The 55,625-nt window shown below is 70.0% G+C and carries 53 protein-coding genes, 2 tRNA genes and 1 other RNA gene (2 of these 56 cut by a window edge); 17 read left to right on the forward strand and 39 right to left on the reverse strand.

Annotated features, from left to right (window positions below):
• Positions 1-605, forward strand: partial view of a phosphoenolpyruvate carboxylase gene (locus IEY70_RS07905; RefSeq protein ID WP_189064465.1) — the 3' end only. It extends 1,888 nt beyond the left edge of the window; 605 of the gene's 2,493 nt are visible here — the last part of the coding sequence; its start codon lies off the left edge, out of view; the stop codon is at positions 603-605.
• Between the two features lie 131 nt (positions 606-736).
• Positions 737-2,191 (forward strand): alpha-amylase family glycosyl hydrolase, encoded by a 1,455-nt coding sequence (locus tag IEY70_RS07910; RefSeq protein ID WP_189064466.1) that lies wholly within the window; start codon positions 737-739, stop codon positions 2,189-2,191.
• Between the two features lie 52 nt (positions 2,192-2,243).
• Here the strand turns inward: IEY70_RS07910 and IEY70_RS07915 are convergent, their stop codons facing one another.
• The 9 genes from IEY70_RS07915 to IEY70_RS07955 form a co-directional block, all read right to left on the reverse strand.
• Positions 2,244-2,645 (reverse strand): hypothetical protein, encoded by a 402-nt coding sequence (locus IEY70_RS07915; RefSeq protein WP_189064467.1) that lies wholly within the window; start codon positions 2,643-2,645, stop codon positions 2,244-2,246.
• Between the two features lie 116 nt (positions 2,646-2,761).
• Positions 2,762-3,106: a hypothetical protein gene (locus IEY70_RS07920; protein ID WP_189064468.1), complete on the reverse strand. Its 345-nt coding sequence runs from the start codon at positions 3,104-3,106 to the stop codon at positions 2,762-2,764.
• Between the two features lie 64 nt (positions 3,107-3,170).
• Positions 3,171-6,482 (reverse strand): SMC hinge domain-related protein, encoded by a 3,312-nt coding sequence (locus IEY70_RS07925; RefSeq protein WP_189064469.1) that lies wholly within the window; start codon positions 6,480-6,482, stop codon positions 3,171-3,173.
• A gap of 76 nt (positions 6,483-6,558) precedes the next feature.
• On the reverse strand, positions 6,559-7,110 hold the full coding sequence (locus IEY70_RS07930) for a GerMN domain-containing protein (protein WP_189064470.1): 552 nt from the start codon (positions 7,108-7,110) through the stop codon (positions 6,559-6,561).
• Complete coding sequence (locus IEY70_RS07935) at positions 7,107-8,489, reverse strand: N-acetylmuramoyl-L-alanine amidase (protein ID WP_189064471.1); 1,383 nt, start codon at positions 8,487-8,489, stop codon at positions 7,107-7,109. The genes IEY70_RS07930 and IEY70_RS07935 overlap by 4 nt, the downstream gene beginning before the upstream one ends.
• Complete coding sequence (gene smpB / locus IEY70_RS07940; RefSeq protein WP_055363100.1) at positions 8,486-8,908, reverse strand: SsrA-binding protein SmpB; 423 nt, start codon at positions 8,906-8,908, stop codon at positions 8,486-8,488. The genes IEY70_RS07935 and smpB overlap by 4 nt, the downstream gene beginning before the upstream one ends.
• Positions 8,909-9,009: 101 nt before the next feature.
• Positions 9,010-9,741, reverse strand: coding sequence for an SDR family oxidoreductase (locus IEY70_RS07945; RefSeq protein WP_189064472.1), 732 nt, complete (start codon positions 9,739-9,741; stop codon positions 9,010-9,012).
• Positions 9,742-9,797: 56 nt separating this feature from the next.
• On the reverse strand, positions 9,798-10,076 hold the full coding sequence (locus IEY70_RS07950; RefSeq protein WP_189064473.1) for a hypothetical protein: 279 nt from the start codon (positions 10,074-10,076) through the stop codon (positions 9,798-9,800).
• A 131-nt stretch (positions 10,077-10,207) separates the two neighbouring features.
• Entirely contained in the window at positions 10,208-10,690 is a 483-nt protein-coding gene (locus IEY70_RS07955; protein WP_229777755.1) for a hypothetical protein, read from the reverse strand.
• Between the two features lie 297 nt (positions 10,691-10,987).
• Here IEY70_RS07955 and IEY70_RS07960 point away from each other — a divergent pair, with 297 nt between their 5' ends.
• Positions 10,988-11,650 (forward strand): MazG family protein, encoded by a 663-nt coding sequence (locus IEY70_RS07960; RefSeq protein WP_189064474.1) that lies wholly within the window; start codon positions 10,988-10,990, stop codon positions 11,648-11,650.
• On the forward strand, positions 11,647-12,222 hold the full coding sequence (locus IEY70_RS07965; protein ID WP_189064475.1) for an NUDIX hydrolase: 576 nt from the start codon (positions 11,647-11,649) through the stop codon (positions 12,220-12,222). The genes IEY70_RS07960 and IEY70_RS07965 overlap by 4 nt, the downstream gene beginning before the upstream one ends.
• A 130-nt stretch (positions 12,223-12,352) precedes the next feature.
• Here IEY70_RS07965 and IEY70_RS07970 read toward each other — a convergent pair whose 3' ends face one another.
• The 7 genes from IEY70_RS07970 to mraZ all read right to left on the reverse strand — a co-directional run bounded on the left by IEY70_RS07970 (position 12,353) and on the right by mraZ (position 19,241).
• Positions 12,353-13,378 (reverse strand): PEGA domain-containing protein, encoded by a 1,026-nt coding sequence (locus IEY70_RS07970; RefSeq protein ID WP_189064476.1) that lies wholly within the window; start codon positions 13,376-13,378, stop codon positions 12,353-12,355.
• A gap of 113 nt (positions 13,379-13,491) precedes the next feature.
• A complete protein-coding gene (locus IEY70_RS07975) occupies positions 13,492-14,712 on the reverse strand; it encodes an ABC transporter permease (RefSeq protein ID WP_189064477.1) in 1,221 nt (406 codons plus the stop codon).
• 279 nt (positions 14,713-14,991) lie between these two features.
• Positions 14,992-15,591, reverse strand: coding sequence for a 3D domain-containing protein (locus IEY70_RS07980; protein WP_189064478.1), 600 nt, complete (start codon positions 15,589-15,591; stop codon positions 14,992-14,994).
• Positions 15,592-16,022: 431 nt separating this feature from the next.
• Positions 16,023-17,366 (reverse strand): peptidoglycan D,D-transpeptidase FtsI family protein, encoded by a 1,344-nt coding sequence (locus IEY70_RS07985; protein WP_189064479.1) that lies wholly within the window; start codon positions 17,364-17,366, stop codon positions 16,023-16,025.
• Positions 17,357-17,821, reverse strand: a complete 465-nt coding sequence (locus IEY70_RS07990) for a hypothetical protein (RefSeq protein ID WP_229777756.1) — start codon at positions 17,819-17,821, stop codon at positions 17,357-17,359. The genes IEY70_RS07985 and IEY70_RS07990 overlap by 10 nt, the downstream gene beginning before the upstream one ends.
• Positions 17,818-18,807: a 16S rRNA (cytosine(1402)-N(4))-methyltransferase RsmH gene (rsmH, locus tag IEY70_RS07995; RefSeq protein WP_189064480.1), complete on the reverse strand. Its 990-nt coding sequence runs from the start codon at positions 18,805-18,807 to the stop codon at positions 17,818-17,820. Before rsmH ends, IEY70_RS07990 begins: the two co-directional genes overlap by 4 nt.
• A 5-nt stretch (positions 18,808-18,812) precedes the next feature.
• On the reverse strand, positions 18,813-19,241 hold the full coding sequence (mraZ, locus tag IEY70_RS08000; RefSeq protein WP_189064481.1) for a division/cell wall cluster transcriptional repressor MraZ: 429 nt from the start codon (positions 19,239-19,241) through the stop codon (positions 18,813-18,815).
• A 362-nt stretch (positions 19,242-19,603) separates the two neighbouring features.
• Here mraZ and IEY70_RS08005 point away from each other — a divergent pair, with 362 nt between their 5' ends.
• Positions 19,604-19,954, forward strand: coding sequence for a DUF423 domain-containing protein (locus IEY70_RS08005; protein WP_189064482.1), 351 nt, complete (start codon positions 19,604-19,606; stop codon positions 19,952-19,954).
• Positions 19,955-20,176: 222 nt separating this feature from the next.
• Here IEY70_RS08005 and rnpB read toward each other — a convergent pair.
• From rnpB to IEY70_RS08020, 3 genes are all read right to left on the reverse strand, one after another.
• An RNA gene (rnpB, locus tag IEY70_RS08010) (RNase P RNA component class A) lies at positions 20,177-20,614 on the reverse strand.
• 69 nt (positions 20,615-20,683) lie between these two features.
• Positions 20,684-21,520, reverse strand: coding sequence for a pseudouridine synthase (locus IEY70_RS08015; RefSeq protein ID WP_189064483.1), 837 nt, complete (start codon positions 21,518-21,520; stop codon positions 20,684-20,686).
• Positions 21,517-21,888, reverse strand: coding sequence for a hypothetical protein (locus IEY70_RS08020; protein WP_189064484.1), 372 nt, complete (start codon positions 21,886-21,888; stop codon positions 21,517-21,519). The genes IEY70_RS08015 and IEY70_RS08020 overlap by 4 nt, the downstream gene beginning before the upstream one ends.
• A gap of 73 nt (positions 21,889-21,961) precedes the next feature.
• On the opposite strand from IEY70_RS08020, the gene truB reads away from it, so the two are divergent.
• Complete coding sequence (gene truB, locus IEY70_RS08025; protein WP_189064485.1) at positions 21,962-22,888, forward strand: tRNA pseudouridine(55) synthase TruB; 927 nt, start codon at positions 21,962-21,964, stop codon at positions 22,886-22,888.
• A 56-nt stretch (positions 22,889-22,944) separates the two neighbouring features.
• Here the strand turns inward: truB and gatA are convergent, their stop codons facing one another.
• The 3 genes from gatA to IEY70_RS08040 form a co-directional block, all read right to left on the reverse strand.
• Entirely contained in the window at positions 22,945-24,417 is a 1,473-nt protein-coding gene (gene gatA, locus IEY70_RS08030; RefSeq protein ID WP_189064486.1) for an Asp-tRNA(Asn)/Glu-tRNA(Gln) amidotransferase subunit GatA, read from the reverse strand.
• 225 nt (positions 24,418-24,642) lie between these two features.
• Positions 24,643-25,236, reverse strand: coding sequence for a CAP domain-containing protein (locus IEY70_RS08035; RefSeq protein WP_189064487.1), 594 nt, complete (start codon positions 25,234-25,236; stop codon positions 24,643-24,645).
• Positions 25,237-25,596: 360 nt separating this feature from the next.
• Positions 25,597-26,793 (reverse strand): tetratricopeptide repeat protein, encoded by a 1,197-nt coding sequence (locus tag IEY70_RS08040; protein WP_189064488.1) that lies wholly within the window; start codon positions 26,791-26,793, stop codon positions 25,597-25,599.
• A 246-nt stretch (positions 26,794-27,039) separates the two neighbouring features.
• Here IEY70_RS08040 and coaE point away from each other — a divergent pair, with 246 nt between their 5' ends.
• Positions 27,040-27,696 carry a dephospho-CoA kinase gene (gene coaE / locus IEY70_RS08045; RefSeq protein ID WP_189064489.1) on the forward strand — a complete coding sequence of 219 codons (657 nt, stop codon included), beginning with the start codon at positions 27,040-27,042 and terminating at the stop codon, positions 27,694-27,696.
• Between the two features lie 187 nt (positions 27,697-27,883).
• On the opposite strand, the gene pyrG is transcribed toward coaE, so the two are convergent.
• The 7 genes from pyrG to IEY70_RS21285 all read right to left on the reverse strand — a co-directional run bounded on the left by pyrG (position 27,884) and on the right by IEY70_RS21285 (position 36,037).
• Positions 27,884-29,524: a CTP synthase gene (pyrG, locus tag IEY70_RS08050; RefSeq protein WP_189064490.1), complete on the reverse strand. Its 1,641-nt coding sequence runs from the start codon at positions 29,522-29,524 to the stop codon at positions 27,884-27,886.
• 275 nt (positions 29,525-29,799) lie between these two features.
• A complete protein-coding gene (locus IEY70_RS08055; RefSeq protein ID WP_189064491.1) occupies positions 29,800-30,627 on the reverse strand; it encodes a PulJ/GspJ family protein in 828 nt (275 codons plus the stop codon).
• Positions 30,624-31,103, reverse strand: coding sequence for a prepilin-type N-terminal cleavage/methylation domain-containing protein (locus IEY70_RS08060; protein ID WP_189064492.1), 480 nt, complete (start codon positions 31,101-31,103; stop codon positions 30,624-30,626). The genes IEY70_RS08055 and IEY70_RS08060 overlap by 4 nt, the downstream gene beginning before the upstream one ends.
• Positions 31,090-31,545, reverse strand: coding sequence for a pilus assembly FimT family protein (locus tag IEY70_RS08065; protein ID WP_189064493.1), 456 nt, complete (start codon positions 31,543-31,545; stop codon positions 31,090-31,092). The genes IEY70_RS08060 and IEY70_RS08065 overlap by 14 nt, the downstream gene beginning before the upstream one ends.
• Entirely contained in the window at positions 31,542-33,545 is a 2,004-nt protein-coding gene (locus IEY70_RS08070; protein ID WP_189064494.1) for a DUF4900 domain-containing protein, read from the reverse strand. Before IEY70_RS08070 ends, IEY70_RS08065 begins: the two co-directional genes overlap by 4 nt.
• 151 nt (positions 33,546-33,696) lie before the next feature.
• Complete coding sequence (gene recD2, locus IEY70_RS08075; protein ID WP_189064495.1) at positions 33,697-35,832, reverse strand: SF1B family DNA helicase RecD2; 2,136 nt, start codon at positions 35,830-35,832, stop codon at positions 33,697-33,699.
• Positions 35,833-35,902: 70 nt separating this feature from the next.
• Complete coding sequence (locus tag IEY70_RS21285) at positions 35,903-36,037, reverse strand: hypothetical protein (protein WP_268243905.1); 135 nt, start codon at positions 36,035-36,037, stop codon at positions 35,903-35,905.
• A gap of 281 nt (positions 36,038-36,318) precedes the next feature.
• Here IEY70_RS21285 and IEY70_RS08080 point away from each other — a divergent pair, with 281 nt between their 5' ends.
• Together IEY70_RS08080 and IEY70_RS08085 are read left to right on the forward strand one after the other, a co-directional pair.
• Entirely contained in the window at positions 36,319-37,497 is a 1,179-nt protein-coding gene (locus IEY70_RS08080) for an exonuclease SbcCD subunit D (protein ID WP_189064543.1), read from the forward strand.
• 64 nt (positions 37,498-37,561) lie between these two features.
• The gene (locus IEY70_RS08085) at positions 37,562-40,297 is read left to right on the forward strand and encodes an AAA family ATPase (protein ID WP_189064496.1); all 2,736 of its coding nucleotides are present in this window, start codon (positions 37,562-37,564) and stop codon (positions 40,295-40,297) included.
• Positions 40,298-40,419: 122 nt separating this feature from the next.
• Here the strand turns inward: IEY70_RS08085 and IEY70_RS08090 are convergent, their stop codons facing one another.
• The 4 genes from IEY70_RS08090 to IEY70_RS08105 form a co-directional block, all read right to left on the reverse strand.
• Entirely contained in the window at positions 40,420-41,448 is a 1,029-nt protein-coding gene (locus IEY70_RS08090) for a PIN/TRAM domain-containing protein (protein ID WP_189064497.1), read from the reverse strand.
• A gap of 88 nt (positions 41,449-41,536) precedes the next feature.
• Positions 41,537-41,857: a hypothetical protein gene (locus IEY70_RS08095; protein WP_189064498.1), complete on the reverse strand. Its 321-nt coding sequence runs from the start codon at positions 41,855-41,857 to the stop codon at positions 41,537-41,539.
• A gap of 133 nt (positions 41,858-41,990) precedes the next feature.
• Positions 41,991-42,065 (reverse strand) — tRNA-Val (locus IEY70_RS08100).
• Positions 42,066-42,104: 39 nt separating this feature from the next.
• Positions 42,105-42,178: transfer RNA gene (locus tag IEY70_RS08105), tRNA-Cys, on the reverse strand.
• Positions 42,179-42,383: 205 nt separating this feature from the next.
• Here IEY70_RS08105 and IEY70_RS08110 point away from each other — a divergent pair.
• From IEY70_RS08110 to IEY70_RS08125, 4 genes are all read left to right on the forward strand, one after another.
• Positions 42,384-43,310 carry a glycerophosphodiester phosphodiesterase family protein gene (locus IEY70_RS08110; protein ID WP_308425517.1) on the forward strand — a complete coding sequence of 309 codons (927 nt, stop codon included), beginning with the start codon at positions 42,384-42,386 and terminating at the stop codon, positions 43,308-43,310.
• 69 nt (positions 43,311-43,379) lie between these two features.
• A complete protein-coding gene (locus IEY70_RS08115) occupies positions 43,380-44,408 on the forward strand; it encodes a DsbA family protein (RefSeq protein ID WP_229777758.1) in 1,029 nt (342 codons plus the stop codon).
• A gap of 80 nt (positions 44,409-44,488) precedes the next feature.
• Positions 44,489-44,830 carry a PadR family transcriptional regulator gene (locus IEY70_RS08120; RefSeq protein WP_189064499.1) on the forward strand — a complete coding sequence of 114 codons (342 nt, stop codon included), beginning with the start codon at positions 44,489-44,491 and terminating at the stop codon, positions 44,828-44,830.
• On the forward strand, positions 44,827-45,972 hold the full coding sequence (locus IEY70_RS08125) for a permease prefix domain 1-containing protein (protein ID WP_189064500.1): 1,146 nt from the start codon (positions 44,827-44,829) through the stop codon (positions 45,970-45,972). The genes IEY70_RS08120 and IEY70_RS08125 overlap by 4 nt, the downstream gene beginning before the upstream one ends.
• Positions 45,973-46,025: 53 nt before the next feature.
• Here IEY70_RS08125 and thrS read toward each other — a convergent pair whose 3' ends face one another.
• Positions 46,026-47,975, reverse strand: coding sequence for a threonine--tRNA ligase (gene thrS / locus IEY70_RS08130; RefSeq protein WP_189064501.1), 1,950 nt, complete (start codon positions 47,973-47,975; stop codon positions 46,026-46,028).
• Between the two features lie 277 nt (positions 47,976-48,252).
• Between thrS and IEY70_RS08135 the strand changes: the two genes are divergently transcribed.
• The gene (locus tag IEY70_RS08135; protein WP_189064502.1) at positions 48,253-49,107 is read left to right on the forward strand and encodes a PH domain-containing protein; all 855 of its coding nucleotides are present in this window, start codon (positions 48,253-48,255) and stop codon (positions 49,105-49,107) included.
• 15 nt (positions 49,108-49,122) lie between these two features.
• Here the strand turns inward: IEY70_RS08135 and IEY70_RS08140 are convergent, their stop codons facing one another.
• The 3 genes from IEY70_RS08140 to IEY70_RS08150 all read right to left on the reverse strand — a co-directional run bounded on the left by IEY70_RS08140 (position 49,123) and on the right by IEY70_RS08150 (position 50,758).
• The gene (locus IEY70_RS08140; protein ID WP_189064503.1) at positions 49,123-49,683 is read right to left on the reverse strand and encodes a GNAT family N-acetyltransferase; all 561 of its coding nucleotides are present in this window, start codon (positions 49,681-49,683) and stop codon (positions 49,123-49,125) included.
• A gap of 4 nt (positions 49,684-49,687) precedes the next feature.
• A complete protein-coding gene (locus IEY70_RS08145) occupies positions 49,688-50,197 on the reverse strand; it encodes a hypothetical protein (protein ID WP_189064504.1) in 510 nt (169 codons plus the stop codon).
• Positions 50,198-50,299: 102 nt separating this feature from the next.
• A complete protein-coding gene (locus IEY70_RS08150; RefSeq protein WP_189064505.1) occupies positions 50,300-50,758 on the reverse strand; it encodes a DUF805 domain-containing protein in 459 nt (152 codons plus the stop codon).
• Between the two features lie 51 nt (positions 50,759-50,809).
• Between IEY70_RS08150 and IEY70_RS08155 the strand changes: the two genes are divergently transcribed.
• Entirely contained in the window at positions 50,810-51,847 is a 1,038-nt protein-coding gene (locus tag IEY70_RS08155; protein ID WP_189064506.1) for a metallophosphoesterase, read from the forward strand.
• Between the two features lie 69 nt (positions 51,848-51,916).
• Here IEY70_RS08155 and IEY70_RS08160 read toward each other — a convergent pair whose 3' ends face one another.
• Positions 51,917-52,162 carry a glutaredoxin domain-containing protein gene (locus IEY70_RS08160; RefSeq protein WP_055362196.1) on the reverse strand — a complete coding sequence of 82 codons (246 nt, stop codon included), beginning with the start codon at positions 52,160-52,162 and terminating at the stop codon, positions 51,917-51,919.
• 235 nt (positions 52,163-52,397) lie between these two features.
• Positions 52,398-53,057: a translation initiation factor IF-3 gene (gene infC / locus IEY70_RS08165; RefSeq protein ID WP_189064507.1), complete on the reverse strand. Its 660-nt coding sequence runs from the start codon at positions 53,055-53,057 to the stop codon at positions 52,398-52,400.
• 130 nt (positions 53,058-53,187) lie between these two features.
• Here infC and IEY70_RS08170 point away from each other — a divergent pair, with 130 nt between their 5' ends.
• Positions 53,188-55,299, forward strand: coding sequence for an amylo-alpha-1,6-glucosidase (locus IEY70_RS08170; RefSeq protein WP_189064508.1), 2,112 nt, complete (start codon positions 53,188-53,190; stop codon positions 55,297-55,299).
• 83 nt (positions 55,300-55,382) lie between these two features.
• Positions 55,383-55,625 carry the 5' portion of an NUDIX hydrolase gene (locus IEY70_RS08175; protein ID WP_189064509.1) on the forward strand. Its footprint extends 435 nt past the window's final position, so the window shows 243 of its 678 coding nt (coding positions 1-243); its start codon is at positions 55,383-55,385; its stop codon lies off the right edge, out of view.

Consider the following 55,625-nt stretch of genomic DNA (forward strand, 5'->3'; position numbering starts at 1 on the left):
TGGACAGCGGTGATTTCCTGCCGTTCTTCGAGAACGTGACCCCCATTCACGAGATCTCACGCCTGAACATCGCGTCCCGCCCGGTGCGCCGCCCCGGCGCGCCCACGCTGGGGAACCTGCGCGCCATTCCGTGGGTCATGAGCTGGACGCAGAACCGCGCGAACCTGCCCGGCTGGTTCGGCCTGAAAGACGGCCTGGACGAGATCGGCCCGGACCTCGCCCGTGAGATGTACGCCTCCTGGCCGTTCTTCCGGACGGTGCTGGACAACGCGCAGATGAGTCTCGCCAAGAGCGACCCGCTGGTCTTCGACGAGTACCTGCGCCTGAACGACCAGCAGAGCCACCCGCTGGCCGTCATGCTGAAAGCCGCGTACCACGACACGGTCACGCTGGTGCAGCAGATCGTCGGTGCGGACCTCATGGCAAGCGAGCCGCGCCTGAAAGAAAGCATCAGCCTGCGCAACCCGTACATCGACCCCATTCACCGCATTCAAGTGGAACTGCTGCGCCGCAGCCGCGCCACCGACGGCGGCCTCGACGAGTTCGAACGTCCCCTGCTCCTGAGCATCCAGGGTATCGCGGCGGGAGTCCGGAACACCGGCTGAAGCTGAATTGCGGGTTGTGGGGGAGGGGGCGACCTCTCCCCTTCTCCATGCGTGGGACCGGGGGGACATCCTCCATCAACCATCACCTATCCTCCATCAACCCCCTACTCTGGAAGCGGTACCATGCAGATATGCGAAACCTCGCCCTGCTGGGCGCGCTGCTGACCTCCCTGGCGGGCGGGTCGGGCGCGCAGACGGCCCTGCCCCTGTCCTCGTTCGAGGGGCAGGTGATCTATCAGGTCATGCCGGACCGCTTCTTCGACGGGAACGCCGGGAACAACGCCGGGGTGAACCGCGCCGATCCGCGCGCGTGGCACGGCGGGGACCTCGCGGGCCTCACGCAGAAACTGCCGTACATCCAGCGGCTGGGCGCGACTGCCGTGTGGCTGACGCCCGTGTACGCGCAGCAGACCGTGAACTCGTTCGGGACCGCGCCGTACCACGGGTACTGGCCCGCCGACTTCCGGGCGGTGGACCCGCACTTCGGGACGCTGGCGGACTTCCGGGCGTTCGTGGACGGCGCGCAGGGCGCCGGGATGCGCGTGGTGCTCGATCAGGTCATCAACCATTACGGGTACGAGGCGGCCGCCGTGAAGCTCCGCCCCGCGTGGTTCAACACCCAGGCGCAGTGCGACGGGGCAGCGAACAAGGACGTGGACTGCCCCCTGGCGGGCCTGCCGGACCTGCGGCAGAGCACCCCGCAGGTGCGCGAACTGCTGCTGGGCAACGCGGACTTCTGGCGTGAACAGGGCGTGAACGCCTTCCGGTACGACGCCATCAAGCACGTCGAGGGGCCGTTCCTGACTGAGCTGCTGGCCGCCGACCGGGCCGCCGGTACCTGGACGCTCGGCGAGTGGTTCGACGCGGACACCGGCACCGTCGCCGACTGGCAGAAGGCGGGCTTCGACAGCCTGTTCCTGTTCAGCCTGCAGGACGCCATGAAACGCAGCGTTATGGGCGGCCAGAGCCTCGGCGCGGTGCGGGCCGTGCTGGAACGCCAGGGTGAACTTCCGCGCCCCGGCGAGGTCGCGCTGTTCCTGGACAACCACGACGTGCCGCGTTTCGCGCAGGGCAGCCTGTTCGATGACGAGGGCCGCGCCCGCACCCGCTACGGCCTGCGCGCCCTGATGACGCTGCGCGGCGTGCCCGTCGTCTGGCAGGGCACCGAGATCGCCATGCGCGGCGGCACGGACCCCGACAACCGCCGCGACATGCGCTTCGAGGACCAGTGGACGACCGAGGAACGCGAGGTCTTCGACGCCACCCGCGCCGCCATCGCCGCCCGCCGGGCCAGTCCCGCCCTGAGTCGCGGCGCGCAGACGCTGCTGCCCACCCCCGACCGCCTCAGCGGCGACCTGCTGCTGTTCACCCGCCAGCTGAACGGTCAGACCGTCCTGGCCGCGTGGCACGGGGGCCGCGAACGCCACACGTACTCCCTGAAACTCGCCTCGCTGGGCGTGAACTGGCAGGCGCTGGCCGCCACGCCCTCCCTGTTCGCCGGGCAGGACGCCCGCGTCAGCGTCAGCGGCGGCTACCTGCACCTGAGCCTCCCCGCGCGGGACGCCGCCGCCTTCCGGGTCGAGTAGGGAGCAGGCAGCCGGGCGAGTCATGCAGACTCGCCCGGCCACACTGTCCGGTCTAGGCCCGCAGGGGCCGGGGCACGGGCAGAGTGTACGTCGCGAACGGTTTCCACACGCCGCCCTCGTGGTGCCGGGCGATGGGCTGGTCGTGCTCGTTCACGTACACCATGCGGTAGCGCACGCGGCCCAGTTCCAGGCCGCCACGCTCGCGCCAGAGCATCTGCACGTCGATGTTCGTGGCGGCGGGGTCCGTGTCACGCGCCGCGAGGATACTGAACTCGCGCAGACTGCCGGGGTACGTGCGGCGCACCTGCCGCACGCTGCGCCGCCCGCCCGGAAACACCCGCGCGGGCATGGCGAGCGCCATGGCGCGGTACTCCTGACCCTGCCAGTGCGTCAGGAACGCCTGGAGCGCCTGCTGGGGCGAAGGGTTCACCACGCTGGTCGGCATGTCGTTCATGCCACGCAGCATGGCACGCCCCGCCCCCCCGGCACCACTGCCCGAATGGCGCAGCCCGGCGGGGGCGACCCCTCGCTCATCTGGCGGATGCCGACGCGCGGTCAGCGAGATCCGGGTCAGTTCAGGGCGAACACGATGGCCGACAGGACGCCCGCCCCGATCAGGGGGATCAGGATCTGCGGCCAGGGCAGGCCCGGCGCGCGGTAGCTCTCGCCCAGGCGGGCGCGCATCGTGCTTTCGATGCGGCTCTGACCGGACTGCGAGTACGCGACCGCGCCGGACAGGAACCCCAGGATCAGGGCGCCCCAGCCGAGTGCGTCGGCGGCTCCGGCGCGGGTGAGGCCGCCGTTCAGGACGGCACTGACGGTCAGGGTCAGCAGCCCGGCCACCGCGGCGGCCGCCACGCCGTACAGCGCGATCTGGGCGAGGCGGGCCGGGACGGACTGGGGCGCCGGGTTCATAGGGCGACTGTAGCGGGCGCGGCGGGGGGCTTTCCAGCAGAATTGCCCGTGCTGACGGCTCCGCTTACCCGGCCTGCGCCTCGCCGGGCTGTTTGATGCTCAGGACGCGGCTGGCGCCGGTCTGGTCGGTGGTGACGCCCCACAGCGCGTGCGCGATTTCCATGGTGGCCTTCTGGTGCGTGACGAGCAGGAACTGCGCGCCGCGTTCGCTGAACAGTTTCAGGAAGGCGGTGAAGCGGCGGATGTTCGCCTCGTCCAGCGGGGCGTCCACCTCGTCCAGCACGGCCAGCGGGAGGCCTCCGGCGCTGCCTTCCCCGCCGGCGTGGTTCAGGGCGAACAGGAACCCCAGGCCCGCCATGGTGCGTTCCCCGGCCGAGAGCAGCGTCATGGAGCGGGTGCGTTTCCCGCGTGGCTGCACGGCGAGGCGCAGACCGCGCAGGCGGCCCTGGTCGTCGTGTTCGCGTTCGAGTTCGCCGGTTCCGCCGAGCAGTTCGGCGCTGTACTCGCGGAAGGCGGTGTTCACGCGGTCGAAGGCGGCGGCGGTGGCGTGCCCTTCTGCGGTTTCGAGGTCGTGGAGGTGGGCGCGCAGTTCGGTGGCGGCGCTGTCGGCGTCGGTCAGTTCGGCGCGCTGGGCGTTCAGGGCGGTCTGTTCGGCGTGCAGGTCGGCCTCGGCGCGGGCGTTCACGGGTCCCAGGCTTTCCAGGGCGCTGCGGGTGCGGGTCAGTTCGGCCGTCCATTCGCGGGGCGTGCCGGGCGGCAGGCAGCCGTCGGGGATGGGTTCCAGGCTGCCTTCGCGCCGGGCGATCAGGACGCGCAGGTCGTCCAGGCGGGCGCGGGCGCGGTTCTGCGTGGCGATCAGGTTGGCGTAGGTCTGCGCGGCCTGTTCGCGGGTGTACTCGGCGCGGGCGTACTCGTTCTCGTCGAGCGTGCCGAGCGCGGCCTCGCGGCGCGTGACCTCGGCGGCGGCGGCGTGCAGGTGGGTGTCCTGCGCGGCGATGGCCTGCGCGCTGGCGGTCAGGCGTTCGCGGAGTTCCCCGGCGCGGGCGCGTCCGGCGCGGTAGGCGCGCCACGCGGCGTCCGTCTCGCGGGCCAGGGCGAGCGTCTCGGCGGCGGCCCGTTCGGCGGCGCGCTGCGTCTCGGCGGCGGTTCGCTGGGCGTGCAGGTCGGCTTCCAGGGCGCCCAGGTCCGGAAGGGGCGCGCCGGGTTCCGGCAGGGGGCTGTCCGTCAGGTCCGGTCCGAGGCGCGCGGCGAGGCGGTCGCGGTTGGCTTCCAGGCTGCGTTCCTGCGCGGCGAGTTCCGTGACGCGCCGCTCGGCGGCCTGTTCCTCGCGGGCGGCGTCGTCCAGCGCGCGGCGCAGCGCAGCGTGGCGTTCGTCGCTGCCGCCCAGGGTGGCCTGCACCTTCTTCAGTTCGGCGTTCAGGCGTGCGCCCTGGCGGTCTGCGTCCTCCAGTTCCGCGTCGAGTTCCTGAAAGCGGCGCTGGTCGGCCAGGACGCCGCTGCCCGTGTCGCGGGCGCGGCCCCCGGTGATGGCCCCGCCGGGTTCGACGAGTTCGCCGTCCAGCGTTACGAGGCGCGGGCGGCTGGCGTGCGTGCGGGCGATGCGGTTCGCGGCGCGCAGGTCCCGCACGATCAGCGTGTCGGCCAGGATGCTCTCGGCGACCAGGGGCGGGTCGCTGGGGCACAGGTCCGCGAGGTTGCCGATCACGCCGTCCTCGCGCAGCAGGGCCGCGTCGCGGCGGGGGCGGGCGCGGATCAGGTCCAGCGGCAGGAAGGTGGCGCGGCCGCCCGTGCGTTTCAGTTCGTCGATGATCTCGCGGGCGTCGTCCGCCCGGTTCACGACGACCTGTTCCAGGCGGCGGCCCAGCGCGGCGCCCACCGCGACCTCGTACTCGGCGGGGACGGTCAGCAGGTCCGCGACCGACCCGACGATGCCCGGATGGTCGAGTCGCAGGGCGTTGCGGGCGCCCTCGCCGTAGCGGGCGTAGGAGTTCAGGGCCGCTTCCAGGCGTTCGCGTTCGCGGCGCAGCGGGGCGACGCTGGCGTTCACGCGGGCCAGTTCGGCGTTCAGGTGCCGTTCGTGCGCGGTGGCGGCCTCACGTTCGGCGTGCAGGGCCGCGTACCCCTGCGCGGCGTGCGCGTGCGCGGTGCGGGCGGCGTCCAGGCGTTCGCGGGCCGCCGCGAGGTTCTCCAGCGTGACGTCCAGGTTGCCCTGCGCGCGGTCCAGTTCGGCGCGCAGCGTCTCGCGGCTGGCGTCCTGGCGGGCGTGCGCCTCGGCGGCGCGGGCGACCAGGGTGCGGGCGCGGGTCAGGTCGCCTTCCAGGCGGCGGGCGCGGGTCTCGGCGGCGGCGGCGGCCTCGCGGGCGGCGTTCAGGTCGGCGGTCAGGGCGTTCAGGTCCGGGGCGGCCTGCTCGGGCATGCGGGTGGGCAGCGCGGCCAGTTCGGCGTTCAGGCTGGCCTGCTCGCGGTCCAGGTGGTCTCGGTAACGGGCGGCCTGTTCGTGCGCGGCGCGGGCGGCCCGCAGGGTCTCCAGGGCTCCGGCGTGCGCGTCGCGGCGGGCGCGGGCGTCCTGCGCGGCCTCGCGGGCGGCCTCGACGGCGGCGGCGGCGGCCTGCACCTCGCCGCCCAGCGCGGCGCTGCGGGCGTCCAGTTCGGCGGCCTCGGCGCGGGCGGCGGCGATCTCGCGGGCCAGTGCGGCCTGCCGCTCGCGTTTCAGGGCGTCTTCCAGGGTCAGGGTACGCAGGGTCAGGTCGTTCCAGGTGCGGGCGTCCTGCGCGGCCTGTTCCAGGCGGGCCAGGGCCGTCTCGCGTTCCTGCAACACCAGTCGCAGGGCGTTCAGGTGCGTGTCGGCCTCGCGCAGCCGCGCCTCGGTTTCCTGGCGGGCGGTGACGGCGCGGGACAGTCCGGCGGCCTCCTGCACGTAGCCCAGCAGGGTCTTCCCTTCGGCCTGCACGACGCCGCTGACCTCGCCCTGCCCGATCACGGCCAGTCCGCCCGGTCCCAGGCCGGTGCCGCGCAGCGCTCCGTGAACGTCGCGCACGCGGGCGGCGCGGCCGTTCAGGTCCTGTTCGGCCGTGCCGTCGCGGTAGATGCGCCGCGCGAGGTTCACGCGTTCCCCGGCGGGCGTGCGGAGTTCCAGTTGCACTTCCGCCAGTCCCAGCGGGGCCTTGCCGCCGCTGCCGTGGAAGATCAGTTCCTGGGCGCGCGCGGCCCGCAACTCGCGCGCGCGGGCCTGATGGGTGGCCCAGCGGATCGCCTCGACGACGTTGCTCTTGCCGCTGCCGTTCGGGCCGATGACGGCGCTCACGCCGGGGCCGAAGTCCAGGCGGGTGCGGTCAGCGAAGGATTTGAAGCCCTGAAGGGTGACGCTCTGAAGCATGACGGTTCGCGCGCGGGGCGCTCAGGTGAGGCACCTGAGGCTCAGGCCGGACCTCCGGGTCGGGGAGCGGCGGGCTTCACTGGTCGGCGCAGTCCTTGCGGGTGTACGGTTCGCGCAGGTCCAGGTGGCCCAGGGTTTCCACGTTCTCGCCGCCCAGCAGGAAGGTCACGTCCTCGCCGCGCTCCTCGAGGAGGGTGCGGGTGATGGTACACAGCAGCATGCGTTCGCCGCTGGTGCCGTAGCGCAGGTTGGCGTACGCGGCGGGCATGTCCACGAAGAAATGCTGCCCGCGCAGGTACACCTTCGGCGGGGCGGTCTTGGCGGGCACGGCGCCCAGCAGGCTGCGGTCGTACGGGCCGGCCGCCCAGACGTTCAGCGCGGCCTGCGCGACGGCACGGGCGTTGCTCTTGGCGACCATCAGGGTGCGCGTCTCGGGTTTCAGGAGTTGCACCTTGGCGTCCGTGAAGTACACCTTGACTTTCAGCGGCGTGCGTTCCACGAGTTCCAGTTTGGGCGGCGTGGGCGCGACCGGGGGGCGCTGCACGGCCTGCAACGCCACGACCGACGCGGCCAGCAGGCCCGCCGAGACCACGTTGAACAGCGAGAAGACGCGCGCGACACCCCTCACTGCCCGGCCTCCTGCGCGGAGATGTTGGCGTTGTTGTTCGCGCGGGCCGTCAGGTACGTGGCGACCGAGCGGGCCACGGCGACCGCCATGACCTGCAGGCGGTCGTCCACGCCCAGCCGCGCGAGGTCCTGCGCGTTACTGGACCAGCCGAGTTCCAGCAGCAGCGCCGCCTGCGGGGCCTCGCCCAGCGTCAGCACGCGCGAGGTGCGTTCCTGCGTGGCGTTCACGCCGCCGCCCTTCAGTTCGCCGCGCAGCAGTTCGCTCAGGCGGCGGGTACTGCCCGTCCCGGCCACGACCAGCCCGCCGTACGGGACGCCCGCGCCGCTGCGGATGGCGTTCACGATGCGGGCCGGAGCCTCGCCCGTCTGTTCGTACACGGTCACGCCGCCGCGTGACGAACCGGGAAAACGGCCCAGGTCCAGGCCCAGGTACACGTCGCTCTGCCGGGCGAGTTTCAGGGTCTCGTCGCGGGTCATGGCGGTGCCGGTGTCCCGCGTGACCTGCACCTGCCACCCGGCCTTGCTGAGCAGTTCCGCCGAGCGGCGCGCGACTTCCAGCGTCACGTCGCGGCCCACGCCGCTGACCCGCACGGGGTCCAGCACGATCAGGGGCCGCGTGACCCGTTCAAGCAGTTCCGGGCTGCTGCGGCTCACGCCGGGCCCGGCGTCCACGACGACGCGCACGCTGCCGGGCCGCACGACCTTGAACACGCGGTACCCGTTGGTGGCATTGACGGGCAGCGTGAGGGTCAGGTCGCTGCCCTCGCGTTTCACCTCGGCGCTGGGCACGAACGCGCCGCGCGTGGTGTAGCGGCGGGCGTCGCCGCTCAGGCCGCGCAGCGTGACCACCACCCGGTCGCCGCGTTGCTCGTCGCTGATCTCCACGTCGCGGCTGAGGTCCAGCACGATGCGGTCACTGTCCCGCCCGGCGCGGCTGCTGACCGACAGCAGGGCCGGGGCGGCCACCTTGAATTCACCCTTCTGGTACTGCGCGCCCAGGCCGTCGGCCAGGGTGTCCAGCGGCAGGTACAGGTTGCCATTCACCAGGGTCGCGGCGCGGGCGTTCAGGCGGCGCGTGTCGAGCTGCACGGTGTTGAAGGTGGTCGCGGCGCGCTGCTGGTCCTCGTCGACGGGCAGCAGCAGCGTGTGCCCCAGCCCGGTCACGCGCACCAGGGCGCCGTCGCGGGCGACGTTCAGCAGGCCGCTCAGGGCCGCCTGACTGGCGTACTCCGCGCCGTACAGCTGAATGCTCTCGACCTGCTTGCCCGCCAGGTTCAGGCGACTGAACGCGATCTGCGCGCCGGCCAGGCCCACCAGCAGCAGACTGCCGGCCAGGACGGTCCAGGCGGCGCGGGCGCGGCCTGCTGATCTGCCCTTCACAGTTCGCGCAGCTCCCGGCGCACGGTCTTGTCGGCCTCGGCGCGGCGTTTGTCGTGCAGTTTCTTACCGCGCGCCAGGGCCAGTTCCACCTTGAAGTACCGGCCTTTCTGGTACAGGCGGGTGGGCACCAGCGTCAGGCCCTTCTGCTCCAGGCCGCGTTTCATCTTGCTGATCTCCTCGCGGTTCAGCAGCAGGCGGCGGGTGCGGCGCGGCTCGTGGTTGTTGTAGGTGGCTTCCTTGTACGTGGGAATGTACAGGCCCTCAAGGTCCACGTTCCCACCGCTCAGGCGTGCGAACGCGTCGCGGAAATCCACGCCGCCCGCTCGGATGCTCTTGACTTCACTGCCGGTCAGGCTGATGCCTGCCTCGAAGCGCTCCAGTAGTTCGTACTCGTAATGAGCGCGGCGGTTCGTGTACACCCGCGCATTCTAGCAGCACGGGTAAAAGGCGTTGATGGTCAAAAGGTGATGGTTGATGGACCGGGCTCTCCCCTTTCCATCAACCATCACCCGGTCACCGGTTACTTCTTCGGCGGGCGGCTGGGGCGCACCTCGACGCGGCTGGGCAGGGTGCGTTCCGGCATGTGCAGCAGGTCCACCGTCAGCTGCGCGAGGTCCTCGGGCTGGATCTTCCAGGCGTCCTTCTCGGCGTCCGGGGTGTGCCCGGCGAAGTGCGTGGCGACGCTGCCCGGCATGATCTGCGTGACCTTGATGCCCCGGTCGCGCAGGTCAAGGTTCATGACCTCGCTGAGGCCGTTCAGGCCGAACTTGCTGGCGTTGTACGCCCCGCCGCCCGGCAGGGGGTTCTTCCCGGCGAGGCTGGACAGCGTGAAGATGTACCCGCCGCTCTGCGACAGGGCCGGAATGGCGGCCTTGACGGTGTAGAACGCGCCGCTGAGGTTCGTGTCGATCACGTCCTGCCATTCCTGGATGCTCAGGTCCGCGATGTTCCCGAAGTGCCCCACGCCGGCGTTCACGAACAGCACGTCCAGGGTGCCGAAGGTCTGCACGTGGTCGTTCACCTCGCGCTGCACGGCGGCCGGGTCCTTCACGTCGCAGGCCACGCCGCGGGCGTGCGCGCCGAGTTCAGCGGCGACGCCCTGAATCTCCTGCTGGTTGCGGCTGGTGATGGTCACGGCGTACCCGTCGGCGATCAGGGCGCGTGCCACGGCCAGGCCGATGCCCTTGCTGGCGCCGGTAATGAAGGCGCTTTTGTTCGTGCTGGTGCTGTTCGTGCTGGTACTGGATGTCATGCGTGAAACCTAACATGCCCTGCGCGGCGGCCCATGTGAGAACCGCTGCGTTTCGTTCAGGGTTGCCGGGCCGTTTCCTGCGGGTCGCCCGGCAGGTCACGCAGCGGCAGGACGTCCTGCGAGTGCCGCTGCACCGAGTTCACGACGATGGCGGCCGTCACCAGCAGCGTGGCTCCCAGTGTCAGCAGCAGCGTGAGCGCCGCGCCGACCTCCAGCATGATTCCGGCCAGGGCGGCCAGGGCCGCCACGCCAGCTGCCCACGTCCAGCGGTGCTGGAAGCTGATCCAGGCGCAGCGAAGCAGATACTCCTGTCGGGTCATGGCCTGTCGGGTCATGGAAGTTCCTCCTATGAGACAGTATGAGCAGTGTCATCAGAATCATGTCATAGAAATCCCGGAGGAACTGTGGCACTCAGGGTTGCAAATGACCCAGGGTGTTCAGAGCCGGATCACGGCAGGCGCCCCGCTCACGGCAGACGCTGGGCCAGCACGTCGTACATGTAGTTGGCCGCCTCGGCCTGCTTCTGCCAGAGGGTCAGCACGCCGAAGTCCTGCTTGAGAATCACGTTGTTCCCGGCAGGCATCCGGAATTCCAGTTGCGCCGTCAGTTTGTTCCAGGGGGCCAGCACGGACGGCGTGACCAGCACGGGCCTGACCTGCACGGCGCCGGGGGTGGCCGGGTCGGCGGCGATCACGGCGTTCGGGTAGCGGCGTTTGATGGCCCCGGCCGAGTCGCGTTTCATGGCTTCCAGCACGCCCTGCCGCTGCTGGGCGCTGACGACGTTCGGGTTGCCCTGAATCTGCGGGTCCAGGATCACGAAGGTCGACGAGGCCAGCGCGGCGCTGTTCCAGTTGGCCGGGACGGCCTGCGCAGAGGCGCCCTGAAGGCTGGCCGTGAGCAGCAGGGTGGCGGGCAGGAGGGCCAGGGTGCGGGTGTGGGTGATGGTCATGACAGCAGTGCATCACACGCCACCTGACGCGGCGTGAAGTGAGCGTGAGGGGCCGCGCGCCCGCCGACGCCGCGCCTCATGTTTCCCCGGGGTGTTCGTGAATGTCCGCCGCCTGCCGGGTCGGCCCGCGTGAGACGGATTCCGTTTATTTCGTTGACAACCCAGGACAGCACCGGGTTGCCAACTCCATGTCCGGAACCCGTTTTGCTCCCACTCGCTTCGCTCGGATCGAACGGGCTCTGTAGCCCATTCAATCGGAGTCCGTATGGCAGGCTCCCGGCGCGTTACATTGGCGGTATGCAGGACCTTCTGACGATCATGCGCCGCCTGCGCGCCCCGGACGGCTGCCCCTGGGATCAGGAGCAGACCCACGAGACCCTGCGCCCCTACCTGCTGGAGGAAGCGGCCGAGGCGGCCGACGCGGCGGGCAGCGGCGACCCGGCGGCGCTCAGTGACGAACTGGGCGACGTGCTGCTCCAGGTGGCGTTTCACAGCGTGATTGCCGAGGAGGCCGGAACGTTCGATTACGCGGCGGTCGAGCGGGGCATCGTGGAGAAACTTGTGCGCCGTCACCCGCATGTGTTCGGTGAGGTCAGCGTGCAGGGCAGCGCGGATGTCATGAGGAACTGGCAGCAGATCAAGGCGCAGGAACGCGGCGGTCAGTCCCGCCGCCCCGAGGACCGCGTGCCGGCCGGGCTGGGCGCCCTGGCCCGCGAGGCGAAAACGCAGAAACTCGCAGACGCGCAACTGGCAGGCACGCCGAAAGTGTCGGCGGAACAGGCGCGGGCGGCCGTCACGCAGGCGGCCGCGCAGGCCCCCGATACCGCGCGGGGCGTGGCAGACGTGCTGGCGGCCGTGGTCACCTGGGCGCGCAGCGTGGGCGTGGACCCGGAACTGGCCCTGCGTGACCGGTCGCTGGCCACCCTGCGCGCCCTGCCCGGTCCGGGGCCGGAATCATGAGCGGCGCGGACCCGCTGGATTCGGCGCTGGCGGACCCGTGGGCGCTGTGGGTGGGCGAACGGGGGCGGCGCAGCCTGCACCTGCCCACGTACCGCCGCGCGGCCGTGCTGGTCGCCCTGACCCGCGAGGTGGACCCGCGCGTGCTGCTCACGGTGCGGTCGGCGGACCTGCCGACCCACCAGGGGCAGATCAGTTTTCCCGGCGGGAGCCTGGAGGCCGGCGAGACGCCCCCCCAGGCCGCCGTGCGCGAGGCCTGGGAGGAGGTGGGACTGGACCCCGCCCAGGTGACGGTGCTGGGCGAACTGGACGACGTGTTCACGCCGGTCGGGTTTCACGTGACGCCGGTCCTGGCGCGCATTCCGGCCGAACCGACCCTGACCCTGAGCAGCGAGGTGGCGCAGTTGCTGCTGCCGTCGCTGGTGGACCTGCGGGCCACGCCGGTCGTGCGGGAAACGCGGTCCCTGCCGGACGGTCAGCGGGTGCCGCTGTACCGTTACCCGTGGCAGGGGCATGACATCTGGGGCATGACGGCCCGCGTCCTGCATGACCTGCTGACCGACGGGCCCGGCTGACCACCCATGCCCCGGCCGGGGCAGTCGCCGCAGGCAGGGGCAGTGACCGCCGCCAGCGCAAGGGAACGTCCCCCCACCCGGTCATGCGGTGGGGGGACGTTCAGGCCGGATAGATCAGCGGCCAGAGTAATCAGCGGCTGGGGTTGATGGTGATCTGGCCGTTCTTGGTGACGTTGTAGTTGCTCACGAAGGTGCGGTAACCGGGGGCGATCATCACGATCTCGTGGGCGCCGCGGGCCACGCTGACGTTCAGGTTGCCGTTACGGATCACGCCGGCTTCACGGCCGTCCACGAACACGCGGGCGCCCTCGACGCTGCTGCGGATGCTGACGGTGTAGGCGCTGGGGGTGGGGGCCGGGGCGGGCGTGGTGGCGCGGGCGAATTCGACGTTCAGGTTGGTGGTCGTTCCGGCGCGGACGGTCACGGTGGTCGTGTAGTCGTTGAAGCCGGGGGCTTTCACGCGGATGGGCAGGGTGCCGGGGCGCAGGTTGCTGTAGGTCACGTTGGCCGCGCCGAGCGTCTGGCCGTTCACGATGACCGTGGCGTTCGAGACGTTCGTGCCGACGAACAGGCTGCCGGTGCTCACCGGGTTCTGCGCGGCCACCGTGTAGAACGCCGTGTCCGTCACCCAGCTGTTCTGCGGCAGCGGCGTCACCACGATGCTCAGCGCCTGCGCCAGCCCGTTCTGGTTCTTGGCGCTCACGGTCGCAAACTGGTCCTGCGCCGTCTTGAACGAGCTGATCTGATCCAGGTTCAGCGGCGTCAGGCTCGCCAGCGCCAGCACCTTGTTCTGACCGATGGGGCCCGCAACCGTGTACGTGAAGTTCGCGTCGGCGGCCGGGAAGGTCGTGGTGGTGTTCGCCTTCACGAAGTTCGCGCCGCTCAGGCGGTTGGGCAGGATCTGATCCACGCTGCCGTCCGGGTTCACGTTGAACAGGTACACGTACGCGTCACGGTTCGCGGTGGCGCTGATGCTGATCTTCTCGTCCACACGGTACGCGGGGTTCTGCGCGCCCGTGCTGTCCTTGTTGATGCGGACGCTGACGTTCAGGTCAGGCTGCGTGGGGTTCACGATGATGCTCTGCGCGCTGATCTTCGGGGCGGCGGAGGCGGTGCTGAGGAGCATGGCGGCTGGAATCATCAGGAGCTTCTTCATGAGGTCAGCGTAGCGGGCGTGACATGACGGACCATGAGCGGCTCCCCGCAAAACATTTATAGTGGTTCAGCTTACGGTCAGCTTGCCGGGCCGGTGCGCGGGCCGACTGCGGGTCAGCGGATGATGCGGGCGGGTTCGATGCCGGCGGCGCGGCGGGCGGGGATCAGGGCGGCCAGCAGGGTGGTGATCAGGCCGATGGCGTTCACACCCAGCAGGTCGCTCAGGCGCACCTCGACCGGCAGGCTGGTGATGAAATACAGGTCGCCGGGCAGCGTGAAGGGCCGCACCGTGAAGTACGCGCTGATGCCCAGGCCCAGGGCGTTGCCCAGCAGCAGGCCGCCCAGGCCCAGCGCCAGCCCCTCGAGCAGGAACACGCGGGTGATCAGGCTGCGCGTGGCGCCGATGGCGCGCAGGATGGCGATCTCCTGGGTTTTCTCGAACACGGCCAGTGTCAGCACGTTGGCGATCCCGAAGGCCGCGACAATCACGATCAGCAGCACCACGAACGCGATAACCTTCTTCTGCAGCGCCAGCTGATCGAGCAGCGTGCCGTACAGGTCCTGCCACGGCAGGGCCGAGTACGCGCGGGTGCGGGTCAGGGCGCTGCCCACCTGCGGCGCGAGGTCCGGGTTGTGCAGCCGTAACTGGTAGCCCGTGATGTTCTGCGTGTCCTGAAGGGTCTGCAGGGTGCGGAGGTTGGTGAAGGCGTACGCCGAGTCGATCAGGTAGTTGCCGGTGGTGAACACGCCGCGCACGGTCAGGCTGGTGCGGCGCTGCGTGCTGTTCAGCAGGCGCACCTCGTCGCCCGTGAACGCGCCGACGTTGCGGGCCAGCGCGGAGCCGAGCATCACCTCGCCGTCTTGCAGGTTCGACAGGGCCGCGCTTTCCGCGGCGGGCAGGTCCAGGACGCGTCCGGCGGCGCCGGTCATGCCGAACAGCGTGGCGAAGTCCACCCCGGCGGCGCGGCCCTCGCTGGCGGGGCGGGTCAGCAGGCCCTTGTCGGCCAGGAAGGGCGTGAAGGCCTGCACGCGCCCGTCGGCCTCGATGGCCGCTTCCAGGTCCGGGTCGGGCCGTGAGGGCGTGAACGCCGTGACGCTCAGGTGCGGGCTGGCGCGCAGGGTCGCGTCGATCAGGGCGCGGGTGAAGCCGTTGGTGAGGCTCAGCGCGGCGATGAGCGCCATGACGCCCACGGCGATCCCGAGGATGGTCAGGACGTTCTGGGTGCGGCGGCGGCGCAGGTGCGCGCGGGCCAGCGACCAGGCCAGTGACCAGGCCAGCGAGCGGTCGGGGGCGGCGGGGCCGCGCTCGGGTGGGGTGGCCGGGGCTGAAGTCATGCAAGGCGGAGGATACCAGACGCCCTGGCGGACGCTCGTGACGGCCCAGGGTGGCGGCCCGGCGGTAGAAGCGATGTCATACGGGTTCCGTTTATTTCGTTAACAGATCGGAACACCACCGATCTGTTAACTCCATGTCCGGAACCCGCTTCGACTCCTGCTCGCTCCGCTCGGATTGAACGGGCTTTGCAGCCCATTCAATCGGAGTGGGTATCAGAGCAGGCCGGGCCGCTCACGTGGAGCGGCCCGGCCTGGGGTGGTGCCGGGGGCGTGCTGGGGTCAGCGGACGGCGGTGATGCGGATCTGGCGGGCGCCCCAGTTCAGGGCTTCGGTGCGGGTGGCCATCCAGATGTCGACCGAGTTGGTCTTGCGGGCGGCCATGGTGTCCTCGACGACGAAGACGCGGCCCTTGAGCATGTTGGTGTACTTGCCGCTCAGGTCCTCGATCATGACCTTGGTGCCGTAGGGGAAGGTGCGCAGCAGGTCGCGGGACAGGGCGACCACACCGGGGCGGGTGCGGGTGCCGGTGGCGGTGATGAACGGCGTGGAGTCGGTCTGGCCGGGCACGCTGTTGTAGGCGGTCGAGCGGGCGACGGCGCTCTGGCCGCGGATGGGCGTGACGGCGAGTGTGTCGCTGGCCTGCGCCTCGGCGCGGGCGACGGCCTCGGCGCGCAGCTGGGCGGCGCTCTGGGCGGTCTGGGCGGCGTTCTGGGTGGGGGTGACGCTCAGGGCGCTGCGGACGGCGTCGGTGGCGACGGCGCTGGGGGGCAGGGCGGGGCCGCCGGTCTGGGCGGGCGTGGCGGTCTGGGCGGAGGCGGCGGTCATTCCGGCGAGGCTGAACAGGACGGTGCGGGTCCAGCGGATCAGTGGTTGAAGCATGTGATCTCCTGCGGGTGCGGCGGCGTGTGCTCGGCCGTGCCCGGCGGTGGTGCGGTGGGATTCAAGTGCGGGTGCCAGCATGAAGGCTTTCCCGATCTCGAGAATGAGCGTACGGGGGCCAGATGGCATGTTTATGATGAAAAGCGATTTATGATCTCATTTTAAAGACGAATTTTTTCTTGACCTGGTTCAAAAAAAGCGGATTTCTTCTTTATGATCAGTACCAGATTTATGAGACAAGTTCTAATTCTCTCATTTAACTTCTCACAGATTAGTTCTGCCACAGACAAAATCGGCCACCTGAACCCCCGTCTATGGGGGAACAGATGGCCTGACTTGTGGCTCAGGTTACGCTGGTAGGGACCTCTTCAGTGTGAGAAGCCACCGGGAGCGGGTGACCGCCCGGTCAATTCACGGCGACCTCTCATTCATCACTCACCTTCAGGCTGTGCCCGCTCCGGCGCCGCCGCCCAGCCGGACAGCAAGTCCGCCGAGATCTCCTTGAAGATCGGCGCCGCCAGCATCGACCCGTGGTAATTGACCTTCGCGCCGTGCACCATCACCGCGATCGTCACGCGCGGCGACTCGGCCGGGAAGAAGCCCGCGAACACACTGTCGAACACCGTCGCCGAGTAGCGGCCGTTCACCACCGTCTGCGCCGTCCCGGTCTTCCCCGCCAGGTTGTAGCCCTTGATGCCCGCCTTCGAGAAGATGCCCTCGGTGATCACGGTCTGCAGCAGGCGCCGGGTCGTGCGGGCCACCTCCGGGCGCACCACGTCACGCCGCTCGACCCCTCCGGCCCCCTCGACCAGCCGGGGCGAGATGTACTGCCCGTCGTTCGCCAGGGTATTGAACGCCGCCGCGAGTTGCAGCGTCGTACTGCTCATGCCCTGCCCGAACGAGTTCGTGGCCCGCACCAGCTCGTTCCAGCGTGCCAGCGGCTGCAACTGCCCGGACGCCGTGGGAATGGCCGGCATGCTGACCTCCTGCCCGAACCCGTACTGCTCCAGGTACGAACGCATGTCCTTCATCGGAAAGTGCTCCACGATGTGACTCATGCCCACGTTGCTGCTGTAGCGCAGGATGCCCTGCGTGCTCAGCGCGCCCGGATGATCCACCGCGTCCCCGATGGTGCTGCCCCAGCGGCCCCCCACGAAGCGGCGCATGGGCGTGTCGTACACGGTGTCCGGGGTGGTCAGGCCCTCGTTCATGGCGGCCGCCACGACCAGCGCCTTGACGGTGCTGCCCGGCTCGAAGTTATCCACGAACGCGCGGTTCCGGCGGGTCAGGTCACTGAACTTACGCCAGTTGTTCGGATCGAACGGCGGGTAACTCGCGGCTGCCAGCACGCGCCCGGTCCGGGTCTCGATCACCACCACCGACCCGTATTCACCCCGGTGTTCCGGCACGGCCTTGGCCAGCGCCGCCTCGGCGGACGCCTGCACCTGGGTGTCCAGCGTGAGTTTCAGGGACTGCCCGGCCGTCAACTGACTGTTGTAAGCCGCTTCCAGGCCCTCCAGCCCCTCGGTGGTGCCCATCATGCCGACCAGTTGCCCGGCGATGCTGCCCTGCGGGTACACGCGCTTGCCGTTCACGCTGGTGGCCAGCACCTTCCCGTCGGACGCCACGATCTGCCCGCGCGCCTGCACCACGGAACTCTTCACGGTCTGCGGCACGCCCCACTCCAGTTGCGCGTACGCCCACACCAGCGTCAGGAACATGCACAGCGCCAGCACGCGCATCAGCACCGAGCGGTTACGGATCTTCACCTCCACTGCGTCTTCACCTCCAGCTTGCGTTCCGGCGAGACCGGCACCCGCGCCGACGGGAGCGGCGCGATGGTTTCCGTGACCTTGTCCGCGTCCGTGAAGCGGCGCATGCCGTTCGCGAAGGCCCAGGAGCGCAGCCGCTGCGGGTTCTCCAGCGACTGCAATTGCAGCGCCAGCGTGTCACGCCGGGTCGTCAGTTCCGCCTCGCGCGCCTGCGCGGCCCGCAGTTCCGGGCGGATGTGCTGCGTCGCGCCGCGCACCGTGACCATCGCCACCACCATCAGCAGGTAGATCAGCACGTACCGCACCGCCCGCCCCCGCCAGGTGGGCAGACTGGTATCCAGCGTCAGTCCGGCAGGCAAGACGCGCCGCAGCGTCACCCGGCCCAGACCCGCCGGTTTCACGCGGCCCGGATCGCGTGACGCGCCGTCCTGCGCGCGGCCCAGGGGCGGCCAGATCACGCGCCGCCCCCCGCCACCCGGACCGCCGAGCGGAGTTTCGCGCTGCGGGCGCGCGGGTTGACAGCCTGCTCGGCCTCCGAGGCGATCACGGGCCGTTTGGTCAGCGGTGAGAGCACCTGACTGCCCAGCAGGAAGCGTTTCACGATGCGGTCCTCCAGCGAGTGGAAACTGATCACCGCCAGTCGCCCGTCCGGGGCCAGCAGCGTCTCGGCCGCCGTGAGGCCGTCACGCAGCGCGCCCAGTTCGTCGTTCACGTGAATCCGCAGCGCCTGGAAGGTCCGCCGGGCCGGGTGGATGCCCTTACTGAACCCCGGATACGCCCGCTTGACGATCTCGGCCAGTTGCACGGTCGTCTCGATGGGCGCTTTCTCGCGGGCGTACACGATGCCGCGCGCAATGCGGCGCGACAGGCGGTCCTCGCCGTACTCGTAGATGATCGCGGCGATGTCCTCCTCGTCGTACCCGTTGACCACGTCGGCGGCCGTCTCGCCCGACTGGCTCATGCGCATGTCCAGCGGTGCCTCGGTGTGGTACGAGAAGCCGCGCCCACCGTCGTCCAGCTGAAAGGAACTCACGCCGATATCCAGCAGGATGCCGTCCACCTGCGTGACACCCGCGCCCGCGAGCAGCGACACCATGTCGCGGTAATTGCCTTCCAGGACGTGCAGGCCCGGATGGTTCGCGGCCCGCGCGCGGTTCAGCGCGAAGGGATCCTGATCGATGCCGTACACGGTCGCGCCGGCCGCCAGCAGCAGGCCGGTGTGCCCGGCGCCGCCCAGCGTGCCGTCCACGAACACCCGGCCCGGCGCCGGGGCCAGGGCCTGGATGACCTCGTCGGCCAGCACCGGCACATGCGAGAAAGCCCCGGCCGCGTCAGGGTCGGAGGCAGAGGGGTCGGGGGCAGAGGGGTCGGGGGTGGGAAGGGTGGATTCGGACGGACGCTCAGTGAGGTCCGGGTTGTCGGGATGCTGTGTCTCTGGGTTCATGCTGATCACGCCACGAAGTTCACGAGAAGGTCTGGTTTGGGCGGGTTGTCCTGCACGGCCGAGATGGCCGCGTCCCAGCGGGCCGGGTTCCACAGTTCCAGGCGACCGGGCGCGCCCGCCACGATCACCTCGCTGTCCAGGCCCGCGAAGGCCCGCAGCGTCTGCGGCACCGACACGCGGCTCTGGTTGTCCAGCCGCGCCTTGCTGGCCCCGGAGTAGAAGAAACGCACGAACGCCCGCGATCCGGCGTCCGTGAGGGGCAGACCTTCGAGCTGCTCTTCCACGCGTTTCCAGCTGGTCAGCGGGAACACGTACAGGCAACCTTCCATGCCGCGAGTCAGGATCATGCCGTCCTCCACGAATTCACGAAAAGGCGGTGGCATGACCACTCGCCCCTTGTCGTCGATGGTGTACGGGTACTCTCCAAACGGCAACGTCTCCCCCTCAACCCCTGCGCGGTCCGGTTCACCGGTTCGCCCGGCGGAACGTCAGGCGACGCCGGACTTCGGACACGTTCAACCATGAACACGAACTAAACGTATTGAGGTTGATGCGGCGAGTGTAACAGCCATCCCCACCAATTACCACCAATTCCCACTGCCGACCCACCAGTGCCCCCTCTGTCCCCACTCAACCCCCCATCCGCCCCCACCTTCCCCGCCTCAGGGCGACCGGCCCCCACCTGCCACCGCCTGCCGCACCGGCCTGCCCCGTCAGGACACCAGCCGATCAGGGCCGTCAGGACACCAGCCAGTCAGGACACTTCCCCCTGCCCTCCCCCACTAGCATCAGCGGCATGCCTGCCCTCAATGCCCTGCGTACCGGCGCCGTCCTGGCGGCCCTGGGCGTCGCGTTCGGCGCGTTCGGCGCCCACGCCCTGAAAGCCCAGCTGACACCCGACGCCCTGACCACCTTCGAGACCGGCGTGCGCTACCAGATGTACGCCGCGCTGGCCCTGCTGATCCTGGGCACCCAGCCCACCCAGACCCGCGCGCCCTGGCCGCTGCTGGCGGGCGCCGTGATCTTCAGCGGCAGCCTGTACCTGCTGACCCTGACCGGCGTGAAATTCCTGGGCGCCGTCACGCCCATCGGCGGCGTCCTGATGATCGCTGCGTTCGTGCTGGCCGCCCTGGACGCCCGCAAGTAATACGGACTCCGATTGAATGGCTTATAAAGCCGCTGGGTCCGAGCGGATGCGAGTAGGAGAAAAAAGGGTTCCGGACGTGGAGCTGGCAATCCGGTGAAGTTCCGGATTGTCAGCGAAACAAACGGAATCCGTATTACAGGAAAAGTCCGTACCCCACGAACCACAACAGAACGACCCTCAACAGGCAGGCCGCCCCGGTTGCTCGGAGGCGGCCTGCTCGTGTGGTGCGGGGGAACTGTAAGCCGGGTTCTGTCCGTCACTCGCGTGACTGTTCGGCCATCTCTCTGGGACGCGCGTCGCCGCGCGCCTCAAGCGACCATCCTGGCGGTCATAGGGCGGGCCACCCTCGCGCACTGTCGGGTCTTGCACCGGATGGGGTTTACCAGACACTCCCGGTCTCCCGGGAGCCTGGTGCGCTCTTACCGCACCGTTTCACCCTGACCACCTGCCCGCCCGCGCCGGGGCTTCACGTACTGAAACGTCAGCAGGTGGCGGTCTGGTTTCTGTGGCACTGTCCTTCAGCTTCGCCGCCACCCGCACGCAGGCGCGCGCCGCGGGCACTTGACTCGCCGACCAGCCGTTAGCTGGCATCCCTGCCCTGCGGTGCCCGGACTTTCCTCACCCAGACTCACGCCTGGGCGCGGCCGAACATTCCCCCGCAAGGACAGAGCATAGCAGGCCGGGCTGCGGGGTTGTGGAGGTGTGGGTACCCCGCGCCCGGCACGCCCCTCAGCCCCAGCGTTTCTGAATGCGTTCCCACTCGCGGTCCCAGACGGCCGCCGGGACCTTCTCGGGGTGAAGCAGGTCCTGCAGGTCACGCCCGTCGAGTTGCTGGTACTCGCCGACCTCCATGTTGCCCAGCCACAGGCCGCCCACGCGGTAACGCAGCAGGCGCGTGACCGGCTGCCCGATCCCGTCGAGCATGCGGCGCACCTGCCGGTTGCGGCCCTGGCCGAGCGTCACGAACGCCCCGCCGCGCGCCGGGGTGGCCTGCAGCGCGCGGGCCGGGCCGTCCTCGAGTTTCAGGGTGCCGTCGGTCAGGGTGTCCAGTTCGGCCTGGGTGGGTTCCTGCTGGCCGTCCGTCCAGGCGCGGTACGCCTTCTCGTGCCCGTAACGGGGGTGGGTCATGGTCAGGGTCAGGTTCCCGTCGGTGGTCAGGAGCAGCAGCCCTTCGGAGTCGCGGTCGAGCCGCCCGACCGGGTGCAGGCCTGGGATGCGCGGCATGGCGTCCAGGACGTTGCGGCGGCCGTACTCGTCGCGGGCGGTCGTGACGTACCCGCGCGGTTTGTACAGCATGAACGTGACCTTCGGGACGCTCTCGGTCTCGATCAGTTGCCCGTCCAGGCGGATGTCGTCCGCGTCGGTGACGGTGCGGCCCAGCACGGCCACCTCGCCGTTCACGGTGATCCGCCCGGCCACGATGAGTTCCTCGGCGGCGCGGCGCGAGGCGACCCCCGCGCGGGCGAGGCGTTTTTGCAGGCGTTCCCCGCCGGGACTGGTCTGCAGGCGTTCCCTGCCGGGACTGGCGGGCGTGGAGTCAGGATGGTCAGCGGATCGGTCGGTCATAGGTGCCCCCGGCGGGATGGAAACGAGAGAATGGCCACGACGGCCAGGACGAGCAGGAAGGCGGACACGCCCAGCAGCAGCGAGCGCAGGGCGGGCGGCAGGACGTCGGCGCCGCGCAGTGCGGCGGGCAGCAGCGCGGCCACGCACAGCAGGTTCCCGCCGGCCAGTCCGGCGACCTTCACGGCGTCGGGCCTGAAACTGGCCGCGACCTGAAAGGCGCCCCAGGCCAGCAGCAGCGCGCCGCTTCCGCGCGCCAGCCACAGCGGCGACACGCCGATCAGTGCGGACACGCCCGGCGGCAGGAAGTACAGGTACAGGCCCAGCGGAACGAACAGCAGGGCGGTCAGCCAGAACGCGACACGCAACACAGGGGTCAGTCTACGCGGGCGCGGGGGTGCGTGCGCCGCTCCCGGCTGGCGCCGCTCTGGTAGCCTCACGCCTATGCCCGTGATCGCCGTCGACAAGCCCCTGAACCTCACCTCTCACGATGTCGTGAACCGTGCCCGGCGGGCGCGCGGCACGAAACGGGTGGGGCACACGGGCACCCTGGACCCCCTGGCGACCGGGGTGCTGGTGCTGTGCGTGGACGACAGCACGAAGGTCGTGCAGTTCATGGAGGCCGACAGCAAGGATTACCTCGCGTGGATCAGCCTGGGGGCCGGGACGCCGACCCTGGACGCCGAGGGGCCGGTCGAGGAGACGGGTGACGTGCCGCCCCTGGACCCGGCGCAGGTGCAGACGCTGCTGCAATCCTTCACGGGGCCGCAGGCGCAGGTGCCGCCGCAGTACAGCGCGATTCAGGTGGGTGGCCAGCGGGCCTACGCGGTGGCCCGGGCCGGGGGCGCGCTGGACCTGCCTGCCCGGAACGTGGTGATTCACACCCTGGACCTGCTGGGCGTGTTCCCCGGCGTGGAGGCCGCGCCGCGCACCTTCGACCCGCAGGACTGGACTCCTGCGGACACGGGGCACACCTTCACGCTGCCGCCCGCGCTGGGCGAGTTCCCCACCCTGCTGGTGCGGGCCAGCGTGGGCAGCGGCACGTACCTGCGCTCCCTGGCGCGCGACGTGGGCGCCGCACTCGGCGTGCCCGCGCACCTGGGCGGACTGGTCCGCACCCGCGTGGGCCGTTACGACCTGCGTGACGCCGTGACAGTGGACGACCTGCCCGGCGCGACCGGCATTCCCGATCTGGCCGCGCTGGACTTTCCGGTCATCGAGGCCGACGACCGCATGGCCCGTGAACTGCGCCAGGGCAAACGCCCGGCCTGGCCCGCGCAGGGCCGCCACGTCGTCACCCTGAACGGCGAACTGGTGGCCGTCGTGGACGGCAACGGCGAGCAGCTGAAGGTCGTGCGCGCCTGGGCGTGAGGGGGATGTGGGGTGTAGAACGAGCCGTTCCCGACAATCCACATCCCACGCCGTCTTCAGTAGCCGGGGGCCACCTGCGGCTGCGCGATCCCGATGCCTTCCAGCGCACCGGCGACCCGCACGAGGCGTTCGTCGTGCAGGGCGGGCGCGATGAACTGGATGCCGACCGGCAGCGGCGTGCCGTCCACCGTTTCGAACCCGGCGGGAACGCTCAGGGCCGGGAGTCCCGCGAGGTTGACGGCAACCGTGTCCACGTCGGCGGCGTACATGGCCAGGGGATCGCTGGTCTTCTCGCCGCGCCGGAACGCCGGGAAGGGACTGGTGGGCGTGACGAGCACGTCGAACTGCCCGAAGGCCTGCGTGAAGCGGTCGGCGATCAGGCGGCGGACCTTCATGGCCTTGCTGTAGTAGGCGTCGTAGTACCCGCTTGAGAGGGCATACGTGCCGATCAGGATGCGGCGCTGCACTTCCGGGCCGAAGCCCTGCTCACGGGTCAGGGTCATGGCCTCGGTCACGTCGCTGCCCTGGACGCGCTGGCCGTACACCATGCCGTCGAAGCGGGCGAGGTTGCTGCTGGCCTCAGGCATGGCGATCAGGTAGTACGCGGCGATGGCGTAGCGCAGTTCCGGCAGGCTGACCTCGGCGGTGGTCGCGCCCGCGCCGCGCAGGGCGTCCAGGGTGGCGTTCAGGGTGGCGTTCACGCCGGCCGTGTTCCCGGCGAGGCTCTCGGTGATCACGCCGACCCGCAGGCCGCGCAGGTCGTCGGGCGTCCCGGCGGCGAAGGCGGGCGGGGCGTTCAGGCTGGTGGCGTCGTGCGGGTCGTGCCCCGCGATGACGTTCATGATCAGCGCGAGGTCCTCCGCGGTGCGGGCGAACGGCCCGATCTGGTCGAGGCTGCTGGCGTACGCGATCAGGCCGTAACGGCTGACGCGGCCGTAGGTGGGTTTCAGGCCGTACACGCCGGTGAACGCGGCGGGCTGGCGGACGCTGCCGCCGGTATCGCTGCCCAGGCTGACAGCGCTCAGGCCCGCCGCGACGGCCACGGCGCTGCCGCCGCTGCTGCCGCCGGGCACGCGGGCCGGGTCGTGCGGGTTCAGGGTCGGGCCGTAGGCGCTGTTCTCGGTGGAGCTGCCCATGGCGAACTCGTCCATGTTGGCCTTCGCGACGATCACGGCGCCCGCCTGCACGAGCCGCGCGGCGGCGGTGGCGTCGTAGGGGCTGACGTACCCGCGCAGGATGCGGCTGCCGCTGGTGGTGGCGGTGCCGGTCACGTTGATGTTGTCCTTGACGATCACGGGCACGCCCGCGAGCGGCAAGGTCTCTCCGGCGTTCAGGCGGGCCTGCACCTGCGCGGCCTGCTCGGCGGCGTGCGGGTTGACGCTCAGGATGGCGTTCAGGTCGCGGGCCGCCTCGATGCGGGTCAGGGTGGCGGCCGTCAGGTCCTGGGGGGTCGTGTCGCGCGACTGTACGGCGCGGGCCTGTGCGGCGGCGCTACTGGCGCTGGTGGTGGGGTTGGCGGGCGCGGGCATACCCGGTCAGTCTAGCGGCGCGGCCCGGCCCGGTGCGCCCGGCTGCCTGAACCGGGGCACGGACGGCGCAGCGCACACCCTGGCACCGGAGTTCATGGCACCGGAGTTCATGGCGCCGGGGTCCATACAACAGGCCGGGCGGGACGGCTCCCCTCACAGAACCGTCCCGCCCTTTGTTTGTCGCGTGCGCCCAGCTTCAACCCTGGTGCGCTGTGCGGTCACGCTTCAGCGCGTGCCGTAATCCTGCACCCAGTAGGTGCCGTACTTGCTGCCGGGCTTGTACACGTAGCCCACGCCCACTTCTTTCAGGGTGGGGTCCATCAGGGTCTTGCAGTGGCTGGGGCTGTTCAGCCAGCCCTGCGTGACGTTCCCGAGGGTGTACCCGGCAGCGATGTTCTCGCCGATCTCCTGCCAGCCCGTGTACCCGGCGGCCTCGGCGCGCTGGGCGGGCGTGCGGCCTTCAGGCGTGACGTGGTCGAAGTAGGCGCGTTCGGCCATGTCGGTGGCGTGGGCGCGGGCGGCCCCGGCGAGGTACCCGTTCCAGGTGACGGGCGCGGCGGCGGCGAACGCTTCCGTGCCGCAGCTGCGGGGCACGGCGCGCGCCTCGTTGATCTCCTTGAGGATCTGGGCTTCCTCGGCGCTCATGACCTGACTGCCGGCGTCGTGCGCGGCGCTGCCCTGACCGCCGGTGGTGTTGCTGCTGCCGATGGCGGCGCCGGGGGTGCCTGCACTGGGGGCGCTGGGGCCGCCGCCGCAGGAGGCGAGCAGCAGGGTGGCGGCGGGAATCAGAACGGTCAGGGTCAGTTTCAGGGTAGGCATATGAGGGTCCTTTTTCGCTGTCTGAGTGAAGCAGCGGTTGAAGTGCCCTTACCTTAGCCAGAGGCCCCTTTCAGGCCGCTCACGACGCGTTTGATGAAGTGCCCCCCCGCCGATCACCCCCATATGGGGGTACGAAATCGACAGGTGCGGCCCCACTGCCTATCCGGATAAATGTCGCCTCAGACGCACTTTATGCCGCCCTCCGCTTTCCTGGCTGGGGGGAAGGCCGGTACAGCAAGGGGGCGGTCCGCCCTGATTCGCTGACCGCCCCGCAGAAAAAGTGTTGTGAGAGACCTGTGAAGCTCTGTAAGAGTTCTGTGACAGAAACAGCCCGGACCCGTCTGGCAGGCCCGGCCGGCCTCAGCGCACGCGGTTCAGGCCGTCCTGCGCGGCCTTGTAGGCCGGGCTGAGCTTCAGGGCCGCCTCGTAGTTCTCGCGGGCCTTCAGGCGGTCAGGCGCCACCGCGCCCGCGCCACGCTCGTAACTCAGGCCCAGGTAGTACAGGTACTCGGGCGTGGCGCTGCCCAGCGCGGCGGCGCGCGTCAGGTTCTCGCGCGCGGTCTTCAGGTCGCCGCCGTCCAGGTTCAGGCGACCCAGGTAGTAGTAGAACTCCGGGTACCGCAGCGGGTCGAGCGTCACGGCCTGCGTCAGCTGCGCGCGGGCGGTGGCCGTGTCCTTACTCAGGTAACTGACCACGCCGTACTGACCGACCGCGTAGGCGTTCTTGGGGGCCAGCCTCGCCGCCTGCGCCGCCTCGGGCCGGGCGGCCGTCATGTTGCCGCTCAGGGCCAGCAGCTTGGCGTAGTACGCGCGGTTGAAGGCGTCGCGGGGGTCCACGATCACCGCCTGTTGCAGGTAATCCAGCGCCTGCGGGATATTCCCGGTCGCGTAGTACATGTCGCCCAGGTTGTACAGCAGGATCGAGTTGTCGGGGTTCAGGGTGGTCGCCTGCCGGAACGCCTCGATGGCTTTCGTGGCGTCGCCCTGCAACTTGTACACGTACCCGCGCTCGTTCCAGACGCGGCTCAGTTGCACGTTCCGGCCCGTCCCGGCCGCCTGCGCGATCGCCTCGGCGTCGGTCAGGACGCGCAGCGCCTCGCTCAGGTTGCCGCTGACGGCCGCGCGGTCGCCCGCGCCGATGTACTGCTGCACGAACGCCTGCGACAGCGAGATGTACCCGTCGAAGTTGCGGCTGTCCACGCTGATCAGCCGCTTGAGCGTCTCGATCCCGGCGCTGTACAGGCGCAGTTTCACCTGCGAGCGGCCCAGGCCGATCAGGGCGTCGGTGTTGCGGGGGTCGACTTCGCTCGCGGCACGGTACGCCACGTACGCCTGATCGAACTGCCCCTGCTCGTAGTAGTACACGCCCAGCGCCACGTAATTCGCCGCCGGAATGGCCCGCACGGGCGCCGCCGGAGGCACCGCAGCGGGAGTCGGGGCTGCCGGAGCCGGAGCGGCCGGGGCCACGGGAACGGGCGTGGTGGTGGTCTGGGCCGCCGCGAGGCCCAGGGTGGTCAGCAGGCCCAGCAGGCCAGAAACAGTCGTGCGTCGATTCACTCGGAAACCTCCGTGGGGTTCAGTCCGGCAACGGTGCGCCGGGCTGACCACGCCCTGCCAGAATGTGGCATGAGCGGATAATACGTGAGAACGGTCACAGCTCGGGTGAAGTCGCTGTGAGATGCGCAGAAGCTCATTCTGACAGTCTTCACCGACCGAATGACCGGTGTCTGATAGAGACCACGCCCGGCGCGCTCCACGGCAGGCGTCCCGGCTCGCTCCGCAGTCGCTGCTACAGTCAGACACATGAGTCCCGCCGACCGTCACCCAGCCGGTAACGCACCCCCCGTGCCACCGACCGCGCCGCGCACCGTCCGCCGGATCGGACTGACCGGCAGCATCGGCGCGGGCAAGAGCACCGTCGCAGCCCTGATGCGCGCACGCGGCCTGACCGTCCTGGACGCCGACGAGCAGGCACGCCTGGTCACGCAGGACCCCGAGGTGCTGACCCTGCTGGACGCCCGTTTCCCCGGTGTGGTCGTGGGCGGCACCCTGGACCGCGCCGCGCTGGCCGCGCAGGTGTTCGGCAACCCGGCCGCGCTGACGGACCTGAACGCCATCACGCACCCACGCGTCCGGACGCGCATGGCGGCGCTGGAAGATCAGGCCGCCGCGCGCGGCGAACGCGTGGTCGTGCAGGACGTACCCCTGCTGTTCGAGGGCAGCCTGCACGCGCAGATGGACGCCGTGATCGTCGTGGATGCCCCCCTCCCGCTGCGCGTGCGGCGCGTCATGGACCGCAGCGGCCTGAGCGAACCCGAGGTCCTGGCCCGCGACGCCCGCCAGATGCCCGCCGACCAGAAACGCCAGCGCGCCACCGTCGTCATCGACAACAGCGGCGACCACGCCCACCTGGAAGCGCAGGTGGACGCCGCGCTGCGCCAGCTGGGGCTGGGCGGTTGATGGCTGATGGCTGATGGCTGATGGCTGATGGCTGATGGCTGATGGCTGATGGCTGATGGCTGATGGCTGATGGTCAACAGCGTGTGCGCGACCCGGCCTCCCCTGTCAAGGTCGCCCACGCCCCACACCCCCAACAGCGAGGGGGGCGGCCACGCCTCGCGCCGCCGCCCCCCTCCCCTGACCGTGGTTACGCCTGCTGGGCGTCCAGCGCGGCCTTGACGAAGGCGGCGAAGGGAGGGCTGGGGCGCATGGGGCGGCTCTTGAATTCCGGGTGGGCCTGCAGGGCCACGAAGAACGGGTGGCCGGGAATCTCGATGGTTTCCACGAGGCCCGCGCCGCGCCCTTCCACGCCGGGAGTCACGCCGCTGATGACCAGTCCGGCGTCCTGAAGCTGGCGGGTGTACGCGGGGTTCACCTCGAAGCGGTGGCGGTGGCGTTCGCGGACGGTGCCGCCCTGCGGAACGCCGTACAGTTCGGCGATCTTCGTGCCGGCCTGGAGGTCCATGGGCCAGTCGCCCAGGCGCATGGTGCCGCCCATCCCGGCCACTTCCAGCTGTTCGGGCATCAGGTCGATGACCTTGTGCGGGGCGTACTCGTCGAACTCGGCGCTGTTCGCGCCTTCCAGGCCGGCCTTGTGGCGGGCGTACTCGATCACGGCGATCTGCATGCCCAGGCAGATGCCCAGGTACGGGGTGCCGCTCTCGCGGGCGTACTGCGCGGCGCGGACCTTGCCCTCGATCCCGCGAATGCCGAACCCGCCGGGCACCAGAATCCCGTCGGCAGCGGCGAGGCGTTCCCGCACGTCGTCGGGCGTGACGCTGGCGTCGGCGAGGTCCTCGGCGTTCACCCACTGGATGTTCACGCGGGCGTCGTTGGCGATCCCGGCGTGCGTAAGGGACTCCATGAGGCTCAGGTACGCGTCGGGCATGGCGGTGTACTTCCCGGCAATGGCGATCGTGACCTCGCGGGTGGGCTGCTTGATGGTCCTGACGGCGTTCTGCCACACGCCCAGGTTCGGGTGCGTGCGTTCCAGGGCCAGGATGTCCTCGACGGTCTTGCCCAGGCCCTGTTCCTCCAGGGCAAGGGGCACCTCGTACACGTGCGACACGTCGAAGCTGGAGAACACCCGGTTCTCGCGCACGCTGGTGAACGCGGCGATCTTGCGGGTGATCTCGGCCGGGAGTTTCTCCTTGCTGCGGACCATCACGATGTCCGGGCTGATGCCCACGGAGCGCAGTTCCGCGACCGAGTGCTGGGTGGGTTTGGTCTTGAACTCGTTGCTGGTACCCAGGTACGGCACCAGGGTCAGGTGCAGGTACAGGACGTTCTCGTCGCCCTCGTCGAACTTGAACTGCCGGATCGCCTCGAGGAACGGCAGGCTCTCGATGTCGCCCACGGTGCCGCCCACCTCGATCAGGACGATCTCGGCCCCGGCGCGTTCACCGGCGGCGCGGATGCGGCTCTTGATCTCGTCCGTGACGTGCGGGATGACCTGCACGGTCTGCGACAGGTAATCCCCGGCGCGTTCCTTGCGGATGACTTCCTGGTACACCTGCCCGGTCGTGATGTTGCTGCCCGGCGGAATGTCCAGGTCCAGGAAGCGTTCGTAGTTACCGATGTCCAGGTCCGTCTCGGCGCCCGAGGCCGTGACGAAGACCTCGCCGTGCTCGTAGGGGCGCATGGTGCCGGCGTCGATGTTGATGTACGGGTCGATCTTGACGGCCGTGACGCGGTAGCCGCGCGCGCGCAGCAGCGCCCCGAGGGACGCGCTGGCCACGCCTTTACCGAGGCTGCTGACGACGCCGCCTGTAACGAAGATGTATTTCATGTCTGACCGCGAGCGCCCGCCCCACGCGGGGCCACCCCACTGCAACGGGGCCAAAAAGAAAAACCGGGGCGCTCGGCCTCCGGGATTTGATCCTATCACACGGACTCCGATTGAGTGGGCTGCGAAGCCCATGCAATCCGAGCGGATGCGAGAAGGAGCCAGGCGGGTTCCGGGCGTGGAGTTGGCAACCCGGTGGGGTTCCGGGTTGTCAGCGAAACAGACGGAATCCGTATCGCACCGGCCCACCCGGCAAGGCAGGCCGGCGGGTGGGCGCGTCAGGGGTTCAGGCGGCCCACGTTGCGCGGCGAGACCAGCACGCCCTGCACCCAGGTGGTGGGGTCGGTGCCGGGGCGGGCCGGGACGACCACGGCCTTGCCTGCCACGGTGCGGCTGACGCTGAGGTTCACGGTCACGCGGGTCTGCCCGGCCACCTGCGGCCCGGCGGGCGGCGCGGTGAACAGCGGGGGCAGGCCGGTCACGGCGGGCTGCACGTAGTCCAGCAGGAGTTTGCCGTTCGCGCCGTTCAGGCCGCCGGGGGCCAGGGCCGTCAGCTCGGTGACGGTGGGCGGCGTGGTCTGCACGAGGTTCTTGGTGTACTCGATGAGCAGCCAGCTGCCTTCGTTGCTGGGGTCCGCGCCGGGATCGTTCTGGGTACCGGTGGAGTCGTCAACCCAGGTTTTACGCAGCACCGGGTAATAGGCCTTGAACTTGTAGCAGGCGTTCCCGTTGGTGGAGCTGCAGCCGCTCACAGCTTCCTGCGGGGCCTTCACGATGGCGAGGATGGGTGCCGAGGCGCTGCCGACCACCCAGGCGCCCCCGCCGGGCCGTTTGGTCGTATCTCCGCCGCCCAGGTTCAGGGTGGTGCCCTGCGGGTACACGTACGCGGCCTCGCGGACGTTGGCGATCAGGTAGTTCTGCGCGATCTGGAATTCCTGAAGCAGGTCGTTGCGCGCCTGAAGGTCACCGGACGACCGCGACGACGAGATGAGTAACGAGGACGCGGCGAACATGATGATCAGGGCCAGCGCGACGGCCACGAGCAGTTCGATCAGGGTGAAGGCGGCCGTGTGCACGTCGGGGCGGGTTGGCGGCGGGGTGGTCATGGGCGGGCCACGTCCACGCTGAGGCTGGAGGTCGCGCCGCCCAGCGTGACCTGCACGTTGATGCGCCGCACGGGCGCGGTGTCCGGTGGGTTGCTGCCGCAGGTGGTGTTCAGGGCGGGGGTGCCGGTGGGGTTGCCGTTCACGTCCAGGTTGGTCAGCGTGACCTGCGCGCCTGCCGGGAGGGGCTGGGTCGCGCAACGCTGGTCGTAGTTGGCGACACTGAGCCAGTCGCCGCGCACGGCCTCGATGACCTGCTGCGCCTGCTGCGTGGCCGTGACCTGCTGGTTGCTGCGGCGCGTCAGGCCGAAAAAGCCGGTCAGGGGGGTCAGGACGACCAGGGCGATGACGCTGGTCAGGAACACGGCCACGAGCACCTCGATGATCGTGAACCCCTGCGTGCGGCCGGTCTGCGCGGGCGTGGTCTGCGCGGGCGTGGTCCGGGTGGGCGTGGGCTGGGTGCGGTTAGTTCGTTGCATCGATCATGACCTTTCCGGTGATTCCGACGACCTTGACCTTCAGGCTGCGCGTGCCGCCGGGGCTGGTGAGGGTCCAGGTGACGCCGTTGCCGCCAGTGGTGCCGGTCGGGGCGACGTACACGACGCTGGGGCCGCCGCTCGCGCCGGTCAGCGTGACCCCGGCTGGCAGCGTGCGCGTCTGCGGCGTTCCGGCGCGCGTGAAGGTGTACGTGGACGAGTTGGCGGCGACCGTGACGCTGGCGGACTGCCCGGTTTTCAGGGCCTCGCTGCGCGCCTGGCGCAGGTCGCCGGTCAGTTGCGAGGCGGCCTCGCGCACCTGGTTGGCGCGGTACGTGCCGATCAGCGAGAAGCTGAAGATACCCGCCACGACTGCCAGGATGGCCATGGCAATCAGCAGTTCCAGCAGCGTGAAGGCGGCCTGCCGGGTGCGGGCGGCCTTCACGGGTTCCCTGCCGTGCTGACGGTGTCGCCGCGCAGGCGGGGTTCGGCGACGGGGGTGGCGCCGTCGTACAGGCCGACCGTCCAGGTTTCGGCTGTCGGGAAGTACGGGGGGCGCAGCCCGGCCAGGGTGCGGGGGTCGAACACGAAGTTGCGGCTGTACCCGGTCTGCTGCACGTCGCCGCTGGTGGTGCCGAACGCGCCGTAGTAGTTCTCGATGACGCCGCCGATCAGGTTGACGCTGCCCAGGGCGCCGCCGGTGTTGTAGCCGTCGACCTGCACGGCGCCCTGTCCGGCCATCAGGACGGCGTGGATGGTGGGGTTGTTCCCGAGTTCGGTGGCTTTGCCGTTGCCGGGGCGGATGAGGTTCACGTTGCCCTGGCTGGCGTAGATGCCCAGGATGTTCTGTGCGTTCAGGTTGGTGCAGGGGGCGGGCGTGACGGTGCCGTCCGGGTTGCGGGTGTGCGCGCCGCTGCACGGGGGGTCGGCGTAGCGCAGGTCGCTGGTGATGTCGATGTCGCCGTCGGCGGCCAGGGTCACTCCGGCAAAGGGGGCGATGGCGGCGCCTGACGCGGCGTTCGGTCCGGCGTTCAGGCTGCCGACGTTCCCGCTGACGTGGATCACGCCGTTGAAGCCAGCGGCGGGCGTGCCGGGCGCGAAGGTGCCGTCGGGGTTGCGGGTGGCGTCCTGCCAGCTGCCGTCGGGCGCCAGGATGCGCAGGCGGCGGTCCGTGCCGAAGGCCAGCTGGGTGGTGACGGGCGCGCCGCCCGCGTCGGTGGTGAATGTCACGCGCTGCACGTCCTGCCCGCCGACCGTGTCTCGGTACAGGCTGAGGCTGCTGACGTTCCCGGCAATGGCGATCCCGCCCGCCTGCGCCGCCGCCTGCTGGTTGTTGCCGTTGATGGGCAGCGGCAGGACCGGCGAGTCCCAGTCCACGCCCGCCGCGAAGGTGGGGGCAATACTGGGGTTGGCGGCGCAGGCCGTGTCGCCGGTGGCACACTCGGTGGGCGCGCTGGCGCTGGGGGTCATGTCGGCGGCGCTGCGGTAGGTTCCGGCGAAGTACGCGCCGGGCTGCGCGGCGGCCTTCGTGATGGCGTTGCACTGCGGCCCCAGGCTCCCGGCGGGGCAGCCGGCGCTGGTGACGGCCCCCCCGAACCAGGGTTTGCCCTGGAACATGAACTGCTGGTTGGTGTGGACCGGGCCGCTGAACAGGGTGCGGCTGGTGAAGGTGATGCGGTCGCTGCTGTTCTCGGAGGCGGCGCTGTTGAAGTGGTGGTTGGTCAGCAGGGCGTAGGGGGCCAGCGAGGGCTGGCTGACCAGCAGGTTCAGGGTGGGCAGGTTCGACCGGACCCGGACGGTGCGGGTGGCCGCCCCGGCGCGGCCCGTGACGACCACGTCGGGTACTTCGAAGGTCACGCGGTACTGGGTGGCGCTGTCCCGGATGACGGCCAGGGGTTTCAGGCCGTAACTGACGGTGTACGTGGAGGCGTCCTGATCGCCGTTCAGGGGGACGCCCTGCGTGCCGGAGAACAGGTCGGACCAGAAGCGGCTGCGGACCTCGGGGGTGGCTCCGGCGATGCCGGCTTCCAGGAAGGCCTGCTGGTTCACGGCGTTCACGAGCAGCGAGACGCGGGCGTTCACGCCAGTGCCGGCGCTGTTCAGGCCGGTCGTGGGGTTCAGGGTGCAGAGGGTCGCGCCGTCAGCGGCGGCGGGCAGGCTGCTCAGGCCGCACAGCGCGGCGAGGTCGCTCATGACCTGCGCGCCGTCCGGGGGCAGAGAGGCGCTGCTGAGCAGGCCGCCCATGACGCGCAGCCGGGCCTGCACGCGGGCCGCGCCGGACTCGGCGGCGAACTGGGCGCGCACGATGGCATCCTGATCGACGCTGGAGCGCCGGGTGGCGAGCGTGACCTGAGCGGTGACGCTCATGATCACGGCCAGGATCAGCATGACGAACAGCAGCGACACGATCAGCGTCGCGCCCTGGGTACGATCTGATGGCCGCATGGCTCCCAGTATGGGCCGCGAATGAGAAAAATCTCACCCCCAATGCGGGGACTGTGAAAATCCTCAAATCCGCGTGACTTCCAGTGACAGTTCTGTAAGATGGTTTGCCCGATTCAGCGCCGGGTGTGTGCAGGAACCTGAGCGGGCCAGCCTACCGGGCGCGGATGCGTTCCAGCAGCGCCGTGTGCCGCTCCTCGCGCTGACGGCCCGCCGCCCGCTGCCACGCGCTGCCGGACCCCACCGCGAAGAAGCGTTCGCGGGCGCGGGTCAGGGCCGTGTACACGAGGTTGCGGCTGAGCATGGGCATGTGCGCCTCGTGCAGCACGCCCAGCACGGTGCCCCACTCGCTGCCCTGCGCGCGGTGCACCGTCAGCGCGTACCCGAGTTGCAGGTTGAACAGTTCCGCCCCCGCGAGTTCCACGATGTTCCCGTCGAAATCCACGGTCAGGCGCGACCCGTCGGCTTTCAGGACGGTGCCGACCGTGCCGTTGAAGACCTCGTTCGTGTAGTCGTTCTTGGTCTGCACGACCACGTCGCCGGGCCGGGCGTGCGCGTCCGCGATGCGCACGCCGCCCTCGCCGGGGTTGAACAGGCCCTGCAGGTGGTGGTTGAGCATGTCCACGCCCAGCGGTCCCTTGCGCATGGGCGTCAGGACCTGCACCTGCGTGGGGCCGCCCAGGTCGCGGACCAGCAGCGCCACGCGCCGCGCGCCGACATCCGGTTCGGTTTCCGTGATGTTCAGGCGCGGGTCGCCCCACGCGGGCGCCTGTCCTTCCAGCAGGCCGTGCGCGGCGCGGATGATGGGGTTCTCGGCCGCCTGCCGGTACACCTGCGTCAGGCGCACGGTGGGCGCGGTCTGCGTCAGGGCGTGCAGGGGCAGGCCGGCGTCCACCGGGGGCAGCTGGTCGGTGTCGCCCACCAGCAGCACCCGCGCGCCCGGCGCGACCGCCGAGAGCAGCGAGAGCATCAGGCCGTCGCCGCACATGCTGACCTCGTCGACGATCAGCAGGTCGTACGGGGCGGGTTCCAGGTGGTTGTGCCGGAAGCCCGCCGGGCCGTACCCCAGCAGGCGGTGAATGGTGCTGGCCGTGCGGCCCGTCACCTCGCCCAGGCGGCGGGCGGCCTTGCCGGTCGGGGCGCACAGGCCGACTTCCAGGCCCAGGCTCTCGGCGAGGTCCGCGACGGCGCGGGTGGTGGTGCTCTTACCGGTGCCGGGGCCGCCGGTCAGGACGACCAGCCGGTGATCGGCCAGCAGGTCCAGCACGCCCGCCTGCTCGGCGGACAGGCCCTTTGCTGCGCCTTTCGGGACGATCCACTCGTCCCCGGCGGGGGGCGTGGCGATCAGCGTGCGGATCAGGCCCGCGAGTTTCTTCTCGGCGCGCAGGGTGGGCGGCAGGTAGATGCGACTGGAATCGTGCAGCGCGTCCTGCGTGTCCAGCAGCGGCGGCGTGTCGTCGCTCAGGCGGCCCAGTTCCACGGCGGTTTCCACGGCCAGCCGGGCCTGGGCGGGGGTCACGCGGGTGTAGTGCGCCACGCCCCGCTCCGCGCGGGCACGCGGCAGGAACGAGTGCCCGCCCTGCTGCGCCGCCTGTTGCAGGGCGTACACGGCGGCGGCGGTCAGGCGGCGCGGGTCGTCCAGGGCGCCGCCCTGCGCCTGCCACAGCTTGTCGGCGGTCAGAAAGCCGATGCCCTCGACCTCGGTCAGCACGAACAGGTCCGCCTGCAGGCGTTCCAGCGCCGCCTCGCCGAAGTGCTTCACGGCCCGCTGCGCCTGCGAGATGCTCAGGCCCAGGCCCTGCAACCCGGCCAGCAGGCGGCGTTCCAGGCCCTGCTGCGACCAGCTCTGGGTCATCTTGTGCAGGGTGCTGGCCGTCACGCCCGGCACCTGCAACAGCCGGTCCGGGTCGTTCTCCAGGATGTCGAAGGTCGCCGCGCCGAACATCCCGGCGATCCGCCCGGCCAGGACCTTGCCCACGCCGCCCACCCGCGCCTCCAGGTACGCGGCGATTCCGGCGTCGGTCAGGTCGGTCGGCTGGGCCTCCAGCACGAGGTTCAGCACGCGGTACTGGTACCCGTACTCGCGGTGCTCTTCCATCAGCACGTCGGCGCTGAAGGTATCCCCGGCCTCCAGGGGCGGCATCACGCCGATCACGGTGGCGTCGGGGTCCTCGCCCTCCTCGTTGCGGATGCGGGCGGTCATGACCGTGAAACCCGAGTCCGCACGGAACCGCACCCTGTTCACACCGCCAGACACGCGGAAAGTCTCGGCAGGAGAGGAAAACGACATAGACCAGCAGCATAGCAAGCCCCGGCCCATTCCGCCATGAACAAAACGGGGCCGGGGCGCGGAAAGGGGGTCAGCGGCGGCTGAGGCGACGGGCGGCGCGGCGCACCCAGCGGGTCAGGGAGCGGGCCGGGCGCTGGGAGCGGGCCACGTCCTGCGTTTCCCGCAGGCGGGCTTTGGTGTACAGGTCGAGGTCATTGCTATACATGCCAGTATCTTTGCAGTGTTTGCCGGAAATAAATATGATAAATGACCCGTTGAATACATATTCAGGGGCCTTTCAAGTATTCATCTTTTCTCTCTGGACAGAACAGGCTGGTTGGCGAGCATACAGACACCAGCACCTGCCTTTTGCCAGCCGCGCAGGAGTCAGGGCCACGCAGGTGCCAGGAATGACGGTCAGGTAGCCAGAGTGGCGTATGCACTGGCAGGCGGTCCGTATGCAGGCGCGGTCGGGGTGAGGTGGGCTCCATGCTATTTTTTTCTGTGATGCGCGTACTTCATACTGCTGATTTCCATGCCGGGCGATCCCTGCGTGGCTTTGACCGGACGCCGGAAGTGCACGACGCCCTGACCGAGATCGCCGGACTGGCCCGCACGGAACGCGCGGACGTGGTCCTGGTATCCGGCGACCTGTTCGACACGGGCAACCCCAGCGCCGACGCCGAGGCCGCCGTGTTCGACTTCTTCCTGCGTCTGCGCGACCAGGGCGTTCCGGGCGTGGTCATCGCCGGGAACCACGACAGCGCCGCGCGCCTCGCGTCGGTCACGGGGCTGCTGGGCTGGGTGGGCGTGCAGGTCGTCGCGCAGCCCACCGCGAACCCGGCCGACATGATCCGCACCGTCGAGACGCGCGGCGGCGAGCGGCTGGTCGTGGGCGCCCTGCCGTACCTGTCCGAGCGGCGGCTGGTGAAGGCCGCCGACCTGCTGGGCGGCGACACCGGCGCGTGGCGGCAGAAGTACCGCGAGGGCATGGGCTTCTTCCTGCGCCGCCTGGGCGAGGGCTTTACCGGGAGCAGCGTGAACATGCTCATGGCGCACGCCACCATGGACGGCGCCGTTCCCAGCGGGTCCGAGCGCACCATGCAGTTCGACCTGACGAACAGTTACACCCTCTCGGGCCTGCAACTGCCGCCCGGCGCGCAGTACGTGGCGCTGGGGCACGTGCACAAGCCGCAGCAGGTCTCCGACACGCCGCCCGCGTACTACCCCGGCAGCGTCATTCAGCTGGATTTCGGTGAGGCGGGCGAGAAGAAACAGGTGAACCTCGTGGAGGTCGAGGCCGGACGGCCCGCCCGTGTGCACGCCCTGCCGCTCGTCAGCGGGCGGGAACTGCGGACCGTGCGCGTGGACCTGGAGAACGTCGAGTCGCGCCTCGCGGCCCTGAGCGACTTCGGCGGCCTGCTGAAGGTCGTGGTGCGCGCCCCCGCCGGGACCGCCCTGCCCGGCCTGAAGGACCGCGTGCTGAAACTCGCGCCTACCACCCTGGCCGTCGAACTGGACGCCGCGCAGGAGGACCTCGCCACGCCCGACCTGAAACGCGAGGGCCTGAGCCTGATGGACCTGTACGAACGCTACCACCGCGAGAAACGCGGCGAGTTGCCCGACGACCTGCGCGCCGCCTTCCGCGAAGCCGACGAACTCGCCCGCACCGAGGAGAGCGCGTGAAGCGCACAGAGCCATCTGCCATCCGCCATCTGCCATCAACCATCAACACGCCGGAGGCGCCCCGATGAAGCCGATCAAACTGGAGTTGCAGGGATTCACGGCGTTCCGGCAGTTCACGAGTCTGGAGTTCGGGGACCTGGAACTGTTCGCGCTGGTCGGGCCGACCGGGAGCGGCAAGAGCAGCCTGCTGGACGCCATGACGTTCGCGCTGTACGGGCAGACGGCGCGGCTGGGCGCGTCGGGACTGGACGCGCTGATCTCGCAGGGCGAGCGGGGCCTGTCGGTCAGCCTGACGTTCGAGGTGGCCGGCGTGACGTACCGCGCCTCGCGCACGAAGGGCCGCAGGCAGGCCGAGAACGAGGTGCGTTTCGAGCGGCTGGACGCGAACGGCCGATGGGCGAACCTGTCGGACGGCGGGGCCAAGGGCATCAGCGAACGCATCCGGCGGGCGGTGGGCCTGGACTTCCGGACGTTCGCGCGCAGCGTGATGCTGCCGCAGGGCGAGTTCTCACGGGTGCTGCACGGCACCGGCAGGGAGCGGCAGGCGCTGCTGGGCGAACTGACAGGGCTGGATCACGTGGCGGCCATGCAGCGGGTCGCCTCGGACCGCGCCAAGACCCTGAAACTCGAAGCGCAGAGCCTGAGCGGCCTGCTGGACTCCGAGTACGCGGGCGTGACCGCCGAGGCGGCCGACACGCTGCGCGCCGAGCGGGAAGCCACGGACGCCGAGGCCGGACGCCTGACCGACGCGCGCGAGGCGCTTCAGGCCGCGCAACTGCGGCTGCGCGAGCAGGAACGCGTGTGGAAGGCCCGCGAGGACACCGCCCGCCGCCTGAACGCGCTGGAAGCCCGCGCCGCCGGGGTGCAGGCCGGGGCCGAGCAGGCGGCCCGCGCGCGGCGCGTGTCGGGCGTGCTGCCTCTGCTGGACGCCGCCGAACGCGCCCGCATCGCCGCCGAGCGTGAACGGCGTGACCTGCGGGCCGCGCAGGACGCCGCCGACGTGGCCGCCCGCGCCGCGCAGGACGCCGCCGCCGCGCTGGACGCCGCGCAGACCGCCGAGACCCGCATCCCGGACTTGGAGGCCCGCGCCGAGGCCCTGCGGGACGCCGAGGGTGACGCCGCGCGCCTCAAACGCGCCGGGGGCACCCCGCAGACCACGCACGCCCAGCCGCTCGACTGGGACGAGGACGCCTTCCAGACGGCCCGCGAGGGCGCGCAGCGGGCCGAGAAGAACCGGCAGGAGCGCACGCTGATCTCTGCGGAACGCACCAGCCTGCGGGCCGCGCAGGACCGCTTTGCGGCCGAGGAACGCGCGCAGGAGCAGGGGCAGGCCGAAATGACCCGCGTGCAGCGCGAGGGCACCCGGGCAAAAACGGACCTGGAAGCCGCGCAGAAGGCCCTCGAGGCAGCCCGGATCGACGCGGGCCTCGCCTCGTACCGCGCGCACCTGCACGTCGGGGACGACTGCCCCCTGTGCGGGCAGACGGTCCGCACGCTGCCCGCCGCGCCCGCCGCCGACCTGAGCACCTTCGAGGCGCAGGTCGCGGCGCTGGGCGCGACCCTGGAGGACCGCCGCACGCGCTTCACGGACCTGCGAAGCGCGCAGAAGGTCCGGCAGGCATGGCTGGACGAGAAACGCGGCGAGTACCGCAACTGGGACGAGCAACTCACGCAGCGCGAGGCGGACCTGCGCGCCGCCGAGGCCCTGGTCGTCGGCGACCCGCAGACCGACGCGGCCCGCCTGCTGGCCGGACTGGCCGCCCGCGTGCGCGCCGCCGGTCCCGACCCGGCCCGCGCGCGCCGCGCCGCCCTGGCCGACATTCAGGCCCTGCGCGCCGCCACGCAGGCCGCGCTGGGCGCCGTGGCCCGCGCGCAGGGTGACGCCGCCGCGACCGCCGCCACGCTGCGCGGCGTGCAGGGCACCGCCGACCGCCGCCAGCAGGAGGCCGCCGAGGCCCTGGCCGCCCTGAACGCCGCCCTGAACGCCCTGAATCTGGACGCCACGCAGGCCCGCGCCGCCGCCCTGCCCGAGGCCGACATCGCCGCGCTGGAGGAGGCGGCCCGCACGCACGGAGCGCAACTCGCGCAGCTGCGCGAAGCCCTGAACGAACTGGACCGGCAGCTGGGCGCCGCGCCGTTCGACCCGGCCGCGCTGGCGCAGGTGGCCCGCGACCTGACCGCCACCGACGCCGCCCTGAGCGCTGCCCGCGAACGCGCCGGGAGTCTCGCCGAGCAGGAACGCTCGGTGCGCGAACGCCTGGAACGCAAGGCGGAACTTCAGGAACGCGCGCTGGCCGCCTCGCGCACGCTGGACACCTGGCAGGCGCTGACGAACAGCCTCAAGGCCAACGAGTTCCAGCAGTTCCTGCTGGCCGAGATCGAGGCGCAACTCCTGACCCGCGCCGGCATCCTGCTGCACGAGATCAGCGACGGCCGCTACCGGCTGGCCCTCCAGACCGGCGAGTACGTCGTGCAGGACCTCTGGAACGCCGGCGAGGTGCGCGGCGTGAAGACCCTGTCCGGCGGCGAGACCTTCCTGGCGTCCCTGGCGCTGGCCATCGCCCTGAGCGACTACCTCGCAGGGAACAAGGTGCTGGGCGCGCTGTTCCTCGACGAGGGCTTCGGCACGCTGGACCCGCAGGCGCTGGAAGCGGTGGCGAACGCCCTGGAGAACCTGCGCACGCAGGGCCGCATGGTGGGCGTCGTCACGCACGTCGAGAGCCTCAGCGAACGCCTGCCCAGCCGGCTGCTCGTCACCAAGAGCGTGGCAGGCAGCTCCGTGCAGCGACTGGACCTGTAACGGGGGCGGTTCGCGGGCACCCTAACCGAGCACAGAGCTCAATGGAGAGTGGTGAGTGGACGGGACGCCAGAGCATCCGGTCCACTCACCACTTTTCACTCCCTCGTACCCCGCGCGGGCGGTTACGGCTGGTTCTCTTCCCGGTCCAGTTTGGCGAAGATCATGCGGCCCACGTTCGTCTGCACGTTGTTCACCACGAGCACGCGGGTGGGCTTGCCACGGAACTTCAGGCCTTCCTCCACGACGACCATGGTGCCGTCCTCTAGGTACCCGACGCCCTGATCCTTCTGCTGGCCGCCCTTGCTGATGGTGACGGTCAGGTGATCCCCGGCCTGCACCTGGGGTTTGAGGGCCACGGCCGCCTCGTGAATGCTCAGGATCTGCACGCCGTGCAGCCGGGCGATCTTGCCGAGGTTCCCGTCGTTGGTGATGATGCGCGCGCCGGTCTCGCGGGCCAGCCGGATCAGTTTGTCGTCGGTGGTGGGCAGCGCCGGGTCGTCCCAGTCCTCGACGCGCAGCGGCCGGACCTCGCGCAGTTCCTCCAGGACGGCCAGGCCGCGTTTGCCGCGCGTGCGTTTCTGCGCGTCGTGACTGTCCGAGAGGGTCTGGAGTTCCCGCAGGATGAAGCCCGGTACGACGATGTCGCCGTCCAGGAAGCCGGTGCGGGCCAGTTCCAGGATGCGGCCGTCGATGATCACGTTACTGTCGAGCAGTTTGCTGCCGGGGCGGCGGCGCACCTGCGGGAAGGCCAGCAGCCCGAAGGCCTCGGCGTTCCGCACGGCGAACGACACGAAGAACGCGCCCAGACTGAGGGTGATGATCACGTTCCACACCCAGTTGTACAGCGGCAGGCTCCGGAGCAGCGTGCTGATCAGGACGCTCAGCAGCAGCGCGACGATCAGGCCGAAGGTCGCGGCGGCCACGGTGCGCGGCGACAGGCCCGCGTACCAGCGGGCGTAGCGTGCCAGCAGGGCCTGCGCGGCACTCTCGATGCGGGGCGCGAGCAGCAGCGCGATCAGCGTCCCGGCCAGCATGAGGCTCAGGGTGTTCACCCAGCCCAGTTCGGTGGGTTGCGCGGCGGCCAGCGCGCGCCCGGCCACTGCGCCCAGCAGCAGGCCCAGCAGCATGACAAACAGGCGGACAGGAAGCACGCCCATCAGTCTAACCGCTCGCACGCAACGGTTGTCCCCAGGTTTCCCGACCCATGCCCCCGGTCCGTACCCGGCGGGCGGGCCGCCGTCAACGGGAAGTGTGGCGGCGGGACTGCGCGGCATGCACCACGCGGGCCGGTTCCAGATCCACCCACCAGGTCAGGGCGGCCGTGACCGCCGCGATCAGGCACGCGAGATACAGCGGCCAGCCGGAACTCAGGCTGGTCAGGAACGTGACGGCCAGCAGCGCCAGGACGGCCAGCACTCCGGCAAGCAGCACCAGGGCGCCGCGCCAGAAACCGGGACGGTCGCGGTAATGCAGTCGGCGGGCGGCGCCGCGCAGGGTAAGCAGGGCGTACAGGCTGGCACCCGCCGCCGCCGCTGTGAGGAAGAAGTCGAGGTCAGACATGCGGTCTGGAATCCTACAGCGCCGCGCGCCACTCCCGGTGCGCTGTTTCGTGAGCGTTCCCCTGAGGGTTTCAGCACCGGGCTCTCATGGACGGTATACAGAAAAAACCCCCGCCTGGGCGGGAGTTTCCGGTTGGTAGACTCGAGGAGATTTGAACTCCTGACCCCTACAGTGTCAATGTAGTGCTCTACCCCTGAGCTACGAGTCTATGTGCCGTGCAGCGCGGCGCTGCGTGGGCGGGGTGTGTTGGAGGCGCTGACCGGACTCGAACCGGTGGTGGAGGTTTTGCAGACCTCTGCCTTACCACTTGGCTACAGCGCCGTGAGGCTGTTGCTGTCCCTTGCGGGCGGCTGGTGGGTCTTCCTCTCCAGCGGAAGGAATGTTAGCACGGCTTTTCCGAGCTGTAAACAGGGGGGACCGTCACACGCAGGGATGCGAGGCGATTGTCTGTCCTGCCCGGCAGAATTCACCCACGGCACCCGCCTCTGAACACGGGATCCCGGTGGTCAATGCACTAGGCTGGGGCATGCATTCACGAGTGACGGCAAGGCGGAATCGCAGGACGCTGGCAGCGGGCGCGGCCATGCTGGCGCTGATCCTCACGGGCTGCGCCGGAACGGCCCAGTTGCCGTCCGGGGCGGGCAGCAACCCGCTGATCACGGGGCGGACGTGGAACGTGGCGCATCAGGGCGGCGAACTCGTGCGGCCCAGCAACACCATGCTGGCGTACCGGCACGCGGCGGACCTGGGCGTGGACATGCTGGAGATGGACCTGCACGGCACGCGGGACGGCGGGCTGGTCCTGTCGCACGACGCGACCCTGGACCGCCTGACCGACACGCGGGGCGCCATCGCGGACCTGACCCTGAAAGAAGTCCTGGCCGCCGACGCGGGGTACGCATTCACGCCGGACGGCGGGGTGACCTTCCCGTACCGGGCTCAGGGCGTGCCCCCGGCGCAACTGGGCGAGGTGCTGGCGGCCTTCCCGGACACGTGGCTGACCATCGAGATCAAGCAGGCGCAGCCGAGCATCGCGGCGCCCTTCTGCGAGGCCCTGCGGGCGGCAGGCGCGGCGGACCGGGTGGTCGTCGCGAGTTTCAGTGACGCGGCCCTCGCGGAATTCCGGACGCTGTGCCCGGAAGTCATGACCAGCATGACCGAACGCGAGTTGCGGCCGCTGGTGCTGCTCAGCAAGGTCGGGCTGTCCGGGCTGGCGGGCGCGCCGGGGCAGGTCGCGCAGGTGCCGGTTCGCGCCGGAGGCATCGAGGTGGTCACGCCGGGCTTCGTGCGGGCCATGCACGCGCGGGGCGTGGCCGTGCAGGTGTGGACCGTCAACGACCCGGCCGAGATGCGCCGCCTGATCGGCATGGGCGTGGACGGCCTGATCACGGACCGCCCGGACCTGCTGCGGGATGTGCTGCGGGACGTGCTGGGTGGCGCGGCCACGCCCTGAAGGCCCCGCAGCCCTCGCCGCAGCGGGGTTGGTGACGCGGACGCGCGGGCGGGCCTCTAGACTGCCGGGGTGAAACGATCGAATCTGGTTCTGACGGCCCGCGTGGTCGCGCTGGGCGCGGCCCTGACCCTGGGCGCGTCTCAGGCGCAGTTGATGGGCACGCCGGCGCAACTGGCGGCGCAACCGACCCTGAAGGGCTTCTCGGCGCAGGGCGGCGGGCTGGTCAGCGGCGCCACCCGCGTCACGGCGGACGTGGCGGGCGGGCGCGTGGTGGGTGTGTTCGTGGAATCCGACTCCGTGAGCGGACTGGCGCGCGGCATCGGAGCCGGGTGGGGCGTGGCCGAGAAGGACCTGCCGACACTGACGCAGAACCTCTCGAACCCGCAGCTGCTGGCCGCCGCCCGCACCGGGTACGTGGACCTGACGGACGACAGCGGCACGGACCTGATCGCCCTGAAAATCACCGGTGAAGGCAACTCGACCCGCTACCTGGGGTACGTGGCCATGAAAGTCTGGCCGGACAGCGCCTTCCCGCCCGTGAAAGCCGCCGCCGGTTCGGTCGGCGCGCCGAACGTCCTGCGGATCTTCAGCGACTTCCAGTGCCCGTACTGCAAGCAGCTGTGGGACACGTCCATGCGCGACTGGCGGGCGGCTCCGGCATCGTTCCGGGTGGTGCACTACGAGTTCCCGCTGTCGTTCCACCGCAACGCGCAGGGCGCCGCCGAGGCCAGCGAATGCGCCGCCGCGCAGGGACGCTTCATGCCCTTCGCGGATCAACTGTTCGCCAACTTCGCCACCTGGACGCCGCTGGACCCGAAAGACGCTCCCGCCAAGTACGCCGGGTACGCCAGGGCCGCCGGTCTGGACACGGCGGCCTTCAAGACCTGCGTGGGCCAGCGGACCTTCCGGGCCGACGTGGAAGCCCAGATGAAAGCCGGGATGGCGGTGAACGTGCAGGGCACGCCGACCGTCTTCCTGAACGGCATGAAACTCACGGACTACTCGGACGCGGCCGAACTGGCGCAGGTGCGGGCCGTGACGACCGCCCGACCGGGCGCCGCCACACTGATCGACGCACGGCTGCAACTGTTCCGGTAAGCGTTGCGGCCCGCTTCGGGCGGGTCACACCACCGGCGGGGGTATGGACTTCCGCCTTTACTTTGCATCACTATGTAGCCATGCAAAGTAGCAATGCGGACGGCAACCTGCTGCGCGGCACCCTGGACTTCCTGCTGCTCGCCAGCCTCGAACACGGCCCCCTCTACGGCCTGCGGATCATCCAGGACGTCCAGCAACGCACAGGCGGCCACTTCAACTTCAAGGAAGGCACCCTCTACCCCGCCCTGCACCGCCTGGAAAAACGCACCCTGATCCGCGCCGAAACCCGCCCCAGCGACACCGGCGGCCCACCACGCAAGTACTACCACCTGACCCCCACCGGCCTGAACGAACTCAGTCGCCAGCGCGAAGAACAACGCGCCCACGCCCACGCCCTGCGCCCCTACCTGGAATTCGCATGAGCCCCGAAGAACACTACGTCCGCAGGGCCACGCGCGGCCTGCGCGGCAAGGAGCGCCAGGAGACTCAGACCGAACTGCTCGACCACATCACCGAACGCACCCGACAACTCACCCTGACCGGCCTGACCCCCGAACAGGCCCGCACCCAGGCCATGCAGGAACTCGGCTCGCCCGCCACCGTCGCCCGCAGTCTGCGAGCCAATCAGCACGTCCACCCCGCCCTGAGTGCCGCCGCACTCCTCGCACTCGCCACCCTGCTGCTGTGGCCCGTGCCGGAATTGCTGTATGCACGGACGGATCCATTCAACAGTACGACCACTCAATCCGTCCGCGAACTCCGTGCAGAGGGTTACCTGACCGTCCGGGAAGCGAACTCTCAGCTGAAGCCATACGGCATTCAACTCAAGTACCACAGCGAATCATGGGAATTACGGCATGCAGGACTCCCAACCGCAAGCATCGCATCGGCAATCTCCTGGGTCTGCCAGGGACCCACTACGTCCAGTGCCGCCGATCAACCCCGCTACCTGCTTTCCGACATGCCGACCGTCGCCTACGTCAATCCTTCCGCCCTGCTGGCCTGCATGAGCGAGGCAGGATGGCCTCTACAGGTCAGGGGTGAACAGGTCAGCCTACAAGGCAAAGAGTTTCCTCTGGCCTGGAGTAAAGGTCAACTGACCTCGCTGTACGCTCGTCAGGTTGAAAAGAGCGTCAGCCAACTTCCCCAGGCTGTCTGGCGAACCCCACCACACTATCCGCTGAATCTATGGAACGGCGCCCTGATCTGGCCCTGGGCGCCGACAATAACAGACTTGCGGCGTATCACGGTCAAGAGTTCAGGCCAGAATGCAGTTCTCCTGATCCGAGCAGACGTTCAACACACCATGACGTATCCGACCGAACGGACTTACAAGGCGCCCATTTTCATTTCCATTGCCACACCAGTGGATGAGCAGGGAAACACCCAGATTCCGAGATCCATCAAGACGCCAGGGCAGAGCGCACCAATGAACATCAATCTAATGAATTCTGTCAAGGACTGGTATTCCGCGCCGATCTCTGCCCGCCCGGCCATCCTCGTGGCGCTGCCGGACCGGACGGATGCACCCATTGATCTGACCCCGTTGACGTTCAACCCCTGATGAATGGCAACGCCCGGTCCCTGAAGACCGGGCGTTTCTGTTTCGGCTCAGCTTCAGCTGCGGGTCTTGTACCGCGTGAGCAGTTCGCCTTTCAGGTCGTCGAAGGCGACGCCTTTGCGTTCCTTGAGGCCGTCGGGGGTGCGTTCGCGGACGCTGACTTCGCGGCCTTCCTGTTCCTTGTCGCCGACGACGAGCATGACGGGGATCTTGCTGAGTTCGGCGGTGCGGACCTTGGCGTTCATGCGGTTGGAGGAGTCGTCGACTTCGGCGCGCAGGCCGGCGGCGTGCAGTTCGTCGCGCAGAGCCCAGGCGTAGTCGTTGTGGCGGTCGGCGATGGGGATGATCATGATCTGGCGGGGCGCGAGCCACAGCGGGAAGTCCCCGGCGTAGTGTTCGATCAGGATGCCGGTGAAGCGTTCGACGCTGCCGAAGGGGGCGCGGTGGATCATGATGGGGCGGTGGTCCTGGCCGTCCTCGCCGACGTAGCTGATGTCGAAGCGTTCGGGGAGGTTGTAGTCGACCTGGATGGTGCCGAGCTGCCATTCGCGGCCCAGGACGTCCTTGACGACGAAGTCGAGTTTGGGGCCGTAGAAGGCGGCGTCGCCGGGTTCGATGGTGTACGGCAGGCCGACTTCCTCGACCGCCTCGATGATCTGCTGCTCGGCGAGGTTCCAGTTGGCCTCGTCGCCGACGTACTTGTCGCTTTCTGGGTCGCGGGTGCCGACGCGGAAGCGCACGTCGGTCATGCCGAAGGTCTTGAGGACCAGCACCGTCAGGTCGAGGACGTCCAGGAATTCCTTTTTCAGCTGATCCGGGCGGCAGAAGATGTGCGCGTCGTCCTGCGTGAAGCCGCGCACGCGGGTCAGGCCGTTCAGTTCGCCGCTCTGCTCGTAGCGGTACACCGTGCCGAATTCCGCCAGTCGGACCGGCAGGTCGCGGTAGGAGCGGGGCTTGCTGCCGTAGATGCGCACGTGGTGCGGGCAGTTCATGGGCTTGAGCATGTACTGCTCTTCATCGACCTCGATGGGGTTGAACTGCGACTCGGCGTAGTAGGGGTAGTGGCCGCTGGTGCGGTACAGGTCGAGGTTCCCGATGTTGGGCGTGATGACGCCCTGGTAGCCACGTTTGAACTGCTGTTCCTTGAGGAACGCGGTGAGTTCCTCGCGCAGGACCGTGCCGTTCGGCAGCCACAGCGGGAGGCCCTTGCCGACCATGGGGTCGATGGTGAACAGTTCGAGTTCCTTGCCGAGTTTGCGGTGGTCGCGGCGCTTGGCTTCTTCCAGGGCGTGCAGGTACTCGTCGAGTTCCTTCTGCGTGGCGAACGCCACGCCGTACACGCGTTGCAGGATGGGGTTCTTCTCGTTCCCGCGCCAGTACGCGCCCGAGGTGCTCATGAGCTTGAACGCGCCGGGCAGGCGGCCCGTGCTCGGGAAGTGCGGCCCGCGGCACAGGTCCGTGTAGTCACCCTGGGTGTAGAAGGTGATGGGTTCGTCTTCGGGGAGGCCCGCGATGAGTTCCTGCTTGTACGGGTCGTGCGGGAACTGCGCGAGGCCCTCGGCGCGGGTAATCTCGCGGCGCGTGAACGGCAGGTTCCGGCTGATGATGTCCCGCATGACCTTCTCGATTTCCGGCAGGTCCTCTTCCTTGATGGGTTCGGGCAGGTCGAAATCCTGGTACCAGCCGTTCTCGATGCTCGGGCCCACGCCCCGCTTGATCTGGTCGTCCGCGTACCCCTTGGCGCGGTAGTACTCGCCGACCGCCTGACTCATCACGTGCCCCAGCGAATGCCGGAACAGCGGCGCGGCGTCACCCGGGTTCTTCTTGGTGATCAGCGTGATGTGTGCGCCGTCGGGCAGGGGCGTCATCAGGTCCACCAGTTCACCGTTCGCGGTGGCGGCCACGGCGTCACCGGCGAGGCGTTCACCGATGGCGCGCGCGGCGTCCAGCGCGGTGGCCCCCTGAGCGAGTTCCAGTTGTTTACCGTCGGGAAGAACTACGTGCATATCAACCTCTTTCCTGGCAGGTCGCCTTCAGCGCCCACCAGCGTCCATAGAGAAAGCCCGGTCTGACCACACCCAGCAGAACGCCTGAAAACCACGGAAGGTGGGTTCTCAGGCGCTGAGAGTTCGCGTGACCAGTCCGGGCAGCAGCGGCATTCGGTGCAGCCCCACGCCACGCATCACCAGACCGGAGTGACGGGCGGGAAGCTTCATGCGGGCAGGATAGCGCCCGGGAGCACGCAGCGGCAACCGGGACCGCGCGCGACGCGTACTGGAAAGCATGACGCTGCTCCCTGTACAGGTCGAGGAAACGCCGCGCTGGTGGCCCGCCGCGCGCCTGCTGCTGCTCCTTCCCCTGCTGATCCTGCCAGCCCTGCTGTTGCTTCCGCCCGTACTGAGGCTGCCGGTGTACTCCGTGCAGGGCGGCACGCTCACGGCGCGGTCGCTGGGCGCGCGGGTCGTCATTCCGCCCGGCACGCCCGTCCAGTCGCGGGCCGTCACGCTGCACGGCAAGGTCATCGGCAGCGTCCTGCCGGGGTACACGGTCGGCCTGTTCCGCACGCCCACCGGTCGCGCCCAGGTGTTCAGCGACGGTTCGCAGGGGCGCTCGGCGCTGGTGTTCGCCACCCGGACGCCCACCGTCCTGACGCCCGCCGACCCGCAGGCACTGCTGCGCTCCTGGCAGTCCGGAGAGAACGCCACTTTCCGGCCCGCCCGCCCCGCCAGACCCGACTGGACGCTGCTGCTCCTGCTGCCGCTCGTGCCCATCACTGTTCTGCTGCTCGCTCGGCCGCGCCTGACCTACCGGCTGGACGGTGACACTCTGACCGTCCGGACTGCCGCGACCACCCTGCGGTTCCCCCGGCACGACACCCGCGCGGCCCTGACGCACACCCCCCTGGGCACGCGGCTGTTCGGCACCGCCACGCCCGGTTACTACACCGGCACGTTCATCAGCCGCGCCGGAACCGGCGGGAAGATCCAGGCCGCAGCGGGGGCCGCACGCCCAGGGCAGGCCGTGATCCTCATCCACAACGACCGGGAGTACTACCTGACACCCACCGACCCGCAGGCGCTGATCGACTGGTTCAGCACCGGCACGGTGCCCCAGGCTGTCCACCCGGCCGGGAGTTGATCCAGTCCTGTCCACTCACCACGGCAGCCCACGCAGATTCACCCTCTCCCCCACCGGCCAGTCACCCAGGGCGGCGCACACGGGCAGGATCAGGGTGGGACCGGCGTTCGTGACCCACCGGTCCTCATCCGGGTCGAGGTAGTGGGCGGCGTTCGGCACGCGGACGAATCCGCCGCTCTCGTAGAACGGGACGACCTCCTCGCGGCATTGCAGGAACGCGAATTCCACGTCCGGGAGTGTATGCAGGAAGGCGTGCAGGTCGCGCAGCAGGCGGCGGCCCACGCCCCGGCGCTGGACTGCGGGATGCGTGGCGACCCCACCCACGCCCACCAGTGTCACGTCACGCCCCCCGACCTGCGCCACGCGCCGCCCGAATCCCAGTTGCGCCACGGGCACACCCTCCGGGTCGGCCAGCCACAGGTGCCACTCCGGTTCGCTGCCCCAGTACGACGTGCCCGCCCAGAAGTCCGCGAAGTGCGGGTACGCCGCAATCAGCAGGGACCGCAGCCCGGCCTCCAGTTCCGGGGTCAGCTCCGCACGGGGCGTGACGTGCGCGGTCAGGGTCACAAACCGCACCGCATCAGCGCAGCGGCACCAGGACGCGCAGGCCGATCAGGCTGGTCGGTCCGGCCCGCACGATGCCTTCCACGTTCACGCCGGGGCCGCGCCAGCCCACCAGTGCGTGCGCGTTCGCCAGTGCGACCGGTGAGAGCAGCGCGTCCGGCAACCCGGAATCGGACGTACGCACGTCCAGACTGACGCCTGACCCGGCCCCCACCCCGTAGTACCAGTTGCCGCTGGGGCGTAGGTAGGTGGCATCCACGCGCACGAACGCGCGGCTGAACGCGGCGGGCGTGGCGGTGTTCAGTTCCAGCGTGCCGCGTACCGCGCCGGCCGTGCCGGGCAGCGTGCCGGTCACGGCGACCTGCACGCCTCCCTCGGCGACGGCCGCGCCGGATCCGCTGACTGCTGCGCCGCCCGCGACCTGCGCTCCGACACTCCAGTCTGCGGCGTGTGCGCCGCCCGCCCAGCCCAGCCCCATCCAGCCCAGGAGCAGGGCAGCCCTCATCGTTCCTGACGTTCTGATCATGCCCTCAGCGTAACGGTGCACGCAGCCCCGGCAGGGCGCAGGTGCGGCACCCATGCAGGAACGCCGCCCCAGGTGACCGGAGGCGGCGTTTGGGGCGGAGGCTTACCAGTTCTGCGCGGAGTTCTGCGCGGGAATGGCGGCGCCATCGGTCAGGCCTTTGGGATTGGGGCCCCACTTGTTGCTGCCGCTTTCGCTGTCGAGGATTGTGAAGATGAAGATCACGAGGCTGCCCATGGGCACGAGGTTCAGCAGGTACCACCAGCCGCTCTTGCCGGTGTCGTGCAGGCGGCGCACGGCGATGGCGAGGCTGGGAATGAAGGTGGCGAGTGCGTAGAGCGCGTAGATCGTGGCGAAGATCAGGGTGGTGCCGGTCAGGGCGGCGCCGGGGTCCGCGCTGGCGTCTGCCTCTGCGATCAGGGCCATCACGACGCTGAAGAGCGGGATGGCCAGCACGAACGTGATGATGGCGTTGATGAGGGTGTACATCCAGTATTCGCGGCGGCGGGCGCGGCCCTGGAAGTTGGCGTAGTTGTTGCGGATGGCGTTGATGTAGTCGTTCATGGTTCCCTCCTGGCTGTTGCGTGAGATCACTCTAAGCGTCACATTGCAGTCATGCTGCCAACTTTGTGGAGGGGTGCGCTGGGTCTGCTGCTGGGGGTCACGCTGGGAGCGTGCGCGCCTGCTCTGACGGGCACCATGCCCGTACCGGACGTGCAGGCGGCGCTCCCGGCCCTGCCCGCTGATCAGCTGCGGGTGCTGGTGATGGGGGATCAGGGCACGGGAACGGACGTGCAGTGGCGGGTGGCGGCGGCCATGCGGCAGGTCTGCGCGCGGGAGGGCTGCGACCTGGGGGTGGGGCTGGGCGACAACTTCTACCCGGCGGGGCCGGAGGACGTGAATTCGCCGTTGTTCCGGGAGCGGTTCGCGGACGTGTACGGGCCGCTGGGCGTGCCGTTCCTGATGGTGCCGGGCAATCATGACGAGTCGTGGCTGGTGGGCGGTGACGGTGCCGATGCGCGCGGGGCGGAGGTTCAGGTGGCGTATTCGCGGCTGAACGCGCAGTGGGTGATGCCGGGCCGTTCGTACCGCGCGCCGGTGGGGGCGCTGGCGGAGTTCTTCGCGGTGGATACGGCGCCGCTGGCCGCGTACCTGCCGGGCCTGCGCCCTGCGGAGCGGCCGGGTGGCGCGTGGGACGCCGCTCAGCGGGCGTGGCTCGCGGGCGCGGTGCGGGGCAGCGGGGCGCGCTGGCGGCTGGTGCTGGGGCATCACCCGCTGTTCAGTAACGGGCGGCACGGGAACGCCGGTGAGTACGACGGTCTGCCGCTGACGTTCCAGCGGGGCGGCGCGGTGCGGGACCTGTACGGCGCGGCGTGCGGAGTGGCCGACGTGATTCTCAGCGGGCATGTGCATGCGCTGGAGGTTTTCGCGCCGCAGCCGGGTTGCGCGGGCACGTGGACGGCCGTGTCGGGCGCGGCGGGCGAGGTGGGGGGTGGTGCGGTCGGGACGCGCCCGGCGGCTTTCGCGGCGTACGGTCAGCCGGGTTTCCTGCGCCTGGAGATCACGCCGGATGTGCTGACCGTCTGGGCGTACACGGTGGCAGAGGACGGCGTGGTGACTGCGCGCGAGGCCGCCCGACTGCGCAGGGGGTGATGGTCAAAGGTTGATGGTTGATAGAGGGGTGTCCTCCATCAACCATCAACCTTCTCCTTTCGACGTGTCTTACAGTCCGGCTTCGGCGAGGAAGGCGTCGAGTTTCTGGGGGCGGAAGCCGCTGAGGCTGGCGGCCACGTCGCCGTGGACGAGGGTGGGGACGCTGCGTTTGCCGCCGTTGACGCTCATGACGTACTGGGCGGCCTGGTCGTCCTGTTCGATGTTGATTTCCTCGAAGGCGAGGCCCTTGCTGGTCAGGGCGCGTTTGGTGGCGTGGCAGTCGGGGCACCAGCTGGTCGTGTACATCTTGATCATGGTGGGTTCTCCTTGGGGTGGGCGGGTCAGGGTAGCCCTGCCCGGATCGGACGATAGTTTATAAAATAAAGCATCCGGGGGATTGAGGGACGGGCAACAATACGGGCTGCTGGCGCACTGAGCGTCCATTCATACGTGCCGATCATTCCGACAGAAACGCGGCCCACCCCGGTACAGGGCAGGCCGCGCGTTCTGTGCTGGGTCAATGCTCAGCGGTGGGTGGTCTGACCGGGGGTCAGGCGCTGGCGGCTTCGCTGGGAGCAGCGGCGGGCGCGTCGGCCACGTCGGCCTTGGCGGCAGCTTCGGCCGGGGCGGCGGCCGTGGTGGGCGCGCCTTCCGCCTGGGCGTCGTCCGTGCGTTCCTTCTTGGGGGCCGGGGCAGCCTTGGGGGTCATGATCATGTTCATGTCCATGCCCATCATGCTGGGGGTCCCTTCGGGAGCGCCGATGTCGGCCAGCGTCTCGGCCACGCGCACCAGGATGCGCTCACCGAGTTCCGGGTGGGTGCGTTCGCGCCCGCGGAACATGATGGTGACCTTGACCTTGTGGCCTTCCTCGAGGAATCGGCGCACGTGCCCGGTCTTGGTCTTGAAGTCGTTGCCGTCAATCTTCACGCGGAATTTGATGGCCTTGACTTCCTGGGCGCGGGCGCGCTTGCGGTTTTCCTTCTCGTTCTGCTGCTGCTCGTAGCGGAACCGGCCATAGTCGAGCAGGCGGCAAACGGGGGGCACAGCCTGCGGACTGACCATCACGAGGTCCATCCCGGCCTCGCGGGCCATGTTCATGGCGTCGCGAGTGTCAATGATGCCCACCTGCTCGCCTTCCGCGCCGATCAACCGGATCTGGCGCACACGAATCTGCTCGTTGACCTTGTGTTCTTTCGCTATGTTCATCACCTCTTACGCGCCCGGTGCACGCTGGCCGTCCGGGCGGCTGTTGCCCACGACAGGTCGCGGGCGAATGAACCTCAGTCTATCACGCAGGGTCACTGCGCCGGACTCACCGGGCGTCTGCCATGCTGTGTGCATGAGCGGTTCCTCAACTTCCGGCCCTGCCCGTCCCGCCACTCCCGGTCCCGTCTCGGCGTACACGTACGGCCCACTGGCGGCCCGCGACCCGGATCTGGAGGTGCTGCTGACCGACGGGCTGGGGGGCTTCGCGCTGGGCAGCGTGGCGGGCGTGCCCACCCGCTGCTACTCGGGGCTGGTGGTCAGCGAGCAGCCGCCGGTGCGGCGCCGCACACTGTTCGTCTCGCCGCTCGAAACCCTGCACGTCGCGGGACGCGAGGCGACGCTGCACGCGCTGGAGATCGCGCCCGGCGTGTTCGAGGGCCGCGGGCTGGAGTTGCTGACCGGCGCGGCCGTGTGGGACCTGCTGCCCGAGCGTGAGCAGCTGTTCGCGGGCGTGCGGGTGCGGCGCCGGGTGTTCATGCCGCCCGCTTCCGGCGCGGCCGTGTTCCTGTACGACGTGCAGAGCCGCGAGCCGGTCACGCTGCGCCTGGGGGGGCTGTTCGTGAACCGCGACATGCACCACGTTCACGCGCGGGTGCCGGAGTTGCACTTCAGCGCCGGGGGGCGCGAGGTGACGGTGCGCGGCGCGGACGGCGGTGCGGGCGGCAGTGCGGACGGGGGGCCGTTCACGCGGGCCACGCTGCACGCGCCGGGCGCCGTGATCGACGCGCTGACCCCGCAACCGCACCCGCAGCGGGTGTACTACCGGCACGACGCGGCGCGCGGCGAACCGGACCACGAGGTGACGCTGGGCAGCGACCTGTGGGAGGTCAGCCTTCCGGCCGGCGGGGGGCGCGTGGCGCTGGTCGTGCAGGGCGTGACGCCCGCGACGGCCGGGCACGCGGTCGTGGACCCCTGGGCGGCGTACGCGCAGGAGGCCGCGCGGCGCAGTGAGCTGGCGCTGCGGGCGCAGGACACGAGCGGCGTGCGCGACGAACTGGTCGCCACGCTGGCCGTCGCCGCCGACGCCTACCTGGTGCGGCGCGAGCGACCGGCGGGCGTGACCGTGATCGCCGGGTACCCGTGGTTCGCGGACTGGGGCCGGGATTCCATGATCGCCCTGACCGGCCTGACCCTGCTGACCGGCAGGCACGCCGAGGCGCGCGACCTGCTGGGCACGTTCCTGGCCAGCCTGCGCCGGGGCCTGACGCCCAACAACTTCCATGACGACGGCGGCGGGGCCGGCTTCAACACGGTGGACGGCGCGCTGTGGCTGGCGGTGGCGCTGGAACGCTACGTGAGCGTGACCGGCGACCTGGAGTTTGCGCGGTCGTCGCTGCCGGCGCTGCGGGAACTGCTGGACTGGCACCTGCGCGGCACGGATCACGGCATCCGCGTGGACGACCGCGACGGGCTGCTGCTGGCGGGCGAGGCGGGCGTGCAGCTCACCTGGATGGACGTGAAGATAGAGGGCTGGGTGGTCACGCCCCGGCACGGCAAGCCAGTCGAGGTGCAGGGGCTGTGGCTGGCGGCGCTGGGGGCCGAGGCGCGGCTGTCGGACGCGCTGGGGGAACGCCCGCAGTACGTGGGTGCCCTGGCCCGCGCGCGCGAGTCCTTCCCGGCCTTCTGGCAGGGCGGCGCGTACGCCGACGCCCTGGCCGCCGACGGCACCCCGGACCGCAGCGTGCGCCCGAACGTGGCGCTGGCGCTGGCCCTGCCGGACACGCCCACCACGCCCGCGCAGGTGGACCGCGTGATCCGCGAGGTCGAGTCGCAGTTGCTCACGCCGGTCGGGGTGCACACACTCTCGCCGCTGGACGCCCGTTACCGCGGCAATTACGGGGGGGCGCAGGTGCAGCGGGACGCCGCGTACCACCAGGGGACGGTGTGGCCGTGGCCGCTGACGGCGTTCGTGGAGTTGCTGCTCTCGCGCGGCGAGGTGCGGCGGGCGCGCGCGGCCCTGGCAGGCCTGACCGGGCACGTCTGGGAGGCCGGGATCGGGCACGTGTCCGAGGTGTTCGCCGGGGACAGCCTGCGGCCCGGCGGGTGCCCCTTCCAGGCGTGGAGCACGGCGGAGCTGCTACGCGCGCACGTGCTGGTGTCACTGGCCGAGGCGCGGGCGGCGCGGCCAGCCCCGGCGCCCACGCAGGCGGGGCCGCTGCCGCTCTCCACCCAAAACCTGACCTGAAACGCGCTGGCGTAGGCGTCCGGCGGGCAGGGGGGCAACACTTATCCTTGACGTACCAGGGACACAAACCCTAGCATTCAGGGATGAACAGCCTCGCCCTTCCCCCGCAGGCCACCCAGGTCGGCCTCGCGGTGGACGTCGCCGCCTTCGCCATGCACGCCGGGGAACTGATGGTGCTGCTGGTGCAACGCGGCGAACTGCCGCACGCCCGCGACTGGGCGCTGCCCGGCGGCTTCGTCCACCCCGGCGAGGAACTGCACGAGGCCGCCCTGCGCGAACTGCGTACCGAGACCAGCGTGGAACTCGAACCCAGGCACCTCGAACAG

The organism is Deinococcus seoulensis (genome assembly GCF_014648115.1).
Classification (GTDB): Bacteria; Deinococcota; Deinococci; order Deinococcales; family Deinococcaceae; genus Deinococcus; species Deinococcus seoulensis.

Bases quoted from the DNA above. Each gene is read 5' to 3' on its own strand.
- IEY70_RS07910 (WP_189064466.1), top strand. From the start codon at position 737: ATGCGAAACCTCGCCCTGCTGGGCGCGCTGCTGACCTCCCTGGCGGGC.
- IEY70_RS07915 (WP_189064467.1), bottom strand. From the start codon at position 2,645: ATGAACGACATGCCGACCAGCGTGGTGAACCCTTCGCCCCAGCAGGCG.
- IEY70_RS07920 (WP_189064468.1), bottom strand. From the start codon at position 3,106: ATGAACCCGGCGCCCCAGTCCGTCCCGGCCCGCCTCGCCCAGATCGCG.
- IEY70_RS07925 (WP_189064469.1), bottom strand. From the start codon at position 6,482: ATGCTTCAGAGCGTCACCCTTCAGGGCTTCAAATCCTTCGCTGACCGC.
- IEY70_RS07945 (WP_189064472.1), bottom strand. From the start codon at position 9,741: ATGACATCCAGTACCAGCACGAACAGCACCAGCACGAACAAAAGCGCC.
- IEY70_RS07950 (WP_189064473.1), bottom strand. From the start codon at position 10,076: ATGACCCGACAGGCCATGACCCGACAGGAGTATCTGCTTCGCTGCGCC.
- IEY70_RS07955 (WP_229777755.1), bottom strand. From the start codon at position 10,690: ATGACCATCACCCACACCCGCACCCTGGCCCTCCTGCCCGCCACCCTG.
- IEY70_RS07960 (WP_189064474.1), top strand. From the start codon at position 10,988: ATGCAGGACCTTCTGACGATCATGCGCCGCCTGCGCGCCCCGGACGGC.
- IEY70_RS07965 (WP_189064475.1), top strand. From the start codon at position 11,647: ATGAGCGGCGCGGACCCGCTGGATTCGGCGCTGGCGGACCCGTGGGCG.
- IEY70_RS07970 (WP_189064476.1), bottom strand. From the start codon at position 13,378: ATGAAGAAGCTCCTGATGATTCCAGCCGCCATGCTCCTCAGCACCGCC.
- IEY70_RS07975 (WP_189064477.1), bottom strand. From the start codon at position 14,712: ATGACTTCAGCCCCGGCCACCCCACCCGAGCGCGGCCCCGCCGCCCCC.
- IEY70_RS07980 (WP_189064478.1), bottom strand. From the start codon at position 15,591: ATGCTTCAACCACTGATCCGCTGGACCCGCACCGTCCTGTTCAGCCTC.
- rsmH (WP_189064480.1), bottom strand. From the start codon at position 18,807: ATGAACCCAGAGACACAGCATCCCGACAACCCGGACCTCACTGAGCGT.
- IEY70_RS08005 (WP_189064482.1), top strand. From the start codon at position 19,604: ATGCCTGCCCTCAATGCCCTGCGTACCGGCGCCGTCCTGGCGGCCCTG.
- IEY70_RS08015 (WP_189064483.1), bottom strand. From the start codon at position 21,520: ATGACCGACCGATCCGCTGACCATCCTGACTCCACGCCCGCCAGTCCC.
- truB (WP_189064485.1), top strand. From the start codon at position 21,962: ATGCCCGTGATCGCCGTCGACAAGCCCCTGAACCTCACCTCTCACGAT.
- gatA (WP_189064486.1), bottom strand. From the start codon at position 24,417: ATGCCCGCGCCCGCCAACCCCACCACCAGCGCCAGTAGCGCCGCCGCA.
- IEY70_RS08035 (WP_189064487.1), bottom strand. From the start codon at position 25,236: ATGCCTACCCTGAAACTGACCCTGACCGTTCTGATTCCCGCCGCCACC.
- coaE (WP_189064489.1), top strand. From the start codon at position 27,040: ATGAGTCCCGCCGACCGTCACCCAGCCGGTAACGCACCCCCCGTGCCA.
- pyrG (WP_189064490.1), bottom strand. From the start codon at position 29,524: ATGAAATACATCTTCGTTACAGGCGGCGTCGTCAGCAGCCTCGGTAAA.
- IEY70_RS08055 (WP_189064491.1), bottom strand. From the start codon at position 30,627: ATGACCACCCCGCCGCCAACCCGCCCCGACGTGCACACGGCCGCCTTC.
- IEY70_RS08060 (WP_189064492.1), bottom strand. From the start codon at position 31,103: ATGCAACGAACTAACCGCACCCAGCCCACGCCCACCCGGACCACGCCC.
- IEY70_RS08070 (WP_189064494.1), bottom strand. From the start codon at position 33,545: ATGCGGCCATCAGATCGTACCCAGGGCGCGACGCTGATCGTGTCGCTG.
- recD2 (WP_189064495.1), bottom strand. From the start codon at position 35,832: ATGTCGTTTTCCTCTCCTGCCGAGACTTTCCGCGTGTCTGGCGGTGTG.
- IEY70_RS21285 (WP_268243905.1), bottom strand. From the start codon at position 36,037: ATGTATAGCAATGACCTCGACCTGTACACCAAAGCCCGCCTGCGGGAA.
- IEY70_RS08080 (WP_189064543.1), top strand. From the start codon at position 36,319: ATGCGCGTACTTCATACTGCTGATTTCCATGCCGGGCGATCCCTGCGT.
- IEY70_RS08085 (WP_189064496.1), top strand. From the start codon at position 37,562: ATGAAGCCGATCAAACTGGAGTTGCAGGGATTCACGGCGTTCCGGCAG.
- IEY70_RS08095 (WP_189064498.1), bottom strand. From the start codon at position 41,857: ATGTCTGACCTCGACTTCTTCCTCACAGCGGCGGCGGCGGGTGCCAGC.
- IEY70_RS08110 (WP_308425517.1), top strand. From the start codon at position 42,384: ATGCATTCACGAGTGACGGCAAGGCGGAATCGCAGGACGCTGGCAGCG.
- IEY70_RS08120 (WP_189064499.1), top strand. From the start codon at position 44,489: ATGCAAAGTAGCAATGCGGACGGCAACCTGCTGCGCGGCACCCTGGAC.
- IEY70_RS08125 (WP_189064500.1), top strand. From the start codon at position 44,827: ATGAGCCCCGAAGAACACTACGTCCGCAGGGCCACGCGCGGCCTGCGC.
- thrS (WP_189064501.1), bottom strand. From the start codon at position 47,975: ATGCACGTAGTTCTTCCCGACGGTAAACAACTGGAACTCGCTCAGGGG.
- IEY70_RS08135 (WP_189064502.1), top strand. From the start codon at position 48,253: ATGACGCTGCTCCCTGTACAGGTCGAGGAAACGCCGCGCTGGTGGCCC.
- IEY70_RS08145 (WP_189064504.1), bottom strand. From the start codon at position 50,197: ATGATCAGAACGTCAGGAACGATGAGGGCTGCCCTGCTCCTGGGCTGG.
- IEY70_RS08150 (WP_189064505.1), bottom strand. From the start codon at position 50,758: ATGAACGACTACATCAACGCCATCCGCAACAACTACGCCAACTTCCAG.
- IEY70_RS08155 (WP_189064506.1), top strand. From the start codon at position 50,810: ATGCTGCCAACTTTGTGGAGGGGTGCGCTGGGTCTGCTGCTGGGGGTC.
- IEY70_RS08160 (WP_055362196.1), bottom strand. From the start codon at position 52,162: ATGATCAAGATGTACACGACCAGCTGGTGCCCCGACTGCCACGCCACC.
- IEY70_RS08170 (WP_189064508.1), top strand. From the start codon at position 53,188: ATGAGCGGTTCCTCAACTTCCGGCCCTGCCCGTCCCGCCACTCCCGGT.